Raw genomic sequence first — 57,671 nt, 5'->3', positions numbered from 1 at the left:
AAGTTCTAAAGCTATGTTTGAAACTAATACCTCTGCAAAATTTTCTTTATATGAACCTTTTTTTATCATATACCAATGTCCATCAATCAACTTCCAACACTTTTCAAAACTACCTATGTTAGTAAGTTCAGGGCTTATATCTAAATTTGTAAAATTGCTTTCTATTGTATTACCATATAAAGCTATAGTGTTTAAGCCATCAGACAATCTACTTCTTACTTCATTATAAGTTATGCTTTCATTAGCCCATTTAAGCCAATAATTATCTGTAATACTAACTGCCCTAGCTTTAATAACAATTTCTTTAGGTACTTCTGTTCTAACGCTCAATCTGCGCCTTATTTGTCTAGAATTTGTTCTGTGAGTATCTATAACTCTAGTTTGTAGCCATGATTCAAAAGAACCTATATTTTTATTTATCATTATTATTGGCAATAAATTATCCTCTAGAGATTTTATAAAATTAGTATCTTTTATCTCAGCTATTGCTTTATCTTTATACATTAAATATCCGCTAAAATCGTAATTCTCATCTTTAGAATATTTATTAACAATATTAAGTAAATCTACTTGTTTCATTTATTCACCCCTCCCTTTCCAGTTTCCTCTTTATTCCAATAGTTTACCATATTATTTATCCGATTGCACGCGCCTGGATATTATGCCCCTTGAGGGTACATTGTGACCCTTGTGGTTATAAATCTTCCAATGTATTTAAATCTTTTTTTGAAGGGTCCTTGCTATATCTCCAGTCTAGTGCCCATAATATAATCGACAATCCTACGTTAATTCCAAATACAAAACCCCATACCCCATAGATACGCAACTTATTGAAAAAGTCTCCTGCAAAAGAATTAAATAATATATCGATTTCTTTTGGATTAAGTAACTCAATTTGTTTATTGGTAATATTCTTTAAGTTGATTTCTTTAAGTATTGGAACAATATAATCACTAATTGAATATAATCCTGCTTCTATTGTTTTATCTGTTAGATAATCCTTTGTATCAGCTGTAATAAAATCTAACTTATTATCAATCGCATTTTGAATTATGTTTTTAATTAAACTAATATTATTCTCATTAAATACTTCATTACCAAAAACTGATTTAATAATTTTTTCTATATCTTTGTTTAATATATCTGCATCCACAATTTGTTCAATTGATAATTCTGACAATGTATTATCATAAGCTTTTTCTAAGAATATACCTAAATACTTTTCAGTTTCTTTACTTGAACTAATTAAATTTAAAATACTTTTCACACTGCCCTTAATATCACTTGACGTAATTCCTTCAAAGATTAGTGAATTGTATGAATTAAATAACGGCTTTGCTATTTTCTCATTTAAAAGTTCTCCCATTATTTGCGATAACTCACTACTATTATTATTTATATTATTATAAATATCTTCTTTTACAATAGTAACTTCATTGTAGAACTTTTTATACACTAAATCTAAACTATTCAAATTACATAATTCAAGATATTCAATAATTGGAGCTTTTATTAAAGAATCCATAATTAAATTACCAGAATTACGAATATGTTGTTTTGCAGAATTATTCTTATTAAATTGCTCAAATACATTATCAAGTAATATTGTAATATTAAATTCATCAGCTTTAATTTTTAATATACTAGTTTTCATAGGATAAACACTATCATTTAATGTAACTTTAGCAATGCTAATGATTTTGTCAGTTTCATCCTTAATCATTATTGGCAACTTTTCATTTAATATAATTGATACAACTTTATTTGCTATATCATCTCCACCAAAGGCTCCATAAGCCATCTTTTCAAAAAAGTTAAGTTCATTTTTAATAGTTTCTTGTACATTTAAAGCTATGTCATCTTGCTTATTTTGTACATAATTAATTGATTTTTTTGTAATATAGCTAGTTAATAGATATAAATTATTATCAACAATGCTTTTTACTTTTCCATTAAACATTGAGCCAATAGTATTATTTTCATCTAATCCACTACGTAAAAATTGTTTTGCAAAATCATTTACGTGTATTTTCAAATCATTAAAAACATATGTTTCAAACCTTGTTTCCATATTATTTTTTATGTTGAATAATAATTCTTCACTAAATATTTCTTTGCATGATTTTTGAATTTCCAAATCATAAGTACTACTATAATTATCAATAATTTTATTTACAAAGTCTATATTTTTAGTGCTTTGAACTTTTTCTGAAATTAATGTATTCATTTCAGTTTCAACATAATTCTGAATTCCAACAGATACTCCCTTTGGCAAAATATCCTTAACTCTATTATTTTCAGAAAGTTTTCTTTCTGCAAACTGAACTAAAGTATCTTCAATGTCTTTAATTTTATCTACTAGATTAGGCACTATATTTAAAACATGATCTTTTTTAATAAATTCATTAAATTTACTATTTGTTATTGCTTTTGAAATTCTTTTTGCTAAATACGAATTATGCTTGCAATACTTTAAAATTTTCTCATAAATATACTTTGATAAATCTTGTTTTTTATCTCTAAGAAGATTTATTAAAATTTGATAATTATTATTTGTAACTAACATCATTAATACTGATTTCATATTATTATGTTTTACTTTAAAAACTTTATTAATTTCTTCTTTATTTAATAATTCATCATCTATTAACTTAGCCATTCCAATTGCAAATTCATTTTTATGTGCAGGGATATACCCTAATGCAAATTTCTTAAGAAATGGTATTTTAGAAACAATTTTATTTTCCTTATATGGATGGAATATCATCCATAAGGCTATTACATTTGTAATATATCCAATGAAGGCCATAACTGCGCATGAAATGGCCATATCTGATAGACTGCTAGCGAATCCAAAGTTTCCCAAGATAGTTGGATGTATTAATTCATATAACACTCCTACTATAACCCCGAGAAAAGCACCAAAAACAGATAACGGCTTAAGTTGCCCACCCATGAAATCTTGAACTATATTACAAATCTCATCTTCATCATATTTTTTTAAATTATTACTTGCAAATTTTTTAATATTTCCATTCAATAAATCAGGTAATTTATCCATTAGCATTGGATATCCTTTATTTATAAGAAGATTAGATAATGTCTTACTATCAAAATATGTATTAATAAGTTGTGTAATCTCATACTTTTTATATTTATCCACAGTTTCTTTATAAACTACCATAGACTTATCCACAATCAATTCACAAATATCCGCCTTATAATTTTTAAGTATACCTTCTAAATTTAAATTCTTAATATTTAAAGATAAAAAATCTGCTATTTGGGTTTTATATATAGGTGCATTCTTAACAAATGATTTATTAGTTAATTTTGCAAAATTATTAGAAAAATTAGAAACTTGATCTTGCGTAAACAAATCAGATAATTTTTCATTAAAAACTTCATTATTTTTTGAATTTATAAAATCTCTAGTTATGTCATTAATCTTTTCACTTAGCTTAGCTTTGTTTTTAAAGATATTTTCATATAACATTGGTTTAATCTTTTCATGAAACAATTTTACTAAATCAAATTTAAAGACATTATGTATCTTTTTTAAGAACTGAGATTTTATTATAGTACCCAAAAGTTTTTCCCCATGTACTCCAAATTCTTTAATAATAAGTTCTGCTAATTTTTCAGAATTAAATAAATTTTGATTTTCAAGTAATGCTACTATATCTTTTATTTTCTTTGATTTTAAATAATCAATAATAGAATTAGCCAATTTATTATATGACTCACCATCAAAACTATCATTAAGATAATTAATTATCTTATTAACAATATTATTTTTAGATGAAATATCTCCCATAAGCGCACTTCTAACTTTTGAAATTATAAGTTTTTTAATATTACCATCCACATCTTTAATTGCTTCATCAATAGCTGCTTCAATCATTTCATCAAGGGATTCTTTATTTCCTGAAATCCATTCTGAAATATATGGCATAACCTTTGGAATTACTGTTTCTATGAAATTAGTAAGTGATTTTTCCATTTCAGGTGGAAGAATTTCATAAACTGTAAAATCAATATCTTTTCCAATCAAGAAAATCTCATCCATAAGATTTTTTATTAATTCCTTACCTTTTTCCGAATTAATAAACTCATTAACTTTACCAAATAATTTTAAAGTAAATTCTTCTTCCTCAGAATTGGTAACAAACTGATTAATTTCATAGTCTCCAATTAAGCCTTGTAATTTAATAAGCGTTACATCTATATTTATTGCAGAAAAAATCTTATCAAAAAATAATTTACAGCCTTCTTCATCTTCTAAAATATCTTCTTTAATTATTTCTATAACACGCTTTGTAATATTTTGAGTAAAATTTCTTTGCACTTCTTTTGAAAAAATATCTGAAAGAGTTATATTAGAATTTTCCTTGTAAAAACTAGAAATAAATTCATTTAATGTATCACTATTTTCAAGCTCTTGAACTAGCAAATCATAACTCGAATCTACTATTTTTGAAATTTGATTTTCAGTTAGTACATCATCTAATTTAACATTAACAAAAATATTATCTAATAATTTAGGTAAATTTGTATTCAAATTTTTTCTTGCAAATTCTTCACTCTTAAGAATACTATTAGAAAAGTCTGTAACTTCGCATAATTTAGTATTGCCTAAGCTTTCATTTAATCCTGTTTGAAAAAAGGTTCCAGCAATTTGTTCAATATAATTATTTAAATCCTTCTTAGAAATTTCAGCCTTCAAAGTTTCAGCATTTATTATATCTCTTTCAACTAGTTCACTAATTTCTTCTATAAATTTTTCTTTCTTCTTTTTAATTACTCCACCTAATTTTAAAGGAGTATATTCCTTAAAAAGCATATTTACTGCATATTTATTAGTAATGTATCCGGCTACTCCGCCAGAGATACCTTGAAAAACCAATAAAAAAAGTGATTTCCACATAAATCTTTATCTCCTCATATATAATTCTTTTTCTAGGTAGTATATATTTATTCTCGTTTAAATGCAAGCGATTTTGTATGATGTTTAAAATATTTATAAATTATTTTATCTTCTTTATCCTTATTTATTTAATAATTTAAAGTAAAAAATAATAGAAGAGCTAGCTATCTAATTAAAGAACTACTATCCCTTCTATTTTGCTTATTTCTAAAATATAGATACCCAGCTTCTAAGTTATACTTATACCTGGTATTATATTAAACATTTACTATAATTTAGGAGTATATACAAACAGAGAAATTGGATACATGTTTGTAACCACAAGGGTCATAATATGAAAGCGGCATTAGAAAATAAGCTGTTGAAGCCACTTAATGGTTGGTTGTTCCATTTTTGCTTGTCCTGAGCTTGCCTCAGGAGCAAACAGAAATGGATGCAACCTACCATTTAGTAGCTTCCAGCGAAATTTTCTTAGTCCGCTGGATCAAACATGTATTCAATTTCGGCCAGTTATACGCATAACTACGATTTTTAACGTTTATTATCCTTAACTAGATTATAAACAATTAAAGCAGCTTCGGCATTGTTTAGATTATGAGTCCCATTGAAGTTCCCATTTCTGTCGCCCCGAATTATATTGAGAGCATAACACATTGCTGCATATCCTTTATATTGTTCTTGTACATTGTCTTTAAAAGGATTACTAAATATTTCAGGATGCGTTGCTATTTTATCATGACCTAAATATCTTATAATAAATTTTGCTGCATCTTGATTTGAAACAAATGAGCTTGAAGACTTTTCTTCCTTTTTAATTATTCCTTCTTTAAAAAGCATGTCGTAAAACTCATCGTCAGTATAATTATTTTTCATAGGTGAATATATATATTTCAGAAAATTAATTTGAGTAATATTCATATTAGGATTAAATTTATCTCCATCAATATAATATCCATTTTCCAAAAGTTCTTTTACTGTTTTTTCACACCAATGACCACTTATATCTGTATATTCTGGTAATTTATTCTCCTTATATACTTGTCCCATAAAGTCTAATCTTATGCCACTTATTGGATCAATAATGTAGTTTCTATCTAAATTTTTAAAATTATAAACTAATCCAACGTGATCTTTATCTAACATAACATATTGCAAGCCAAAGCTTTTTAATTGTTTAATTTTATTAAAAGCTGCTTCCTTAGTCATCGCTTGACTAATATCAGGGAAAGTCGCATTATCATACCAATTATTATCATATCCAATAACTTTACCATTAGTTTTATCAACTTCTATACGTAAAGAATTGTTAACAAATTCTATACCATTCACTTGACGTACAAAATTAAAATAAGAACTGCTTTCCTCTTCTTGTCCACTAATTTTTAAAACAGGTTCATTTTGTTCCTCATATTTTGTTTGCACAAACTTATTAGGTGTAACTTTTTTCAAAAAGTTCTCTGCAACATCTTTAGCCTCAAGCTTTGATATATTTTTATTTCCTTTAACCTTATTATCATAAAAATGTACAGATATCAATTCACCAGATTGCGCATTTACTTTACCATAACCACCTTCAAATCCAATTTGCCATACATATTTTTCACTAGACTCATTTTTATTTAAAGATGCATCGATAACCTTCATTTCAGCAGTAAGTATATCTGTTGATTCCTTAATAATACTTTCAGCCTTTTCTTTAGATATAAGTCCTGCAACATTATTAACAGCTTCTTGTTCTTCTTTACTTAATTCTGTCTTACTGCTAGCTGTTATAGATTCATCACCCTTGCTATTTGCCAAGTTCTTATTATAAATCTTATCTTCATTTAAAATAGTAATTACTTGTCCTGTTTTTCCATCAATAGCTTTATATTTATTATCATCTACTGAATATCCTGCAAATATCTTCATTTTCTTTTCCTTATAATCATAATAAGAATAATATTTTAAATTAACACCTAATTTATCTATATATGCTTTTTCTGATGCAGGTGCTTCTATTACATTATCTAAAGTTGGATATTCAAGTCTTTTAATCCCTGGATTTTCTCCATTGAAAGAAGTTATTTCACCACTGTATTTGTTTACACCTATATTAACAATAATAAAATTAACAGGAATTTCATTTACAAACTTTTGATAAGTAAAATTATACTCTTCATTTGAAGAAATATTAGAATTTCCATCAACTCTTTTCATTACCCCTTCAGATGTGGGAATTACTTTTTTCAAAAATTCTTCTGCTGAGATTTGTGCTGTATCTTTTGTAACTTGTGCTAATCCACTGTGATTTTCATCACCAGTATGTTTATTATAATCATATAAAAAACCATTTTCACCAATAGATGCGGATATAAATCCATTTTTACCTTCTTTTTCTGACCAGTTAAAGCTCCAAACCATAATTTTACCTTCACTTGTTTCACGTTCACTTGAGTAATGCGTAAAATCAGTATAACTATCTGGAACTGTTATCACTTTCTTTGTTGCTACAATTGCTTGTTCAAGCCCCTTACTATCTTCTTCTACTCCAAATGTAGGAATACACATAGTAGATACTAATAAACAAATACTTAGTATCCCACTAAAAATCCTTTTCTTTTTCATCAATTTACACCTTCCTTTCACTTCCATTTTATCTTATTTGCGTAATTTTAAATAGTGCAAATATTTAACCTTCCCTTCAATATAAATACAACTTATGAAGTCAAAATGTTGCATTATCCTAAAATAAAATTAGAATTAATACTTGCTAACAAACAAATATTAACTCTGCTTTAAGTATATAGAAAAACTTTATTTCAAGCTTCCTTTTACTATGCATTTTCATACTAACTTTAAGATTTAAATCATACAATTTTATTTATTTTTATCTATCTCTCGTATTTTCATATATTCCTCTAATGTTATATTTCCATAATACTTCAATGCTTTTAAAAGTTCATCCTCATGAATTATAAAAATGAGTTCCATATCATCATTAAGAACATAAAAACTATTAAATTTATTTTTATCAACCAACGTTAATACATTAACTAAACCTTTTTTATAATACACAGAAATAGATTTATTTTCCATGTATTTATGTTTTTTTAACTTTCGTACCTTCTTAATCATATCTCCCATTATTATATACATGGTTTTTTCTCTTTCTAAAATCGTTGTATATGTGATTAATATAACCGCAAGAAATAAACTTATGTTTACCTTATGTAATAAAAGCATTATACTAAATACTAAAAATAGTGCTCCAGAAATAATAAAACTAAAGATTTCTGTGATTTTTTTTGATTTTTTATATAGAAACTTTTTTGATAATAATATTTCACATACTCTTGATCCATCTAATGGATAAGCTGGAATCAAATTAAACATGCCTAAACATAAATTAATACTTATACTACTTTTAATAAATTCAAAGCTAAAATAATCATATAAAAAGCATGTAACCACAGCCATAAAAATATTAAATAACGGTCCAGCTAAATATAAAATTACTTTCCTATTTTCAGTCAATTCATCAATATCACTTAATTCAGCCTTAGCACCTAATATGCTAATATTAAAATTATTAAATTTGCACCCAAATCTACTTGCAACTATTATATGTGCAAACTCATGTAGTATTACCCATAGAAAACTAATAATAACATCACTTTTAAAATCTCCAAGCCACATCAATATTGACAATTCTACAATCAATACCATATACCACTTTTTCATTTCTAACCCCTATAATATTGCTAAATAAATAAAATTTGCAATGCACAAATAAAAATGGAAATTAAGAAACTATTAAATTATCATAAATATATCTTGATTAATAATTCTGATTTACTAAAATTAACCCTAATCTTATGAATTTCTATTGTTTTTTATATAGTCCATAAAATTTGATGCTTTTATCTTTAAATTTTCTATTTTCAAATCTTCCGTAGTAAAATTGCCTATACTTAAATCTTTTCCTGTTATATTTCCTATTTGAATTGTATTAAATGCATCTATATACTCATTATAAGTTAATTTTTGTTCTAATGTTTGTTTACATTTAATATGCATTTCATTAAATTGAGTTGATGGACTATATTTTAATGAAGCAAAAAATATCAATAACATTGTAGCTCCTGTTAATTCCTGTATTATTCTTTTAATCAAAGTATTTCTCATTGTATCATTATCCTTTAAATTAATCCCGTGTTTTGAACTAATAGAATTATCAGTTTTTTTACCTAAAGTAAAATATTTATTGTTATCTTTCTTTCCTTTTGCTGCATTATTTATGTTCTTATAATAATTTTCATAAGCCGATCTATAGCTACTCATAATACACTCCTTAAATTTATCATCATTAAATTATATTAAATAGAAAGGAAAATTATGAGAATAAATAGAAACAAAAATAGAATTGATAATTATGCAAAAAACTCTAAAACTTATGTCTTGCAGTTTTGATAGTCTTGCGGATAAATTATCAATCCTTTTTTTGATTATGCCTAATACATATAAATTTCTTAATATATTAAAAAAATATCTTTTTCCTTCTCATTCCTACATTTATCACGAGACCTACTGAAATTACGGTTGTAAGTAGTGAACTACCTCCACAACTTATAAGTGGTAATGTTATTCCTGTAATTGGCATCAATCCTATTGTCATACCTATATTTTGAAATATAGCAAACAAGAAATATGAAACTATTCCGACACATATAACTGAACCAAATATATCTTTTGAAGTTCGCGCTATTGAAATCATTTTATAAATTAAGAATCCATATAAAGTTAACAATACAATAGCCCCTAAAAAACCGTACTGATCTGCTATTGCAGCAAAAATAAAATCTGTTTGTGGTTCTGGCACATTTTGTGCTGAATAACTTGAACTTCCATCTATACTAAATGATGGTCTACTTCCAAGTATTCCTCCTGAACCTATTCCAATTAAAGATTGTTTTAATTGATAAGTATTCGCACTATCAACTTCAGGATTTAAAAATCCTGTGAATCTTTCTTTTTGATATAATTGTATAAATCCTGAATTCCAAACAATTATTATAGCAAGAACTAATGACATTAATCCTCCACCAATAATTCTAATATCTAATCCCATTGTATAGAAAATTCCAAGAACTATAAAAAAGCAAACCATACTCATTCCCATATCAGGTTGTCTAACAATAATAAGAACTGGTACCGCTGCATAAAAAACTAATATAAAAAAGTTCTTTACTTCATTTATTTTTCCTTCCATTTCATCTAGCCTTTTTGCAATCATTAATATTATCCCAAGCTTAGCAATCTCTGCTGGCTGAAATCCAAATCCTCCAACTCTAATCCATCCTCTTGCACCATTAACCACTACACCAATTCCCGGAACCATTGCTAATAAAAGAAGAATAACTGAACCCCAATAAAAAATAGGAACATAATTAAATATTGTTGTATAATCAACTGCCATAAAAATATACAATGCCAACATAGATAATGCAAACCAAATCACTTGGGATTTAACAAAAAACAAACCATATTGTGCTTTTGTACATAAATATACATTTAATATACCATACAAAATTAAAAGAATTAAAGAAATTAACAAAGTTTTATCAATTTCTTTAATTAATCTTACATCTAATTTAAATCGCTTAAACACTACTTCACCTCCTATTTAATTGTGCTTTTATATAACTTTCAATTACTTTTAATTATACATTATTATTACTTCATTCTCCATAATAATTATATTGATATGATAAAACATAATAATTTTGTAATAATTTATAGCTACTATCTATAGCCTTTTTTTATATATTATCTGGATTTTAAGTTCTTGGTTGTGCTTCTCACTCTTTTTATAGGTGCGTGTTTTTTTATATGTGTATATATTTCTCTAAAAAAATAAAAATATAAGAGATGCTTGTTTTAAAAAATTAATCTTTCTAATTTTTTAAAACAAATATCTCTTATATTTCACTTTATTATTAGCTAATCTCTTTTATGTGCATTAACCTTATATATTAAACAATCTTTATTTTATCGTCCTCTTATTCCTTTAATAGGAATATTAGCTATCAATGCAGAAGTATTTTCGCCTTCATCGTCATCACTTTTGTTTACTGATATTTCTACATCTTCTACTTGTATATCAATGTATTTAGAAATTACTTCCAATATTTCTTCTCTTATCTTCTCTATAACTTCCGGAGCAATATCTCCTCTGTCATGTATAAGAATCAATCTTAATCTATCTTTCGCAACTTCTTTAGGCGTTGGTTTATTACTTAAATTCTTAAAAAAACCCATCTCTCCGTCCTCCCTTAATTACGCTTAAATAACTTTTTTAAGGATCCAAAAAAACCTTGATTATCATCTATATTTAAATTCATAAAAGGAACTTCTTCTCCTATAATTCGTCTTGCAATATTTTTAAATGCTTGTCCTGCATAAGCATTTTCAACTAATACGATAGGTTCTCCTCTATTAGTTGAAACTGTTACATTCTTGTCATCTGGTACAACTCCTAATAATTCTATTGAAAGAGTTTCTATAATATCACTTACATCCAGCATATCTCCATTTTTAGTCATTTCGTAATTTAATCTGTTTATAATTACTGCATGATCTTCTAATCCCTTTGAATCAAGTTTTCCGATGACTCTATCTGCATCTCTAACAGATGTGATTTCAGGATTTACAACTATAATTGCTCTTTCTGCACCTATAACTGCATTTTCAAATCCTTGTTCAATACCTGCTGGTGAATCTATTAATACATAATCAAATTCTTCCTTTAATTCATTTACTATTTTAAGCATATCTTGTGCACTTATATCATCTTTATCTTTTGTTTGTGCAGTAGGTAATAAACATAAATTAGGAAATCTTTTATCTTTTATAAGCCCTTGCTTTAACCTACATCTTCCTTCTATAACATCTATTATTGTATATACTATTCTATTTTCTAATCCTAATAATACATCTAAATTTCTAAGTCCTGTATCACCATCTATAACAACTACTCTCTTACCAAGTGATGCTAATGCAGTTCCTATATTTGCTGTTGTTGTTGTTTTACCAACTCCACCTTTACCTGAAGTAATTACAATAGATACTCCCATTTACAAATCCCTCCAACACTCTAATATATATATTTCTTTGGTAAATACGGTTCAACTATTATTGCTCCGTCCTTAATTCTTGCAAGTTCAGGATAAGTTGGTTTTTCAACATCATCCGGAGACATTGCAAACACATTCGCAATTTTTAAAATTTCTGGTTGCAATAAAAATGCAACAATTACTGCTTTCGTATTTCCATTGGTTCCTGCACTTACTTTACCTTTTATAACTCCTAAAACAATTACATTTCCATCTGCATATATTTCTGCCCCACTATTTATATCACCAATTATAACTATGTTACCTTGGTAACTTATAGATTGTCCACCTCTAATTGTTTTTCTTATAAACTTAGTTTTCCCTTCGTATACACCCGAAAATACTCTAGTCTCTTTTTCCTGTACCTTTTCAACTTCTTTCTCTATATCTTCTAATACGATATCCTTTATTTGTATTTCAGTTAACAAAGCATTCTTAATAATTTCAAGTTCTTTCTTATTAATCAAATTTAAATCTAATTTTAGAATTAGCGTTGTTCCTTTATAAAAATGCTTTCCTTTAGAAAGTTTTTTTAATAACATTTTAAGCATATCTTCAAAACAAGCAAACTTATTCATATAAATAGTTGTATTTATTCCATCTCTATTCCCTTTTATTAAAATACCATCATTATTATACATTCATTTCCTCCAATGAATCTTACCCGTTAAAATAATATTTGTTTTGAAAATGTCAACCTATTTAAGATTATATCATTATAACAACTATTTTTGTATATATCTTTCAATATTTTCAATTAATTTTTATAAAAATACATATAACCTAAATTTCTATAATTTCATCTCATGTCCATTTGTTCTAATACTATCTTCCTTGTTTTAACATTTAAGAATAAGAAACTATACTTACTTATTATTTTTTTAATGTGCATTATATGACAACCTTAACATAATCTCTTATATTAATACTATCTTCTTTAACTTCACAATCAACTGCAAGTATATTAACACCATTTTTCTCAGCTTTTTTCAATGCTTCTGCAAATTCTTTATGCATTTCTACATTAGGTTCAAAATGTAATACATCCTTCATTTGTATTACAAATATTATATAAGCCTCATATCCATCTTTTATACAATCACAAAGTTCTTTAACATGCTTAACTCCTCTTTCTGTAGGTGCATCTGGAAACTTTACAATTCCTTCACTTTCTAATGTAACACCTTTTACTTCTATGAAAATCTTTCTGTTTTTTGTTTCAATATAAAAATCAAATCTAGAATTATTATATTTACTCTCTGGTTTTATCAAAGTGACGTCTGTAATCAGATTACCCTTTAATATCCACTCATGAATAACTTTATTAGTCACTTGTGAATCCATGTTAATCATTCTTTCTCCCTTTATAACACCTATAAGTGAAAATCTAGTTTTTCTCTTTGGATTATTATTTTCCTCCACAAATACTATTGCACCTGGAGTTAATAATTCTTTGCATCTTCCTGTATTCTTAACATGGCAAATTTCCATTTTACCATTAATCTCAACATGCGCAATAAATCTATTCGGTCTTGATATAAATTTTCCTTTTAAAATATTCTCATATTTCATTTGTACCTCCAATAATGCATATTCAAATAATATCACGTAAGTCTGCTAATATATTTTCTTTCATATGCGTAAATTAAATTTTTATATACTATCAATTATAGCTTATATTTTTAAATATTTTATCATAACAAAAAATATCCCAATAGGTATACAACCTTCATTACGGTATACCTATAGAGACATTTAGAATACTTCTTTATTGTTACTAATTCAATCTGTAGCACCCATTGTGTTGTTACCTACTTTTGTATTCTGTGTATTACTAATACTTACTTGTGAAGCACTTTAATTTTTATGATTTGGATTATCAACAACATACTTCTTAAAAGACTCTGATGTTGAAGCGTAATTTGAAGTCTTTAATAATTCATCCTTAAAATATGCTTCATAAACTGCCCTAACTGCTGATGCAATATTACCTCCATGTCCTCCATCAAATACTACTGCAACTACAGCTATTTGCGGATCATCTGCTGGAGCATAACCTACATATGTTGCATAAGGTTTTCTTCCATTTTCCCTTTGATCCTTTGCATAATCGGCTGTACCAGTTTTACCAGCTGTTTGTATTGGAAATCCAATAAATGCTGTTGCTGCTGTACCCTCTACACTATTGTTAACTTTTTTCATACCTTCTTTAACTGCATCTTGAGTACTCTTTGACATTGATACTGTATTTAATACTTCTGGTTTGAATTCTTGTACTATATTGCCATCATTATCAGTAATCTTGTCAACCAAATGAAGTTTATACCTTGTTCCACCATTAGCAAGGGTGGAAATATATGATGCTAACTGCATTGGAGTAAAGCTATCCATACCTTGACCTATTGATGCATTAACAATTTCACCTGGCGTTCTTATTTCTCCAGGTTTATCATTAATTGTAAATTGAGCTATAGCTTCCGCTATAGTTTTAGCTTGATTATTTAAATCAACTTTTTTTCCTGATTGTTCAATTTCTGCTATTCTGCTCTTATATTTTTCAGAATGTTCCATTATATTTATAACATCCTTCATAACATCCTTTGCAAATTCATCATGCTGGGTCAACATTATTTTTTCATCAGCAGTACCAACCTTTTTTAACTTTTCTATAACTTTATCCTTTATAGCTTGTTTTGAATTTTTAACTTGGTCATTATCATCATCCGAAAAACCATAATCAAATTTTATGAAAGTTTTTCCAGCATACTCTCCATTTTCTAATGCATCACGTAAGGTAAATTTAGCATATGTTATTTGACTTTCTTTCCACGATGCAAAGTTATATGTTTGCCCAAATTTTTCTCCTATTTCTATTCCTGTTGTCTCTTTTTGCTTGCTACTAGGATCATTAGGATCAACACCTAAACCAAATTGCCAAGCATATTTTGCAATAGAATCTAAAGCCTCAATTTTACTTTTTCCTTGCTCTAACCCTTGCATATACATTCTATATGCTGTTTCATAGAAGTAATAGTTAATTGATTGTCCTATAGCTGTAGTTAAATTTATTGGTCCCATTGCATCTTCTAGTCCTGATGGATTAAAACTTTTACCAAAAGTTTCTGGATGTATATTAAATTTACCTGTATCATTTATAATTGTATTAGGGCTTATTACACCAGATTCTAAACCTGCAACAGCTGTAACAGGCTTAAATGTAGACCCTGGTTGAATTAATGACGTAGTAGCATAATTATAAATTGATCTTGGATACAAATCATATTTATCTGTTCTATATCCATCACTTCCTATTGGAAATAGCTCATCAACATTTTTTCTTAAACCCATTTTTTGTATTAATTGTTTTCCAAATGTCTCGTAGTCAGGATTAAAATATTGTTTGTTCTCCTCTGATGTTAATTGTCCTGGAACTGCAAATACATTAGGATTAACATTAGGATAACTTACTAATGATAAAATTCTTCCTGTTTTAACCTCAACTGCAACTATCGCTCCTCTTGTTGCATTTGGAAATTTACTTCCATCATTCACATCATTATCTGGTACATTCTTTTGTAAATTCTCCATTGCATCAGTCAATCCTTTTTCTGCTGCATATTGAATATCACTGTCTATTGTAAGATGTACATCCTTTCCAGGATAAGATTGAAGGCTAAATAAGTCTTGAGTCTTTGTACCTTGTGAATTAACTTTAATGGTTGTTCCACCCTTTACTCCCTTTAATTGTTCTTCAAAAGCAGATTCTATACCAGACGTACCAATTAAGTCAGATGAAACATCATATCCCTTAAGTTCATATCCTTCCTTTTGAGTTTCATTAATTGAAGATACATAACCTAACACTGAAGATGCCAAATTATCAAATGGATAATATCTTATTGGTGCTAAGCTAACATCTATTCCTGATAAATCATATTTTTTTTGATACACTATAAAAGCTGTATCTCTTTTAATATTTCCTGCAATGGTTGCTACTTTATCTCCTTTAAAACTTTGCATTTTTATAGAGTCTTTTATAACCATAAATTTTCTAATGTCATTTAAAGTATATCCTGCATTTAAAATTATATTAGTCAATTCTTCATCTGTCATTTCAGAATATATATTGCTTTTAGCTTTTGTCTTATAGTCTGAATCTACAAGTTCAATTAAATTATAAGATCTAACTAGAGCATAAAATGAATCTTCTGGTGTCATCTTTAAAAGATCTTGATCTAATTGTGCATTTTGTTCATCGGATAATGCTTCAACATCTTTTAATTTTTTATTTTTATTTTTTAAAGTATCACTTATACCTCTATCTTTTTTAAATCTCAAATCTTCATGATTTTGAGATTCTTTATCATTACTTTTATATTCAAAATATATCCCATTATCACTATCTATTTTTAATGGTAATGTATCTTGAATAGTCTCTTTATTTTCGTCTAATATTTTAAAAAGTTCTTTCATTGTTGTATAAAATTGCTTATCTGAATTATCTGTTTTAGTATATGTAATTGTATATGTTTGTTTATTAGTTGCTAAAATATTTCCTTTTTGATCATATATCTTTCCTCGTGGAGCTTTATCTGCTACAAACCTTGTTGATGTAACATTTGCTCTTTCCTTATATTCTTCGTAACTAAATACTTGAACATACAATAATCTTAAAATAATGCTTCCAAATATAAGCCCCATAATAATGCACAAAACCGTATATCTGGAAGTTTTCTTTTTCTTTTTATCTGTTGGTTTATTTACTATCATTTAAACCTCCACCTTTGTTTTGAATATTCATCATCATAAACATTCATTACTAACTTATATACAAAGAACATTGCTACTCCATTATATGCGGCCATAATAATACTTTTTGAAAACTGTATGTCAATATTCAGCAAATAAAATATAAAATATACTCCTATATATTTTATCATTGTAATACAAAAAATTGAAACTACAGGTATTAATCTCTTATTTTTTACTATTCCTTCTCCAATAAAGCTTGCTAAAAGACATACTAATAAATTCAATAAAGAATTTACTCCGAATCCATGAAAAAAGAAAACATCTTGGAGTATTCCACTTACAACACCTATAAATGTAGCCTTTTCTTTTCCATTTATTATTGAATAAGCAATAGCAAATGTAAATAACAGACTAGGATATGCCCCTTTTATAGAAAAAAATGGGATCAATGAATTGTCTAATATAACTAAACCTATAGATACTAAAATAATAATTAATCTTTCCATCTACGAACCCCTAATTATATTTAATTTCTCTCGTATCCTTTGGAGAGACAATAAATAATTCTTCTAATTTATTAAAATCTACATATGGTTTTACAACTGCACTTTTCATTACTTTTACCTTATCTTCTTCAACTGAAGTTACTTCTCCAATTCTAATTTCCTTTGGGTAAAGCAGCCCTACTCCAGATGTCATAATTACATCGCCTTCTTTAATTTCCGAATCCATTGGAAGATCATACACTTTAGCTAAATTTTTATTTTGGCTATCGTTAAATCCCTTTATATATCCAGTATCTCTAGTGCTTTGAACCATAACACTCACTGCTATATTTTCATTAATTAAAGATTGAATTATACTCCAATTGCTTCCTACACTTGTTACTTGACCTACTAATCCTTGAGCTGATATAACAATCATACCTTTTTGAATATTATCATTTTTACCTTTATTAACTACATATCCATCTAGAAAATTTCCTCCACTATACTCTATAATGTCGCATGGTATATAATTATAATTGTTTCTTTCTTCTGTAAAGTTTAATACGCCTCTTAATCTATCATTTTCTTCTTTTAAATCTGAATAAGTTGCTAATTCATTTTCAAGCTCTTGGTTTTTATTGATTAATTCTTTATTTTGTTCTTTTACTTCTGAAAAATTCAAGAAAAAATCTAAAGTTTCTTTGACTTTATTAGTCCCTTTATACACAAGACTTTGTACAGGATTTAGAGCACTACCGGCACCACTTTCAATAATACTTTTATTTTCTTTCTTAACAGTATAGACTATTAACCCTAAAAAGGTAACTGACAGTACTATAATAGTCACTGCCAGTTTATTCCTAAGAAGCTTCATATATTACCCTCTTTGATCTCTACTAATTTTATCGAAATCTTCTAGTGCCTTTCCTGCTCCAAGTACTACACAATCAAGCGGTGCCTCCGCAATATGTACAGGCATATTTGTTTCTTTATTTATAAGTACATCTAGTCCTTTTAGATAAGCTCCACCACCAGCAAGCATTATTCCTTTTTCTATAATATCTGCTGCAAGTTCAGGTGGTGTTTTTTCCAATGTGATTTTAATAGCCTCAACAATCGCATATACAGGCTCTCTTAATGCTTCCCTCACTTGAGTTTCTGAAATTTCGACAGTCTTTGGAAGACCTGAAATCAAATCTCTTCCTTTTATATCCATCACCATTTCTTCACCTTCGGTTCTATAAGCTGATCCAATTTCCATTTTAACTTGTTCTGCAGTTCTTTCTCCAACCATTAAGTTGAATTCTTTTTTTATATAAGATATTATTGATTGATCTAATTCATCGCCTGCTTTTCTAAGAGACATACTAGTTACTATTCCACCTAAAGAAATAACAGCTACTTCTGTAGTACCTCCACCAATATCCACTATCATACTTCCTGTAGGTTCACTTACTGGAAGCCCTGCTCCAATTGCTGCTGCCATTGGTTCTTCCATTAAAATTACATCTCTAGCTCCTGAAAGCTTTGTTGCTTCCTCAATAGCTCTCTTTTCAACTTCAGTAATACCTGATGGATAACATACTATTATTCTTGGGTTTTTAAATGCATTCTTAGTTGATACTTTTTCTATTAAGCTTCTCATCATTGTTGAAGCTATATCAAAATCTGCTATTACACCATCTCTAAGTGGTCTTATAGCTACTATATTTCCAGGTGTTCTACCTATCATAAGTTTTGCCTCTGATCCGACTGCTAATGTTCTTCTAGTTGTAGTATTAACCGCAACAACAGATGGCTCTCTTAAAACAATCCCTTTTCCTTTTACAAATACTAATGTGTTTGCAGTTCCTAAATCTATCCCCATATCTTTTCCCGATCCAAAAAATCCCATTTAATTTTTCCCCTTCCGATTCTATATTAGTCCTCTCTCTTTAAGGCTAACAAATTTATTATTTCCTATTATAATGTGGTCAACTAATTGAATTCCTATTATATTTCCACATTCTTTAATTCTGAGTGTAATATTTATATCTTCCTTACTAGGCGTTGGATCGCCCGATGGATGATTATGACATATAATTATAGATGAACTATTCTTATCTATTGCTTGCTTAAATATTTCTCGTGGATGAACTATAGATGTATTTAAGCTACCTTTGAAAACATCTTTTGTTGCAATAATAATATTTTTTGTACTTAACAATACGACCTTCAAAACTTCTTGAGTTAAATCATTCATTTCTCCCATAAGAAGGTCTGCTAAGTCTTTAGGTTTATTAATCTTAACATCTTTTTTCATTGCCTTTAATGTTCTAAATCTCCTAAAAAGCTCAGACAATGCTAAAATTTGAGATGCTTTTCCTTCTTTAATACCTTTTATAGATGTTATATCGTTAAAGCTTGCACTTAAAACTCCATCTAATCCTTCTAACTCTGATAGAAGTCTGCCACTCAGTTGAAGTACATTTTCTCCTTGAGTTCCAGTTCTGAGTATAATTGCTAACAACTCTGAATTGCTTAAACTATCAGCTCCATTAATCAATAATTTTTCTTTAGGTCTTTCATTTTGTGGTATATCCTTAATTTTAAGGCTATTTTCCATTAGCTTACTACCTCCACATATATGATAACCTCTCGTTCCCTCAAATTATTTTACTTCTTCTAGCATAAATTTTAATTTGTTTAACGAAAGTCCAACAACATTATAATAACATCCTTTTATTTCCTTAACAAATATTCCACCTATACCTTGAATCCCATAAGCTCCAGCTTTGTCTAATGGCTCACCAGTTTTTATGTATTCAATTATTTCATCATCACTTATTTCAGAAAAAGTAACTTCTGTAGCTAAGCTTTCTTGTTTAATTACATTTTTAGCTGTATTAATAACAACAATACCGGAATAAACTGAATGTTTTCTGCCTTGAAGTGATTTTAAAATTTTAAAAGCATCTTCTTTGTCCTTTGGTTTTCCAAGTATCTTATTATCTAATGTAACTATAGTATCTGCTGATATTATTATTGCATCATCATTTAGTTTATTTTTAATATCTAGCGCCTTACCTAAAGCTACATCTTTAACATATCTATCTACAGACCCTTCAAAGAGAACTTTACTTTCATCAAAATCGCTGACTATTATATCAAATTTTTCAATTAATCTACCTAAAAGTTCTTGCCTTCTCTCTGAAGCAGAAGCTAATATGATTTTCATATATTCACATCCTAAAATAAAGAATCTAACATATATTATTGACAAATAATCTATGTTATAGACATGTTAATTTTTTAACTAAGGCATATGACCGAATATGCCTACTCTTATCATTTTATTTTTAAAGGTATAGAAATGACAGGTATCCCTATAAACCATTTCTATACCTTATAGTTTATCATTTAAGATGTTCTTAAACAAGTCTGTTATATTAACTTATGGCTTTTTTTATACAAATGTAATTTTGTTGTAATAATTATTAGCTATTTTTTCACTATGCCTTAATTAATTTGTATAAATCTTGTATATTTGCATTACTATTGGCTTTATCTATTTCATCCGGCAAATTCTTTACGTAACTATTTAAATTATCTATTTTTTTAGATTTAGCACTACTGCCATCATTTATAATTTTATCAGCCCATTCCTTGAACTCTGAAGTTTTTATGCTTTTAACTGAAGCTTCGTGAAGCTTATTTGTAATTGTTAAAAATCCATCTATAATTTCTATAATTTTTTTATTTTCTTCATTATTGCTTGATATATTTAAATTAATTTTAGCAACATCAATATTATTTGCTTTAAATTCCTCCAACTTTTTCAAACCATCTTCTTCTTTATATATTCCAGCCAGCACTCTATATTTGCCATCTTCTTCTACTACAAATGGATTACAATATTTTGATATTGAATTTGATAATTCTTTTGCATTTTCTTCTTTAGCATAATATCCACATTGTAATGCCACAATTTTTTGAACTTCTCCCTGATGATTCCTCTCATTTGAATAGCTTGGATTATCCATATTATTATCCTTAATATATTTTCCATCAAAAATAAAATTACTAATATATAATCCGCCACCTATAGATATTCCAGTAATAATTGCAATACTACATAAAAATTTTACTTTTCCTGATTTCTTATATTCATATCTTGTGTACCTCATAGTATAACCCCCTTTTCATATATTATATTTATTCTATAAGTTACACATATATGAATTATGTTAGGCATATTCCCAAAAATAAAAAATACATCCTCCCATAATTAATAGAAGAATGTACATATATCTTTACATTTATTTGTAAAATTTCTTAATCAAAGATTCTTCTTGCAGTTGCATATTTTTCTGAATAGTATCCATCTGATAAAGAACTTACCATTACTGGTTTTCCTGTTCTTGGTGCATGAATAAACTCTCCATCTCCAATATAAATACCAACGTGACTTATTGAACCTTCTGTATTAAAAAATACTAAATCCCCCGCTTTTAAATCGCTTCTTTTTACTTTAGTTCCTTCTTCTACTTGAGTATATGTAGTACGAGATAAACCTATTCCAAATTTATTGTATACATATTGTGTTAATCCTGAACAATCAAAAGCATTTGGCCCTGTTGCTCCATAAACATACGGCTTTCCTAAAAATTTAGATGCATAATTAACAACTTCGTTCCCTTTACTAATAGCACCTCTTGAAGCTGTGCTACCACTATCTGATGCTATATCAGAAGGTGCTTTAATTACTTTAGTTGTTTTAAGTTCACTAGTTTTAAGTGTAATTCCTTTAGTAGATGTTAGTGTAGTATCGGCATTAGCATTTTGAGTATTAAGAAAGAATGCTCCCGAAAAAACAAAAGCAGCAATTATGCATTTTGTAAGCATATTATTTTTAATTTTCATCTTTATTTCCTCTCCACTATCTGATTATATATTAATTTAGAAAACATTTTCATTTCTATTTATATTGTCTTTTAATTTTCACACATTTATTAGTATATTGATAAATTAGCTATAGGTCAAACTCTTAACACGTATATATATTTATTTACAGCAAAATATCTCCATTTTCCTTAATATTTCTCTCCATAATGCTCATTTACTGTAAATTTATAATTTTCTGACTTTTCATTCTACATCTTACCATTGCTTATATTATTGTTTTTCTGCTATTTTTCTTAAAACATTACCTTGAAATCTACTTGTTTTCTATTGAAATACGGCAAAATTTAAACCTCAGTGTTACGTTAGTAGTAGCACTGAGGTTTTATTTATTAATTTGTTATTTCCTTAAGAACTTCTAATAAGTATGTAAAGCATCTACTGGTAGACGATATACTAATATGTTCATTTGGAGTATGTATATCGAACATGTCCGGTCCAAAACTAATCATATCTAAATCTCCTAGCTTTTCCGCAAGCAATCCACATTCTATACCAGCATGAATCGAAAAAATCTCGGGCTCTTTTCCATACATTTTAGAATATACTTTCTTACATAATTCTCTTATTTTTGAATCAGTTTTATATGGCCACGCTGGATATCCTTCACTAGTTTCAAATATTCCACACCATTTTCATTAGTTGTTACTACTCCAAGATTAATTGAACTTTCTGTTAATCCTTCTATTTCTGAGCTCACTGTATTTACTCCATTTGTGTACATATACAATAAATTAATTGCTTTAGCTGTAGTATCATCTGAAAATACCTTTTTTACACTATTTTCATATTCTAATAGGTATACTCTCAAATCTGGATCCTTTTTACTAAATTCTTTTTTTAGATTTTCACAGACTTTCATTTTTAAATCTAATAGTTTTTTCTCTCTTGCTGACTTAATTGATATAACTGCTGTAGCTTCTCTTGGAATTGCATTATTCTTTGCTCCACCATTTAATGAAACCAAATTTAATTGAATTTCCTTGGATATTTCTTTTAATAGTCTTCCCATTAATTTATTAGAATTTCCTCTTCCTAAATTAATATCCGTTCCTGAATGCCCTCCCTTTAATCCTTTGATTACAAGGGTATATTCTTTTGTCTTTTCCTTTTTGTCTATCCATTCAATAGGAATAGTAGATTTAGTTCTAATTCCTCCTGCGCAACTAACTAAAAGTTTTCCTTCTTCTTCAGAATCTATATTCAAAACAATTCTTCCATTAATATAATGAGGTTGAATTGCCATGGCTCCACTCATTCCTGCTTCTTCACCAGATGTTATTAACACTTCAAGAGCTGGATGCTCTATAGTATTATCTTCTAATATTGCCATTGCATAAGCAAGTGCAATCCCATCATCCGCTCCAAGAGTAGTTTTATCCGCATATATATAATCACCCTTAATAATTAATTCAATAGGGTCTTTTGTAAAATCATGTATTTTTTCACTATTTTTTTCGCATACCATATCCATATGACCTTGAATTATAATTACTGGAGCTTTTTCATAACCTTTTGATGCTATTTTTTTTATAATCACATTTAAAGCTCCATCTTGAATACATTCTAGTCCTAAATTTCTTCCAAAGTTAAGTAAATAGTCACTTATTTGCTTTTCGTTACCGGAGCCTCTTGGTATTTTACTTATTTCATTAAAATGATAAAAAATTCTTTCCTCTGTAATATTCTCTAAATTTTTCATACTTTACTCTTCCTTTCGCTAATTATGTGATAAAATATCAATATACATATCTTTTTCTTAGTTTATCATAAAATAGTGTTCTATTCTGTATATATTTTTATTATTTTATTATTTTATGGTTGATTATTTTACACACTATAAGTATAATGTATAAAATTTTAATGTGAGGTGTCTATATGCAAAAAACAAAAATGATTTTTACTATTGGTCCAGCAAGTGATAATGAAGAAACTCTAAGAAAGTTTATCCAAATCGGTATGAGTGCTGCAAGATTAAATTTTTCTCATGGTACACATGAATCACACAAAGAGAAAATTGAATTAATCCAACGTATAAGCAAAGATATGGATTCTGCAACAGCTATTGTCCTAGATATCAAAGGGCCTAAAATCAGAACTCATAATTTTATAAATGATGGAGTAACTCTTACTGAAGGCAATGATTTTGAATTTATTTGTGGAGAAGAAATTCTTGGAGATGAAAAAAGATGTTCAATTTCCTATGATATACTTTATCAAGATATAAAAGTTGGAGGAAAGATTCTTGTTGATGATGGTCTTTTAAAGTTCAAAGTTACTGGAGTTGAAGGTAAAACAATTCATACTAAAGTTGTAGTTGGTGGAGAAATTAAAAACCATAAAGGTGTTAATGTTCCTAATGTAGTTATTAAGTTACCATCAATCACAGAAAAAGATATTGAAGATATTAAATTCGGTTGTAAAATGGGCGTTGACTTTATAGCTGCTTCTTTTGTAAGAAAAGCTAGTGATGTTCTAGATGTTAAAAAGGTTTTAAAAGAAAATCATGGTGAACATATAAAGGTAATCGCTAAAATAGAAAATCAAGAAGGTGTAGATAATATAGATTCTATCATTGAAGCAACTGATGCTGTAATGGTTGCCAGAGGAGATATGGGTGTTGAAATTCCAATCCAAAGAGTACCTATAAATCAAAAAATGATAATTAAGAAATGTAATGAAGCAGGAAAAATTGTTATCACTGCAACTCAAATGCTTGATTCAATGATTAGAAATTCAATTCCAACTAGAGCTGAAGCAAGTGATATTTGTAATGCTATTTTTGATGGAACTGATGCAATCATGTTAAGTGGTGAAAGTGCATCTGGTTTATACCCTATAGAATCCGCAAAGATAATGGCTAAAATAGCTCAAGAAGCTGAAGAATATTTAGATTATGATAGTTTAACTGCAAGACTTAGAGAGCCATCTCTTAATGACTATGCCTCAGCAATAAGTTACTCTGCTTGTAGAACTGCAAATATTTTACATGCTAAGGCTATTGTTGCTGCAACAAAGAGTGGTGCTACAGCTAGAATACTTTCGAGATATAGATCAAAAGCTCCAATTATAGCAATAACTCCTTACGATCAAGTAAGAAGAACTTTAAGCTTAAATTTTGGAATTTGCCCTATGAAATGTGATACGTTTAATACAACAGATCAAATATTAATTGAAGCTAAAAACGTAGTATATAAATTAGGTATAGCTTTACCTGGAGATGACATAATAGTTGCTGCTGGAATGCCAACAACTCATACTGGTGGAACTAATATGTTAAAAATAGAAAAAATTTAATTCAGTTATCAATTAACAATTTAGGTACAATTTCCTTTGGAAATTGAATTAATAAAATAATAAAGACTCTGCTAATCAAATCTGTAATTTGATTAGCAGAGTCTTATTTATTCCAAAGTCCGTAGGACTTTGTTCCTTAATTGTTAACTGTTAATTGAACTTAAATCCTTTAAGTAAATCTCCTAAAGATGTTCCTTCTTCTTCCTCATTATCAACATAATTAACATACTCTTTGTTAGTTTCTGCAGCTTCTTTTATGCTTAAAGCTATTTTCTTTTCTTTTATGTTAATGTTCAATACTTTAACTTTAACTTTTTGATTAACTTCTAATACATCTGAAGGTTTTGTAATACGTTCATCTGCAATTTCTGAAATATGTACCAATCCTTCTACCCCTTGAAACAATTCAACAAATGCTCCAAATGCAGCAAGACGTACAATTTTACCTTCTACCAAATCGCCTTCTTTAATATCTTCACTATGAACTGTCCATGGTTCTTTAGTTACATCTTTTAGTATTAAAGATAATCTCTCTTTTTCTCTATCTACAGATCCTATAAATACTTCAACGCTGTCGCCTTCTTTAACTACATCCTCTGGACTATTTACTCTTTCCCATGATAAATCTGAAATATGAATTAAACCTTCCACTCCACCAATATCTACAAAGGCACCAAATTTAACTAACTTTTTAACAATACCACTTCTTTTTTCGCCTTCTATTAAACTATCCCATATAACTTTTTTGTTTTTGTTGTATTCTTCTTCTTCAATAACTCTTCTTGATCCTATAACCTTTTTATTTCTAAAATCTAATTCTGTAATTCTAATCTCTAGTTCTGTTCCTACTAAAGTACTAAGTTCAATTCTTTGTCTACTCACAAGTGAACCTGGAATAAATACTCTTACATTTCCATAATAAGCAATTACTCCACCTTTAGTTTCCTCCTTAACTTTTACAGTAATGTTTTTTTGCTCTTTAAAAGATTCCTTTATTTCTTCTTTTTCTTTTATTTCTAATACTCTTACTAATGAAAGTTCAACGTATCCTTCCCCATCGTTTGGAGATATAACATATACATCAATTTCATCACCTGTGCTAACTACGTCTCTCGGATCTTTTCCATCTACTGATAGTTCCTCTTTAGATATTAATCCATCAAAAGCATAGTTTATGTTAACTGAAGCTTCCTTATCATTTACATCAATAACTTTACCCTTTAAAATCTCTCCCCTATTTAATTTCTTTACATCATATTCGTTTAGTAATTCACCCATACTGCTCATTGTTTCTTCATTAGACATTAATAATCACTCCTTATAAAATTTACTCTATCTACAATATTAATCTAAGAAAACTGTTTATACAAGTATACTTAATGTACTATTAATATACTTATGATATAATTAATTGAAAACCTTTATCCAATAAATACACAAATATATTTTTATTGGAAATAATTATTCTTATATTGAAGTGAAAATATAATATATTTTCTAGAAACGGTATCTCATACCTCTTAATGCAATAGATATTACCACTATACATAAGATATATGAACCTATATCTATGATATTTACTTCTAATTATCTTTTTTAGTCTTTTTTCGTTGTTTTTCAATATTGTGTATAACAAATCTTTTTTATATAATAAATACATAGTCTTAAAGGGGTGATCACTATTAATAAGATTAATAAAAAATATGTTTTAACTCTACTTTTAACATTTATCTTTGCATTTTCAAGTTTGCCATTAGATGCATTGTATTATTCAGGTATAAGTCCATCTGATAGCACTATAGCTTTTGCTAAATCTAGTGGTAAGTCAAGCTTTAGCAGTAAATCTAGTACTAGCAGTTCAAAGCCAAAAAGTGGATTTAGTTCAGGCTCTGTTAGCAATTCATCGGGTAAATCTTCTACTAGCACTGATAATAGCTCAAAGAGTGCTGAGGGATTTAAATCAGGTGATTTTTCAAGTGGTAGTAGCGGTTCAAAAGCTAGTTCTGATTCAAGTACATCTACAAATAGTGATGGTGCTACTAGTACTAACAAAGATTCAACTAGTTCAAAAAGTGCTGAGGGATTTAAGAGTGGTTCATATTCTACAACTGATAAAAATAAAACTGACGATTCTTCAAGCTCTCCTAATACAAATGATAATAAAAAAAATAATACTCAGACCTATAGCAATGGATCAAATAGGAGTTCCACCTTTCTATTCTTTGGTGGTGGTGGTGGATTTTACAGACCATTTTATTTCGGCTCACCTTCTAGCTCAATAATTAATGCTTTAGTTTTAGCTGGAGTATTTCTATTAGCTTTTATATTAATAAAAAAATATTTAAATAATAAGAGAAAATAATAAAATTTGTGGAGGTATTAATATGGGAATTTTTACAAGAATGTCAAATATGATTAAAGGAAAGGTAAATAATACATTAGATGAAATGGAAAATCCAGTTGAATTATTAGATCAAAAAATAAGAGATATGGATGAACAATTTAATAAAGCTAAATTAAGTTCAGCTCAAATTTTAGGTAATGTTCATGAAATTGAAAAGAAGTTAACTCTTTCAAAAAGAGAATCTGAAGATTATGATCAAAAAGTAAAATTAGCTTTAAGTAAGGGAAATGAAGAACTAGCTAAAAGAGCTTTAGTTAAAAAAGTTGAAATTGATAAAAAGGTTGTTTCTTTGCAAGCAAGCTATGATAGTTCAAAAGTTCAAGCTGATACCTTAAAAGCAAATCTTCGTGCTTTAGAAGAAGAAATAACAAAAACTAGAAGTTATAGAGATGAAGCTGCTGCAAGATTTGCAAATGCTGAAGCTTCTCAAAAAGTTAATGAGGTTCTTGCTAATGTGCAAACTAAGAGTAACTCAATACAAATTGATAGTATAGAAAGAAAAATTCAAAGAAAAGAATCTCTTGCTCAAGGCTTGGGAGAATTAAGAGATTTAGATAATTTTGATAGTGAATTTGCAAAATTAGATGAAGTTGACTTAGACCTTGAACTCGCAAAATATAAGAATAGCTAGGTGATAATATGGATAATGATAAAGATATAGATTTTATAAATTCAGAAAGAAGATACTGGGGCAAGATTTATACTGATGTAGCTTATGCTATAAGTGAGATTTCTCCCTTTGTCTCTGAAAGAGATTTAAATATACGAAAATATTTTACTAAATCATCAGTACTTCAAGAATATACTAAACTTTTGGATTCTGCTGAAGCTGATTGTAAAAAGAAATCTTTATTTTCAATGTTTAAATCAAATCCGAGCATTACTCTTGTTCAAGGTTTCAAAGCTAAAAATATAGAAACCTTTAAACAGTTAGAAAAATGTTCTAATTGTGAATGCTTAAACTGTACTTTTGAATGTAATTTCAAAAAATGTTCAAGCTGTAGAAGTGGATCTAAAATTTGCTTTTGTGATAAAAAAAGGGTTAATGTAAGAAAATTTGATAATTTCACATTAGATCTTACTAACAATGATACTGGAAGAGCTTCAAAATATAAGGCTTTAGCAGTTGTTGAAGATTGTACCTTAGATAGGTTATACATTTTACTTGAAAACTTAACTAATTCAAGTGATAAATTAGTGTTATACTATTACCCAGGAATTAAGGAAGACTCCTATGGTGAAATAACCGATGGTGCTGAATTTGATTTCGTAATTGAAACTTATCAAAGTGCAGAATAATTAAATACTTAAATAAAATGATAATTATTAAATATAAAGAAAAGACCATGAAAATGAGAATTAAAAAACTCAATTTCATGGCTTTTATTTTATATAACATTCATAATTTTTTTGTTATATTATCCTTCATCATACATTGCAAACTGTTGTCTTTCTAAATCTTTTCTCTTTTCCATTTCTCTAAAACAATAATTTATTATATCACTTCTTTTTATTATCCCTATAAAGGTTCCATTATCATCAGTTACTGGAACAAAATTTTGACTTACAGCTAATGATATCAGACTTTCTATATTGGAAGTTATCGACACAGATTTGTGCGTTATTCTTTTTACTATGTCTTTAACTTTAATTGATTCAGTATTCTTAAAATTTAAATTCTGTGTATTTTTTAACTGCCATAATAAGTCTCCTTCAGTTAACGTTTCCACATATTTTCCTTCTCTATCTATAATTGGTATAGCGGTATAACCGTGATATTCCATTCTCTCCATAACTTGTCTCATTGTTGCATCTTCATCTTCACATACTACTTCGTTTTTAGGTGTAAGAAAAAAGGCTATATTCATAAATAAAATCCTTTCCTTATTATATTCATTTGATTTTTGTTTATAAGACTATTTTATCATATTTTACATTAAAATTCTTTATATAAATTAAATACTTATAGGTGAATTTATATTTAAATCCACCTTTAGGCACAATCAAAAAAATAACAAGTGCATGTGCCTTATTCATCCGAACTTTCCAATTTATAAACATAATTCATATATGCTTCATTTTTTATAATGCTATTAACTTCATTATATGCTTCTTCTCCTTTGAGTGTTTTTTTAACTAAAACTTCACATAAAACATTACTCTTACATTTAGAGCATACACCAACACCTGCAAATCTCCAATTCAAAAGTTTAATTGGTGTTTCTAATTCAACTTTCTTTCCGCACTTAGGGCACTTTAGCATCAATTTTTCCTCATCAATTTTAATATTTTCGAGATTTGAAACATGTAATGCTGGCATATTATATATATCATTAACTAAATAATTTTTAATAACTCTAGAATTGTATACTCTTCTAAATACCTCAACTGTATATATAGAATCATTTAATGCATCATGTAATTTTGTCTCATCTACCTTGATTTTAAGTTCATCTAATGCTGCTTTAAGTCCTAATGCTTTCTTATGGGCTAGCATTTTAGTTACATACTCTTGAATATCTAAATATTCATTAAGCCAACTTAAATCATTATAATTATAATGATTTGCATTTATAATTAATTCTACAACATCATCCTTTGCCCATGAGCAAAGAACATCTCCTTCTTCAAACATATCTTTAAGTTTGTTTATAGCTTCCTCAAAAGATACACCTTGTTCGTTTAATAGGTTTATATCTATTTTTGTAATTTCAGTTACTATAGGATTAATTACAGGAAATACTGTAGGTTTGACATATACTTTAAGTTCACTTATTGGTTTCATGTACTTATCTACCTTTACAGCTCCTATTTCTATAATCTCATTTTCTAAATTTATATTATCAAATTTCCCATGTTCTTCAAAAAAATCCTTGTAATAATTAGTTATATTTCTTAAATTGTTAAACTCCAAATCAATAATAATGTACCCCATTTTTATATCTATTCCTTTCTAATGTAGGCATATGTAAGAAAATATGCCCTAAATTTCTATTCCTGCAAGCTTCATTAAATGAATTGCATTTTGTGTTTCACTCTTTCCATTTCTTAATATATAATCAAATTTAATTTTATCATTTTCATAGAATTCTCTAAAATTATAATTTATTATGCTTTTGTTTTCTCGCTCTAAGTCACATAGTTCTAAATCATGTGTAGATACAAGCCCTACTCCTCCATATTGAATCAATTGCTTAATTAGCACTATAGCTCCTGTATGCCTATCCTTAGAATTAGTTCCTTTAAATATTTCATCTAAAAGGAAAAATATCTTTTCTCCTTTTTTAGATGCTTCAATCAATATTTTTATTCTTAAAATCTCTGCATAAAATGAAGAAATACTTTCCTCTAAATTATCTTTTGTTCTCATGCAAGTATATATATTCATAATTCCACATGAGAATTTATCAGCACATACTGGTGCTCCTATATAACTAAGAACTAGATTTACACCTAATGTTCTTAAGAATGTACTTTTCCCTGACATATTAGAACCTGTAATAAGTGATACCTTTTTTTCTCCTCTTAATGAAAATTTATTTCTAACTGATTTCTTTCCAAGTAGTGGATGACCTATATTAATACCTTCTATTTCATTCTCATTTAAAATAACTGGATAAGTCCAAGTTTCATTTTCAAAAGAAAGATTTGCTATGCTATTTAACGCATCTATCTCATGCATTACTTTAAGCCAATCTTCAAGTTTGTCACCATTTTTTTCTCTCCATTTTTCTAAACTTCTCATTAAAAATACATCCGAAAATAAAACTATATTAAGAATTAAATAAAATGCATTATATGAACTATTACCTGCCCAATCTAGTATATCAGAAAACTTTTTCATTTCATATTTGCAGCTTACCTTATTACTTTTTAATTTACTGATTAAAGTTTTTAAGTATAAAGATTCAAATTTTTCATCTTCAATCAAACATAAAATTTTGCTATATCCATAAACACTACTTTTTATAGAGTCAAACAATTCAATTTCCTTTGCCATACTCTTAGCTAATATCTTAACAACCAAAAAATTAACCATAAGATCTAAAATAATAAATGATAATGGTACTATTCCTTTAATTGCTAAGTATATTGAAAAAATGGTTGCTAACATAAAAGTACAAGCAATTGCTAATCTTAAAGGACTTGAAGATTCTTTTCCCTCACTCCACTTAATTAGAGAATCTAAATGTATATCTTGTGATTTCTTTAAGTTACCTTCAACAATTATTTTTTGTCTCCATACAGCTTTTTCGCCCAGTTCCCTTATAGCTTCTTGTCTTTCTTTTATTTCATTACTCACTAATACCTTTTCTCGTTTTAATAATTTTACTAATTCCTCTCTTCCACCTTTAGTAACGGTAGAATTAATGTATTGAAAAATTGAATTATTACCAAACACATCTAAATCATTTATAAAAGAATGCTCATCATCTAAATATTCTGATCCATTGTCTTTAAATTTTTTAAATTCTCCGCCCAGCCTTTTAAGTCCCTTTTCATTAATATTTATTAGCAAATCAATTCTTTTTTTATATTCAAATATATTGTTATGATAAAACATTAAAATCAAAAAGAATCCTGTAATCACTATAGTTACAACTACAATCATCATTATTTTATTTTGTTTATATAAAAAGTAATCAACTAAAGCACAAAGTAATACTACAACTAATCTACTCCATCCAATAACATTTACTTTGCTACTTAAAGCATTACTTTCTTTACTATTCTTTTCTATATTATTTTTATAAAATTCTTCTGCTAAACTCATACTTCCTCCTTATATAATTTCATTTTCACTCTTACTATTCTATTGTACGTTATTAGTAGAATGTGTCAATTATTTACCTTATAATTTTTTGATTATTAATTTTACCTTATAATAAAATAAAAACAAATTAAGACATCTTATATTTTCTGTAAGATATTTTAATCTGCTTTTATTTTTCATAACCACAATACAAGTTTTACTTATACGTACTATTAAATTCTATGCCCACCATAGTTAACCATATATACAAACAGAGAAATTGGATACATGTTTGTGCAAGCGGCATTAGAAAATAAGCTGTTGAAGCCACTTAATGGTTGGTTGTTCCATTTTTGCTTGTCCTGAGCTTGCCTCAGGAGCAAGCAGAAATGGATGCAACCTGACATTTAGTGGATTCCAGCGAAATTTTCTTAGTCCGCTGGAATAAACATGTATTCAATTTCGGCTAATTATACGCATAAGTACGATTTTCACGGTGGATATCTATAACCGAACTAATTCTATTATTTTTTATTTTTAACAAGTGTTTCTCCCCTATTTGTTTTTCCTGACAATATTTCAAATTTGTTTAAAGATGATATAAAAGAAGATAGTTTTGAATATCCATAGTTCCTTGTATCAAAATCTGGATAACGCATATTAAGTTTATTCCCAACCTCGCCCAAATTTGCCCATCCCTCTTCATCAGAACTCTCTGTGATTATGTTCTTTATAGATTTTATTAACTCTCCTAAATTTGCTAAACCTTCTTTTGGTGTATGCTGCTTTTCTAACACTCCATCAATATTACTAATATCGGTAATAGTTCCAGCTAAAACTTCAAGATATTTAAACTTTTCACAAGCTGATATGAAAGGTGTAGGTGTTTTCTTTTCTCCCATACCAACAACATACATCCCAGCTTCTCGGAGCCTAGCAGCCAGTCTTGTAAAATCACTATCACTTGAAATAATACAAAATCCATCTACATTTTTTGAATAAAGTATATCCATTGCATCAATTATTAATGCTGAATCTGTTGAATTTTTACCCGTTGTATAATTATATTGTTGAATTGGAGTAATAGAATAATTAAGAAGCACACTCTTCCATGAAGCAAGTTGTGGCTTTGTCCAATCTCCATAAATCCTTTTATACGTTGGTGTCCCATGATTGGAAAGTTCATCAAATATAAATTTTATATATTTATCTGATACATTATCTGCATCAATTAAAACTGCAATCTTTTTATCATTTTCCATTTAGCATCCCCCTTGTTTAAATAATTTAGTATTTTATTCATTATTTTTGTGATTTTTCTTCTATATAAATATCTAAAGCTTTAATTCCTCTTTTAGCAAGTTTTACAAAAAGAATAAATCCATATATACTAGCCCCTAATACTGGCACATATATCACTAAAAATGGAATTAACATTACTACTGCGTTCATCTTATATTATCCCCCTACCTAAATAATTTTAATCTTATGAATATTGTATCACTTTTCTGGTTAAACTTTGTAATTATTCTACTATTTTTTAAGTGCACCTAATATCACCATAATTTGTCTTCTTTATATTCTTTAGTTTCAATTATTTTTTCTTTATCAATAAAATCATTTATAAATGAAATTATGTCTCTTTTATCTTTTTCTTTAATCTTATATTCATGATCTTTAGTATCAAATGATTTTTCTAACTGTATATCTAAAAGAAACTTTCCCTTTTGATATTCTATAAAATTCAACTTTTCAATTTTACTATATGGGATAACCTTCTTATTAAATACAAATGAATCAATAAAAATTCCATTTTCAAGAAAATAAATTTTATAATTTTTTATATACTCTATTGCTAAATTAATTATAAAAAAAATAATAAAAAGTATAAAAATATTTCTATCTTTCTCTACATCTGTTGTATTTAAATTTAATATTAGCAATAATATAAAAATTATATTTTCTATATATCTATAATACGAAACTTTTATTGATAACTTTTTTTCTTTACAATAGTACCCTTTCTTCAATGAAATAATATCACTCACTAAAACAAATAATATAGTAATAATAAACAAAGGATACAGTATATATATAACCCAACTAAATTTATATGATAGTGCCCCTATTCCCCAAATAAGAACTATTACTACCCAGCCTAAAATCTTTTCATTAAATTTCATTAATTTTTCTCCCCCCACAATAGAATACGTTTTTTTAATATAATTAATCTTTATATTCTTTAGTCGTTTTTATATTGTATTCAGGTCTAATTCCTTTTACAAAAGATATTACTTTTTCTTTTTCTTCTTTATTCATTCTATAATTTATTCTTTTTGATTTAAGAGGCTTTATTTCTAACCAAAATTTATTTTTAGAATACTCTTCAAAATGAAATTCCTCAATGTTATCATAAGATATTAGTTTTAAGTCACTAATTAATTTACCAACTGGGAGCGAAATACCTTCCTCGTAGTTTTGAAAATATTATATCATTTTCAAGTTAATATTTGTTATTATATTTATATTATTACATTTAAGTTTAATTATATAGACAAAATTTTTCTTCTATATATTCTTTAGTAACAGATGTTTTATATCTGTTACTAAAAATTATTTATTAAATTTATTTTTATTTACAAAATGTATTGACTTAGAGTTGACTCGAAGATGTAAGATATATATAACAAAAATATATTCTTGGAGGTTTAAAAATGAACAATTTTATTTTTCAAAATAGTACAAAATTAATATTCGGTAAGAACACAGAAGATTCAGTTGGAAGCGAAATTAAAAATTATAGCAACAAAATATTACTTCACTATGGTGGTGGTTCAATAATTAAAACTGGTTTATATAATAAAATTACAAAATCACTTAAAGATTCGGGTGTTGAATTTATTGAGCTCTCCGGAGTTAAACCTAATCCTAGAGTTTCTTTGGTGAGAGAAGGAATTGATATTTGCAGAAAAGAAAATATTGATTTCATTTTAGCTGTTGGTGGTGGTAGTGTTATAGATTCTTCTAAAGCAATAGCTGCTGGAGTAAATTATGCTGGTGATGTTTGGGACTTATATACAGGAACCCCTATAAATCATGAATGTCTAAAATTAGCTACTGTACTAACAATTCCTGCTGCTGGTAGTGAAACAAGTAGTGGTTCTGTTATTACTAATGAAGACGGCTTATATAAGAGAGCATTAGGTTATCCTACTTTAAGACCTCAATTTTCAATATTAAATCCAGAATTAACATTTACATTACCTAAATACCAAACTTCTTGTGGCGTTGCTGATATGTTAGCTCATGTTATGGAGAGATATTTCACAAATCAAACTAATGTTGATTTAACAGATAGATTATGTGAAGCTACAATGAAAACAATAATTGATAATGGTCTACGTCTTATGAAAAATCCAAATGACTATGATGCAAGAGCTGAAATAATGCTTGCTGGTACAGTTGCTCATAATGATTCATTAAATATGGGTAGAGATGGAGATTGGGCTAGTCATGATATTGAACATGAACTTAGTGGTATATATGATATAGCTCATGGTGCTGGACTTTCAATAATATTCCCGGCTTGGATGAAGTATGTCTATAAAAACAACATAAATAGATTTGCTCAATTTGGTAATAGAGTATTTAATCTAGATATAAACTTAAATAATCCAGAAGAAACTGCTTTACATGCAATAGAAAAATTAGAAGAATTCTTTAAAGCCATGGAATTACCAATACGTTTTAAAGACGCTAAATTACCAGAAGATAGAATAGATGAAATGTCAAAAAAATTAGTTCATCATAAAGATCATGTTGGAGGCTTCCTTCCAATAAGAGAAAAAGATGCTCTAAAAATACTAAAATTAGCTTTATAGAAATCTATTCTGTTTGATTACCCTCATATACTGTTTTTAATTCCATACAGGGTGTTTTAAAGAAATGTTGTTATGAGTTCGTACACTCTCATAACAACATTTTCTTTTTAATATATACTAATTCATTTAGAACTTGCTATATAATACAAGTTCTAAATATATTAACAACATTTATTTAAAACACTCACTATGAAAATAGACATTGATAGTCAATAAGGCACATGAAAATAAATAACAAGTCCAAAGTTGCCACGAATATTTTTCATCAGGCAAGGAGACGAATTGCCCTCATAGTGGGCCTATTAGGTCAATTTGCCGACGCAGCATGATGGAAAATAGACTGGCAAATGGACTTGTTATTTTTTTGATTGTGCCTAATGTAATATCAATATTTTATTGCTTAATTATCTTTACAATCTCATACCACATAACCGCAATTATTGAAATTCCAATAGCTATGAGTAATTGATTAAAGGATAGTGCTGTTAATTTTAAGAAGCTTGATATAGGAGTATACACTATTAAAAGTATTCCAAGTATAGTTCCTATATTCACCATCCACATTACACGATCTTTTATATTTATCATAAATGATTTATAAGCCAAATCAGTATCTGAGCTGTTAACTTGTACAAGTATTATGTTGGAGATAAAAATTATTACGAGTCCCATGCTGCGAGCTACTGTGGCATTATTTATATTATTATCTAAATATAAATAATAAGTTCCAAAAGAAGCTATAAAAATAATAATCCCTTGAATTATACTTTTCATAAGACTCTTTGATGTTATTATATTTTCCTTTGAATTGCGTGGTTTGCGTTTCATAATATCTCTTTCAGCTGCTTGGCGTTCTAGCACAATAGAGCATGTTGGATCTATTATTAATTCTAAAAGAACAACATGAACTGGTAATAGCAATAAAGCTCCTGCATTTATTCCTAGAAGTGGTGCAAGTAATGAAGCAAATGCTATAGGAATATGAATTGTAAAAACATATCCAACAGCTTTTCTAATGTTATCATATATTCGCCTTCCATCCTTAACTGTATCTATTATAGTTGAAAAATTATCATCTAATAAAATTAAATCTGCTGCTTCTCTAGAAACTTCTGACCCTCTTTTGCCCATGGCTATACCAATGTCTGCAAATTTAAGTGCTGGAGCATCATTAACTCCATCTCCAGTCATAGCAACTATTTCACCATTCTCTTTAAATGCTTTAACAATACGCATTTTATGCTCTGGTACAACTCTTGAAAACACGCTAACATCTTTAACTTTTTCTCTTAATTCTTCATCATTCATTAAATTAAGTTCATCGCCAGTTATAATTTTATTACTATGAATCATCCCTATTTGCTTTGCAATTGAACTTGCTGTTATTCCATTGTCGCCTGTGATCATAACTACTCTTATACCAGCTTTTATACAATTCTTAATGTCATCTTTTATGGATTCTCTTGGTGGATCTGCAAGACCTATTAATCCACATAGTGTTAAATTACACTGTAAAAGTGACTCTGGTACTTCATCGTTATTCTTTACTTTCATAATTCCTACAGCTATTACACGTAACCCTTTTGATGACATTTTTAATATCTTTGCTTCTACTTCTATACGCTGCTGAGTATTCAATTTACAAATAGTCAATATTTTTTCTGCTGAGCCTTTTGAGGCAATAGTAATTTCTCCATCTTTTTCCCAGACATGTCCCATCATTTTTGTTTCATTGGTAAAAGGATATTCTGTTAATAGATTGCCACTAAACAAATAATCTCTTGTAATACTTAAACATTCACAATAACTGAGCATTGCTTTTTCCATAGGATCATATGCTTCTGTTTCACAAGCCATGCCCATAATTTTGCAGAGTTCATTTTTATTATCATTTAAGGCCCAATTATCTTGTACTGTCATCTTATTCATAGTTATTGTTCCAGTCTTGTCCACGCAAAGTACTGAAACTGCCCCCAAGGTTTCAACTGATGGAAGCTTACGAACAAGGGATTGTTTTTTAGCTAACCTCCAAGCTCCCATTGATAAAAACACAGTAAGAATAACAGGAAACTCCTCAGGTATCATTGCCATGGCAAGAGTTATTCCTGAAAGTATACTTTCAATAATTCTGTCTTTTAAAATATGCCCCGATAAATTTAGGTAAGTTACAATAGAAACTAATGCAAAAAGTACTGCTGCAATTCCTGCACATAGTTTAACTAACTTTCCTGTTTGCTTTTGAAGTAGTGTCTTACTCTCTTTAGTAGATACAATATTCACTCCAATTTTTCCGTATTCAGTCATAGATCCTATTTTATCAATTACTACTGTAGCATTACCTTGTACTACCAATGTTCCTGCATAGCAATAATCCCTTTTCCAATAATCCTTATTATTTTCAATATCTTTATCCTTTTTATCTATTGAAGTTTTCCATGTTCCTTCTGATTCTCCAGTAAGAGAAGATTCATCAACACATAAATCATTGCAGCTAATAATCTTACCATCCGCTGGAATCTTTACACCTTCTGAAATTAGCATTAAATCCCCTGGAACTAAATTTTCACTATTAATTAAAATTTCTTTTCCATCTCGCACTACAGTTATATGAGGTGCTGATAAATCCTTCAGTGCTTTTAACGTCTTATCTGTTTTCCATTCTTGCACCACATCAATACTAATTATACCGAGAACAAATACAAGCATAATGGCACCATCTTGTGGTTCTCCTAATATAAAGTATATAATGGATGCTACTAGTAATAATAAAAACATAGGCTCTGCAAGAACTTCTAATATTTTTCTAAATAAACTCTCCTTTTTTTCAATTATTAATTGATTTTTTCCAAACCTTTCTTGTGCATCTCTTACTTGATAACTAGTCAAACCTTTCATTATTTCGTTTTTTTCTTGTTCTGTCATAATAAGATACCTCCATTAATTTTATCCTTGAATTTTCTTCAAGAAGCTATATTTTGATATCTCTATGGCATTGCATTTTCATCTTTCTAAGGCACGTGAAAGAAAATAACACGTCAATATCTCAAAATAGACTATTATGCTGACTTATTATTTAATTTAATATGCCTAATATCATTTAAAGATGATTCAACTATATTTAATGTTCTAGGATACATAAAAATACCCGTAGAACATTTTACTGTCCCACAGGTATTATAATAATCCTGTTGCCATATTTGGCCCGGCACCACGAATTAAAGCATATAAAAGAAACTAACATTTAAATATGCTTAAATAAATTCATCGCCTGATCAGTTTGTACTGTAGATTTGTATGCAGCGCAAAGAGATTTTCATATACTTTATTATATTCAAACTTTTTATATAGTTTCCTATCTTTTATTTTCTGTATTTAATTATTCATTTAGTGAGTTTAAAACACCCCATCATTGAATTTAATGTATATGCTTATGCTGTTAATTCTTCACTTGCTACTGCACTTTCCTCAGCAGTTGCTGAATTTGATTGAACTGACTAATCATAAATCCACCTATCAAATTCAATTGACAATTTTAGAACAAGCTCAAAAATTGTCAATTGTTAAATTAGTACTTTCCAAACTCTCTATCACTTAAAGATATTTTAGGATTGATTGATGTTGCTACTTCTCTATTAGTCATATTACTCTCTGAATTATAAACATGTCTGTTGTTATAGGTATGATTTGATAAACCATTTTTCATATTACTGTTTTTAAGTTTAAAACTAGTAACCATATCTTTAAGTAGTTCTGCTTGACTTGAAAGTTCTTCACTAGCTGCTGCACTTTGTTCAGCAGTTGATGAATTTGACTGAATAACCTGTGATACCTGTTCAATTCCTAAATTTATTTGAGAAATACTAGAAGCCTGCTCATTTGATAATGCTGCTATTTCTGCTACAATGGTAGTTACTTTTGATACTCCTCCTACTATTTCATCTAAAGCTTTTGCCGTTTGATTTGTTATTTCAGTTCCTTTTTCTATTTTCTTTATGGAACCTTCTATAAGATCTGTTGTTTCTTTAGCTGCATTTGCACTTCTTGCTGCTAGGTTTCTTACCTCCTCAGCAACTACTGCAAAGCCCTTACCATGTTGACCTGCTCTTGCAGCTTCTACTGCTGCATTAAGTGCAAGTATATTTGTTTGAAATGCAATTTCATCTATAACTTTAATTATTTTTGAAATATTAGCAGAAGATTCATTTATATTACTCATAGATTTGAGCATTTCACCCATATGTCTATTACCTTCTTCAGCATTTTCCTTTACCTTAATAGTAAGCTCTTTAGCTTGATTTGCATTATTAGCATTTTCTTTAGTTTGTCCTGCAACATCAGTCATAGAAGCATTCAATTCTTCTATAGCACTTGCTTGTTGTGTAGCCCCTTGAGATAATGCTTGGCTAGCATCTGAAACTTGGTTTGATCCTGTAAAAACTTGCTCAGAAGCAGTGTTTAACTCACTAAGAATAGAATTCAAAGAATCTACTGTGATGTTAACAGATTTTGCTAGCTTGCCAAATTCTCCTTTATAATTTTCATTAACTGAAATTTGTAAATTTCCTTCTGCCATTTCACGCATTCCATTAATTACTTCTTTTATTGGTTTTACCATAGCTTCCATTAATTCATTTATTCCATGTACTATCTTTTTAAAATCCCCACTATGTCTTGCTTCATCTGTTCTCGCATCTAAATTTCCTTCTGTAGCTTCATTTGATACCATATTTGCATCTGTTACAAGATTATCTACTGCACTCTTAACATCTTTTAAGCTATTCGATATTCCTTCAAACTGTTCATTAACTTCATCAGTAAATTTATCTGCTTTTTTAATCTCAAGATCAAAGTTAGTATTACCATTTGATAGTAACTTCAAGTTTCCTTCAAGTCTCTTAACTTCGATTCTTGTATACTCACTTACTCTAATAATAGGTGTTAAGTCTGTTATAACTTCAACATATCCAATATTTTCTCCTTTTTTATTTTTTAAATATGATGTATCTTGTTTATTATTCATATCACACCAGTCAAATAAACTTTCTGATTTACCCTTATGAAGCTGCTTTATACCACATTTCTCAGTATTGCATATATTAGCACCTGCATGACTACATGCTAGTCCATAACCTGATTTACGATCTCTAATAGCACCTTGGTTAATCATTAGATTTTCAAATGACTTATTCATGTATGTCCAATTCATATCATTATCAGTAACATGAATTGGAGAAGGGATAGCATCTATAATAGCCTCATACCAAACAACTTTGTCTACCATAGTATTTAAAGTACCATTTACTCCATTTATAACTTTTTTGAAATCCCCCTCATGCTTTGCTATATCAGCCCTTATATCAAATTTCCCATCTATAGCTGCCGTTGATAGCATGTTTACATCCATTACTAAGGATCTTATATTTTCTACCATTTTCTTTAAGGCCGGAGCTAATTCATCTTTTTCGTCTTTTAAAAGTACGTCCATACTCACATCGCCTTTAGATATATTATTCATAACTTGAATCACGTTAGATTTTAATTCATCTGCAAAAAAGTCCATTGCTTTAGCTATTTGTCCCACTTCATCATCTGTATCTATATTTAATCTTTCGCTAAAATGACCTTTACTCATTTCCTCAATCATATGTACTACCTTCTTTAAAGGCTTGGTAATTAAACTAGCAATGCTTATTCCAATTATTATTGCTATACCCATAGTAATAATAATTATTATAGTTGTTATTGTAATTGTGGTATTGGCATTTTTAGTATTTAAATCTGCTTTTGTTTTTGCATCATTAGTCTTCATTACTACTATTTTTTCTATAGCATCTTGCTCTAATTTTAATGCTTTACCTGCTTCACCATTTTCATCAAGCATTGCAAAAGCTTCTTCATCTTTATTTTCTTTTGCAAGAGCTATTACTTTATCAAGTTTTGGCATATAGTCAATTCTTGCAGCTTTAAAAATATCAAACTGCTTTCTCATATTTTCTGAAATAATAGTTTTATTAAACTCATCTGATAATTTAGTAATATTTTCGTTTCTCTCCTTAATGTTTTGTATATTAGCTTCAATATCATTAGATGATTGTGTAATTATCATATCCCTTGTATTCACTCTTATTCTTTGAAATTCTGTTGATATTTCTGCCATTTGTGATATAGGTATTGTCATATGTTCATATAATTCTGTATCTGATTCATCTGCAGATTTTATATTTGCAATTGCATACACGCCCATTATTCCTGTAATTAATGATATTAATACAAAGCTCAATATTAATTTTTTATTAATTTTTAAGTTAAGAAACCAATTCATTTTTTACCTCCTTAGTTTTTGAAACATAATTTTTTAATTATTGTTTATTTTGTAATTCTTCTATTTCATCTTCTTCTAAAAGTTTTTGACAATCTATAAGAAGCCTTACACCATTTAAAACTTCCCCAATTCCCTTTATATATTTATTAGCAGTGTCTCTATTACAACTGGTCTTTGGTTGTGGTGAAATACTACTTTCCTGAATACTTGCCACCTCTACAACTGTATCTATTATTAAGCCAATACATATACTTCCTATTTCAACTACTATAATGCATGTTCTATCATCATATTCTTTTTCTACTTTTTTAAATTTTAGTCTAACATCCATTACTGGTATTATCTTTCCTCTAAGATTTATAACCCCCTTAATGTAAGTAGGTAATTCTGGTACTTCAGTTATTGGCTCAATCCCTATAATTTCTATTACATATTCAATATCAATACCATAATATTCCTTGCCAATTGAAAATATGAGGTATTTATCTTTTTGGGTGTCCTCTTCATTTTCAATTAATTCTTGTAAAAACTCTGCCATTTTTTTAATCACCTCTTTAATTTTATACCCACAAGGGGCACAAGATGCACCACTTACTCTTAATGGTCACCATTTAAGTTAACAATCTCTGATATATCAAGTATTAAGCTTATAGTCGCATCTCCAAGTAATGAACAACCAATTACACCCTCTACCTTTTTAATATATTCTGGAAGCGCTTTAATCACTACTTGTTGCTCTCCAACAAGCTTATCTGCAAAAATGCATTTAGTTTTGCCTTGATCCTCAACCATAATTACAATTCCATCTTCAATACTTACTATCTCTGTTTTTATATTATAGAGTTCGTGAAGCTTTAGAATAGAATAACATTCACCTCTTATAAGTATCATATCTTTGTTATCAAGATCTTTAATAATATCTTCTTTTTTAATTATGAAAGATTGCCTAATAGATGTAACTGGAATTGTAAATGTTGATTTTCCAACTTTTATTGTCATCCCATCAATAATTGCAAGGGTTAATGGAATTTTCATTGAAGTCGTTGTTTCCTTTCCTTCTATACTGTCAACTGTTACAGTACCTCTGATTTTTTCAATTTCCTTTATAACTACATCCATTCCAACTCCACGTCCTGAAAATTCTGTAACATTCTCATTTGTTGAAAATCCAGGCAAAAATATCATAGAATAGATTTCTTTATCTGTTAACTCATTTACATTAGATTTTACTAAACCATGATTTATTGCTTTATTCAGTATTTTATCTTTATTAAGACCCTTTCCATCATCTTTTACAATAATCCAAACTTCTCCACCAGTATTTTTAGCTTCAATTGTTATTTTCCCATTTGAAGGCTTACCCGCCTCTGTTCTTTCTTCCTCTGTTTCTATACCATGATCCATAGAGTTTCTTATTATGTGCATTAACGGGTCACCTATATGTTCTATAATATTTTTATCAACTTCCGTGTCTTGTCCAATTATTTCAAGTTCTACTTCTTTATTTAGTTTTTTGCACATGTCTCTAATTATTCTGTTCATCTTGTTTAGTGTTGGTCCAAGGGATACCATTCTTATAGACATGACAACATCTTGAAGGTCCGAAAGTCTCTTTCTATGTTGTCTAGCTGCCTTATTAAAACTATCTAATTGTAATCCTGAAAGTTCTGAATTTTTAGTTACCATAGCTTCTGAAATAACTAATTCTCCAACTAAATTCATAAGCATATCCAACTTATTAACATCAACACTGATTAAATTTTGTTTATTACTAGTTTTAGTTTTTTCATTATTTTTTATCTCATTAATTTCTTCTGATTTTTCATCTTGCTTTCTAATTTTTTTATTAAACTTATTTTCATTATCAAATTGCTTAATATCAACTTTACTTAAAAATACTGTTTCCATAAAAATTTTTTTGATTTCTTCTATGGTATAATCAGTTTTTAAAAATATTTTAAAACCTTTATTTTTTATAATTTCACAAGCATCATTGTTTTCATTAATATCTTCAGGATAAAAATATGAAACTTCTGCTACTTCTTTAAGTCTGTGAATAACAGTAAGACATCTTATATTCTCCATTTCGCAGTCTTCTTCAAAAGACAATACAGCACGAAATAAATTAAGGTTTATATTACTATCATCATTATTAAAAGATTTAAGTTCTTCTATTTTTTCTTGATCTGCGTCTTCATTCTCTTCATCTGTACTTTTCACTTTATTATTTTCTAAAATTTCTCCTGTTTCATAATTTTCTAACGCCTCTGATGTTATGTTAGTTACTTTTAAAATCTCTAAAAATTCATGTACTCTATTTACAAATAAAGTAAAGTCCCCATCTGCCACTTTATCATTATTTATTTTTTCCGTCTCTCCCCTTATAAGATCGCTTCCTTCAAGGACTAAATCTGTAAGAATTAAATAATCAATCTTTTCTGGTTTTGACTCTCTAATAAAATAAAATAAATCTTCAATTGTATGTGAAATATTAGCAATATTCGCAAACATCATCATTCCAGAAGAACCTTTGATAGTATGCATTATTCTAAATATTTCATTTATGCTATCTGCTTCAAATTTTTTAATTTTTTCGCTATCAATTATAAGTTTTTGAAGTTGTTCTATCATTTCAAATGTTTCAAAGATAAACATCTCGAGCATCGGTTCTTTATTTTTCATACTTTACCTCTCTCTAATGATAAATGCTAAAATTGACTCAATGTTTTTAAAAGATAATCCTCTTTAAATGGTTTTACTATAAAACCTTTAGCTCCCATAACAACTGCTTCTTTAATTTTCACTTCTTGCCCCATAGCACTTAGCATAATTATTTTTGCTTTAGAATCAAATTTAATTATTTCACCTAAAGCTTCTAATCCATCCATATCAGGCATTGTTATATCCATTGTTACAATATCAGGATTTAACATTTTATACATTTCAGTAGCTCTACGCCCATTTTCTGCTTCACCTACAACTTGAAACCCGTTTTTTTCAAGCATTGTTTTTAACGTTAGCCTCATAAACGCAGCATCATCAACTACAAGTACCTTTTTCATACAAGAGCCTCCCCTATTAATGTTAATTAATAATATCCCTTAATCTCCATTTTTTATCTAGATTATATCAGCGCCTAATACTCATTGATATAATCTTTAGATAAAGTTAACAATATCAGCATTAACTTAACATAATATGCCATAATTTAACATTGTTTAGTTTAATTCCTTGTAAAAAATCAGCTGAATTTCACTAAATTTAACATAAATATTTATTAATATTATTTTTGTTTGTCCTAAAATATATCTGATAATCGAATCTTTTACTTGCAATTTATCTTTTATATATGAGCATTATTTTTAATATTAATAATCTACTTTTCATATTATTGGAGTTGTATTGTTTTTATATAATTATCCATACACTTTACATTATTATGAATTTAAGAAAAGAGCTGGAATGTATACAAAAATTATTTTGTATACATTCCAGCTCTATTTATATCCTATCATTATTATTTGTTATTCTTTTGATAAGCAGCTATATATTTCATCTAAGTTATATCTCATAACTTGTATATAATCCTTACCTTCTTCTTTAGATTCTAATGTTAATATTGGCACAACTTTTGCCCCAACTTCTTTTGCTAAAGTTTCTGAAACTTTAGGACTTGATAATGCTTCAGAAAAAATAGTCTTTATGTTGTTTTCCTTACAGAAATTAATTAAATCTTCTAATTGCTTTGGTGTTGGCTCTCCTTCTGCAAATAAATTCTCTACTGATTTTTGTGTTAATCCAAAATCTCTACATAAATATCCAAAAGCAGCATGACCTGTTATAAAATTCTTTTTATTTAATCTATCAAATTTAGGTTTATATTCATTATATAAATTTTCTAATTCTTCTTTAAACTTCTTATAATTTTCTTCATAATAATCTTTATTCTTCTCATCTAGTTTAACAAGTGTATTTTTTATATTTTCAGATTGTATCTGTGCACTTTTTAAACTTAACCAAATATGAGGATCAATAGCATTTTCTTCTTTTCTAACATCAACGCCAGTACTTGAATCCACAATAGTTACACCCTTGTCTTTAATAGTTTCATTAACTTGATCTACCCAACTTTCCATACCTAATCCATTATAAATGAAAACCTTACTCTTAGTTAATGTTTCAAAATCTTTAGTTTTAGGTTCATAATCATGTGGCTCCATATTTTCTGGTACTAAACAAGTAACCACTACTTTATCCCCACCAATTTTATCAGCAAATTCTTTTAATGGATATATTGAAACAATAATGTTTAATTTATCATCATTTGCACTTTTTGTTGTAGTTTCAGTCTTAGCATTGCACCCTATTAACATAACCCCCATTAACACTGCTAAAGCTCCTGAAATAATTTTCTTTTTCATATTATACCTCCGTTTTTGCATCTGATTTGCATTTGCAACTCTGTTAATAATATTACTGTTAAAGTGCAAATATGTCAAGGCAGGCATAAGTATGTAATTTAGAATCCTGGTAATTTTTGATTGTGCCTAATGTAAAGTAATTAAGTTATATTCATAAGACGCATTATCTAATATTACCTTCTCTATCTCTTGGCAAGTAAAGAATATTATTTGTGAAAAATCTTCCTTAATTAAAAGTTCCAACGCTTTTTTTCTTCTTTCATCATCATATTGAACAAAAGCATCATCTAAAAATAGAGGAACCTCTTTATTTTTAAATAGCATATTTATAAAAGAAAGTCTTAACGCTAAATATAATTGATCTTTAGCTCCATTGCTTAATATTTCTCCATCAAATAATACCCCATTATTCCTTACCTTAAGCTTATAATCTTCTGATATCTTAGCTTCGGCGTAACCACCATCTGTTAATAAATTAAATTTTTTTACAACTTTTTCATTCAAATCTGGACCTACATTTTTTCTAATTTCATCAAAGGATTCTTTAAGTATTTCACTTGCGAGTTCTAGTGATTTATATTCCTTATCTAGCTTTATGATTTTTTCATTATTGATTAATATTTCTTCTTCTATTTCTGGAATTTCTCTTTTTCCCAAATATCTCTTTTCTATAAGATGCTCTAAGTCTTTTATTTCTTTTTCAATCTTTAATAATTCATTTGATTGTTTTCTAATTTCAACATCTATTTCTTCCTCTGACTCATAAGAATAATTTATATCCTGGCTTATTATTTGTCTCATTTCTTCTTTTATTTCATCTATATTCCTATCTTTTAGTAAAACCTTATAAGTTTCTTCTACATTTTCAAGTGCATTTTTAATTTCTTTCATCTTATTCATTTTATCTTTATATTCTTTTAACTTAATATGCAAATCCACTATTTCTACTTCTTGTAATCCAAGCATAGAAACTTTTTTTCTTATCTCATCTTCTTTATCAACTAATTGCTCATTAATATTTTCTATTTCTTGCTTAATTCCATTAACTTCGTATTCACGTCTATTTGTATTTGTCTTCAATTCTTCATAAAACTCTACTTGCTCTAATACCTCATCTAATGACGTGCATGATAACACACTATATAAAGAAGCTATTACTCCTTTGTTTCTATTATAATTTGATTTTAGTTCAGTAATATCATATTTGTTAATCTCATCTTCCTTGTTTTTAATAACTAAACTTATACTATCTTTATAATTTTTATACTTATCATATTTAGTGAGTTTATTTATAAACTCTTCATAGGTTGAAGCTTTGGTTTCATTAATATACAAATTTAACTTGTTCTCATATTCTGTAATTCTCTCTTTTAGATTTTTAATTGATTGATTGTTCTTTTTTATAAAATCAATATTCCTTATTGCTACAGAATATCTCAAATACAATCTAATTAATATAATAAATAAAGGAATACATGCTATAACAACAGGAATTATTTGATTTATTATTGCATAAACAAATATACAAACACTAATGATTCCTATTAAATAAACAAATTTTGTTTTTTTATGAGAATTCTTTAGGTCGCATTCTGGTTTGCTATAACCTTGGCTTTCTATTTTATATTTTAATTCCTTTAGTCCTTCTTTATAAAAATTAAGTAATTCTTCTATTTCATCTCTGTGTTTTTCTATAAATTCTAAATTACAAGTGCCCTTAGCTTCTTTACTTATATCCATTTTTAATCTAGAAATTGAATTTTGAATATTAACAATATCACTAAGCTTTTCTTCCATATTCTTTACATCAACTTTTAAGGTGTATATCTTTTCTTTAAAATTATTTCCCATTGATGAAAACACACTATAATTTTTCATGTTTTCATTCTTTTCTTTTAATTCATCTTGCAGCTCATAAAGCTTATTTAGTTTTTCTTGTTTTACATCTAATAAACTTAAATACCTAGAACATTTTTCATTAATTTCATCTAAGAACTCAAAGGTTATATAATCATCGCCTTTTTTTAGTTCTTCACTTATAGCTTCTTGTTTTCTTTTAAGATCTTCTCCTTTTATTAAGTAATTACTTATTTCTTTATAATCTTTTTGAATTTTTACCTTCTTAATATATTTTTTATATAAATCTAATTTTTGAATTTGTTCTTTTATGTTTACTTTATATTGTTTCTTTCTCAATAAATTTTCTTCATTATCAACATTTTCTTCTGCTAATTTATAAGCTTCCCATAATTCTGTTTTAAGGGAATTGTGGCCTTCTTTTAATAAATCAAGTTCTCCACCTTTTCTAATGGCTACTAATTGCTTCTTCCTTTTTTCTAACTTTTCAATAACCTTACTTACAGAAGTATTCTCATCTCCAGTATTATATATGTTAGTTATTTTCTCCATTATTTCTTCTTCTTTATCCTTTGAAACCATAACCCCTAACTGACTTATAAACAAAGTTTTCACAAAAGTAGCTAAATTTATATCAAAAAAATATTTACCCGGTTCATTATTATGCTCGATTTCTATAACTTCACCAGTTATTTCATCTAAAATTACACAAGTATCATCCTTTTTAGTTGTTCCAAAACTTCGTTTTATAATATAATCTTTTCCTTTATATTCTATTATCAATTCACCAGAAATCTTTTCACCAGTTAAAGGCAAATATTTTTTTCTCTCATTAACCTTTCCTCTTGAACTGTCAATTCCATATAGCCATATTTTAATGAAATTTTCTATGGAGCTTTTCCCTTGTTCATTTTTCCCATAAATTAGATTAAACCCCTTTGTGAAATCTAAACTCTTGCCCTTAAGTCCAGCAAAGAATTCAATATTAACCTTTTTAATTAATGTGTCATTCATAAATCTTTACCTCTTCACCTGTAATACTTTGAAGTCCTATTTTTAGTGCTAGATTTATAATTTCTCTTTCCTCTTCTGTTTCTGCATTTTGCAATCTTTCATATATCTTTTTAGCAAATATACTTTTTAAAGAATATCCCTTAATTAATTCATTTATATCTAATTTAATTTCACTCTTATCTATGACTTTTACAAAATAAAATTCATCCTTGAGTAGTTCTTTTAAAAATTCTTCATTTAATGTAAATTCTTCACATACTTCTCCTATTAAAATTATCTTATATAAATTACTTTTCCTATCTATCACTTGAATTTCATTAATAATCTTGCTTTTCACTTCATTATATCCAAAACACCCTTGAATATTAATTTCTTTTTCATAATAATTTCTAATTGATGTTCTAATAAACTTACTTTCTACAAATTTGTCTTTAAGTTCAATTAAAACTATTCCCTTATCTTCAAGTTCATCGAACCCTCTACCTTGAGGACAACCACTATAGCTATAATAAGTATTATCTATCTTTTTAACCGCTGAGAACTTATGTCTATGTCCTAGTGCTATATAATCCATATCACTTTTAGCTATATCTTCTTCAGTAATAGGATTATAATCATTTCCTTCTTTGGCAGTCGTGATTTCACCATGAAGAACCATTATGTTATTATATCCATCTACTCTTTTAACATCTTTTAATAATGATTTATTAACATGAGAACTATTAAATCCAACACCCCAAACTACAGTATTTATATTTTCCAAAATAACATTTTCCATGTTACCTTTAAATACATGAACATTACTAGACCACTTTACAATACTATAAAAAGATTTTTCGTTAAATGGATCATGATTCCCTGGACTTATAAACACATTTACTTTACTTATCGTTTCAAAACAATTTTTAATAAAATGAAGAGTAGTTTTATTTACAGATAGATTATCAAATATATCACCTGCAATTAAAAGAATATCTATTTCTTTTTCCAAAGTCATTTCTATTATTTTTTCAAAAACTTGTTTCAATTCTTCTTTGCTCTTTAAAGCTTCTTTTGGTGTCATTCCACTAAATGGAGTATCAAAATGTATATCTGCTGTATGTAAAATTTTAATCTTTTTCATATAATCACCTATCATCAATTTTTATTGCGAACCTTTGTTCTAATTTTATCACGAAATCAATAAAGAGTCCAAAATAAAACAAAAAAACAAGAGATACATTACATCTTTGTAATGTATCTCTCATTTTAGAATATGATTATGCTATTTCTAACATATCTTCATTCGAATGTAATTTAGAACCATATGATTCTTGTTATATTCTATGCTCATATTCCTCTACCATTCTTTTTACCATTTCCCCGCCTACTGAACCACATTGTCTTGAACTTAAGTCTCCATTATATTCTTTAAATGGAACACCTAGTTCTTGAGCCACTTCGTTCTTGAATGTAGCTAAGCCTTGCCTTGCTTCTGGAACTAATGAACTACCATTTGACATATAAATCCCTCCTCGGTTAATTTGGTATTTATCAGTAGAAAAAACTTTTCAATTTCCCCTGCCGATAATAGTATTTTAACCCTTGGATCATTTTTTATCCTTGTAAATGTGATGAATAAATTCAAAATTTATCCTTATATTTTTCGATTGACAATTACAATGAACAATTAATAATGAAAACCACAGTTTTCTTTAAATATATATTTTGAAAAATCTCCCTTAAGCGGATTTCTATCCTTCATTGTCAATTCTACATTATCCATTGTAGATTACTATACAACAATATATTTTAAAGTAGCTTCTAAATCTCTCTTTATATCTACACAAATGTTATTTTTCTCCTTACTAAAATGAGTTAATAAATCAATAGCTATTAAGTTTAATTCATTAATATCTTTATCTGTAATTATATCTTCGTCTTTAACTCTACTTAGATACCTGTTCATATCTTTAAAAAATCTAACTATTTCATCATTAATTAAATCTTTAGACCCAGCATCTTGCCCTATACTTAATAATCTTGTCCTGAGATCTAATGCTTTCATTGGAAATAATAGATATATATTTTTTTCAACTAGTTGTTTAAAATCATATTTCCAACTTTTCATTATATTAATCTTATTATCTATATTTTCGCCTTCAATATCTGTTTTAAATTCATATACATCTGGAACTTCAATATTTGAATTAAGCATTATTAAAAATCTATTTGAGTTATCTTTTGAGCCTTTTTCTAAATTAAGTTCATTATTATTTTCATATTCTCTTTTCTTATTATTAAGGTTTATAATATTGCTATAATCATTTGTAAAATTTATTTTTGTTATTATTATAGCTGTATTTTGATCATCCTTAGTTTCAAATTGTATTTCATATTCGAACTTTCTATAATCATCTTCTGCTAAAATTCTAACATCATAATTGGATCCTTTTAAAATTTTCATTTCATTTTTATTGATAATATCTTTATTTTTTATATATTCAATTTTAGTATTTACACTTAATTCATCATTATATATTGAATTTAAAAACTCTATTAATAGACTCTTATTATCTAATAAGAAAATTCTTTTCATAATTCCCTTTAATCTTTTTTCATATTTAGTATAATTATTCTTTTTATCATTTAAATCTAAAATACTATCTTGATTTTGAAAAAAGTTAAATTTTTCTTTAAAAGTAGCATATGATTTCGTAGACTCTTCTTCTTCACTTTTAATTTTATTAAATTCTAATAATTTATTTTTTCCTTTTCTTACTTCACTTAGTAAAACTAATTTATTCATATCGTATTCCACCTCGTAATGTATTATTACCATAATATGATTATACTATACGAATATTGAATTAATTTCAATGGAATACACTACCATTAGACATCAAATGACATATTTTTTCACATTATAATCTTAAATTCATTGTGATATTTTATTAAATCAATAAATCATAACGTTTAAATAAAATAATTATAAAATTTTTACATATTATTTCTTATATACTGTAATTTTTTTTATTTTAAAAGATATTACATATAAACCTAAAGATATTATTTATAAATTAAATATATATTAATGTTTTTTATTTTCTCTAATATATCCTGCTAATAGTAAACAACTACTATAGTAATGCATATAATTATTGATTGTGCCTAACATTATTATAATCAAAATAAGAGACGGAGAATCTCCATCATTTGAAGCTTCTCCGTCTTTATGAGATTTTCATTGATATATTGTGTAACTGCAATATTATCCAATCATTAAAAACTTTTTATAATTTTCAATACCATCTTCTCTATTAGTTTTTTCTAACCATTTTTCATATGTAGCAAAGTTTTTTTCTAATATGCTAATATTTATTGGTTTATTCTTGCATTTCTTTTTATCTGCATACATATTTATTTTTATTAATTTTCCCATTTATTCCATGCCTCCAGTTATTTTTATTAACTTTAAAGCCAAAAATATAAATCTAGAAATTAGTAGATAAGTCACGCGAGGCTTGTATTTTATATACATTGTATTTCTCATATCTGCTGTGTATTTTGTTCTATTGGTGATAATAATCATAATGAGCATTATGATATATGTTATCTAGAAATGATAATAAAAAGTTTATTTTTCCCTAAAATTAATCTTAAAACAATCTATCTCTTCTCAAAAATCTAATTTTACTAAATTAATATAAAATTCAAAATAAAAAAGCACTATGTCGAGCAGTGCTTAAGTGTTAAAATTCATCTTTTATAAATTTATTCCAATAGCCCTAAAACATATATTCTAGGATTTTTGTTTTGGTCATACTAAAGTTCTCTATTATTATATTATACTATTTTTTGCATAAAATCAAAAGTTTGTTTTTTCCTAATTCATATATTAAATGATAATAAACTAACATATTAATATTTAAATCATGCTTTACTATCTATTATTATATAAACTGCATTCATTATTGCTGATTCAATAAAATCCTATCTACTTTTAAAAAGATTCTTGATTTTGATAATTTCTAATAAAATTGAATGTGTAATGATTTTATTTATACATGTTGCTCTTAAAAACTTACACTGTACAATTGATGCCCTTTATGGGTAGTCTGTGATCAATTATAGCTGAAGTTCAAAGATAAAGTTCTGCTAACCAAATATGAACGCTCCAAGGAGAAAATTCATGTTTCAAAATATAAAATTGGGACATTCACTCTTTGGAGCATCACTTTCGTGAATCTCACTTTTTCTTACAGAATTTCTTCAATTTTATATGAAGAATTATTTTCACAACATATATACAACAAAAAAAGATAGCTATTATAACTATCTTTTTTATTTACCTCGCAACGTCCTACTCTGCCACACAGTCACCCGTGCAGTACCATCGGCGCTATAGACCTTAACTGTCCTGTTCGGAATGGGAAGGAGTGTTACCTCTATGCCATCGTCACGAGATTAAGTGAGTCTCTAAATCTATGATTTAGTTAGACGAACTTATCCAAATTCGTTAGAATTTGTTTTCCTCTGAAAGAATTGTTCTTTCAAAATTGCATATAGAATTAATGTATATTTTACAACTTGATTAAATAATTGGTCAAGCCCTCGACCTATTAGTATCAGTCAGCTAAATATGTTACCATACTTACACCTCTGACCTATCAACCTTGTAGTCTTCAAGGGGTCTTACTAGCTTACGCTATGGGAAATCTCATCTTGAGGTTGGCTTCACACTTAGATGCTTTCAGCGTTTATCCATTCCCGACTTAGCTACCCAGCTATGCTTCTGGCGAAACAACTGGTACACCATAGGTCAGTCCATCCCGGTCCTCTCGTACTAAGGACAGCTCCTCTCAAATTTCCTACGCCCGCGACGGATAGGGACCGAACTGTCTCACGACGTTCTGAACCCAGCTCGCGTGCCGCTTTAATGGGCGAACAGCCCAACCCTTGGGACCTACTTCAGCCCCAGGATGCGACGAGCCGACATCGAGGTGCCAAACCTCCCCGTCGATGTGAACTCTTGGGGGAGATCAGCCTGTTATCCCCGAGGTAGCTTTTATCCGTTGAGCGATGGCCCTCCCACGAGGTACCACCGGATCACTAAGCCCGACTTTCGTCCCTGCTCGACTTGTAGGTCTCGCAGTCAGGCTCCCTTATGCCTTTGCACTCTACGAACGATTTCCGACCGTTCTGAGGGAACCTTTGGGCGCCTCCGTTACATTTTAGGAGGCGACCGCCCCAGTCAAACTGCCCACCTAACAATGTCCTGTCACCAGTTTCATGGCATCCAGTTAGAACTTCAATACTATCAGGGTGGTATCCCAACAACGACTCCACCAAAGCTAACGCTCTGATTTCCCAGTCTCCCACCTATCCTGTACAGACAATACCGAAATTCAATGCTAAGCTACAGTAAAGCTCTACGGGGTCTTTCCGTCCAATCGCGGGTAGCGAGCATCTTCACTCGCACTACAACTTCGCCGGATTTGCAGTTGAGACAGTGCACAAGTCATTACGCCATTCGTGCGGGTCAGAACTTACCTGACAAGGAATTTCGCTACCTTAGGACCGTTATAGTTACGGCCGCCGTTTACTGGGGCTTAAGTTCACACCTTCGCACTTACGTGCTAAGCATTCCCCTTAACCTTCCAGCACCGGGCAGGCGTCAGCCCCTATACATCAGCTTACGCTTTAGCAGAGACCTGTGTTTTTGTTAAACAGTTGCTTGTGCCTATTCTCTGCGGCCTGATTTCTCAGGCACCCCTTCTCCCGAAGTTACGGGGTCAATTTGCCTAGTTCCTTAACTGCAATTCTTCCGTCGGCCTTAGGATTCTCTCCTCATCTACCTGTGTCGGTTTGCGGTACGGGCACTACTTCTCTTTCTAGATGCTTTTCTTGGAAGCATGGAATCAGATACTTCGGTTCCGTAGAACCTTCCCCATCACGCCTCAGAATTGTTGGAACGGATTTGCCAATCCCAACTCCCTAAACGCTTAGACTAGCATCCAATAGCTAGCACATCCTATCCTTCTCCGTCACACCATCGATAATAACGATAATAGTGGTATTGGAATATCAACCAATTGTCCATCGACTACGCCTTTCGGCCTCGCCTTAGGTCCCGACTAACCCTGAGAAGACAAACTTTACTCAGGAAACCTTAGATATTCGGCCTGTAAGATTCTCACTTACATCTCGCTACTAATGCCAACATTCTCACTCGTAATCAGTCCACCGCTCCTTACGGTACGACTTCAGCCCGATTACGACGCTCCTCTACCGCTTACAATAAATTGTAAACCCGTAGCTTCGGTGGTAAGTTTGAGCCCCGGACATTTTCGGCGCAGGATCTCTTGACTAGTGAGCTATTACGCACTCTTTTAATGAGTGGCTGCTTCTAAGCCAACATCCTAGTTGTCTTAGAAATCCCACATCCTTTTCCACTTAACTTACACTTTGGGACCTTAGCTGACGATCTGGGCTGTTTCCCTTTTGACCATGGAACTTATCTTTCACAGTCTGACTGCCGGACTGATAGTATATGGCATTCGGAGTTTGATAAGGTTCGGTAAGCGCTATGCCCCCTAGCCTATTCAGTGCTCTACCTCCACTACTCACATTTTCCGACGCTAGCCCTAAAGCTATTTCGAGGAGAACCAGCTATATCCGAGTTCGATTGGAATTTCTCCGCTATCCACAGCTCATCCCATGCTTTTTCAACAGCAACGTGGTTCGGTCCTCCACGAGGTTTTACCCTCGCTTCAACCTGGCCATGGATAGGTCACCCGGTTTCGGGTCTACAGCATGCAACTAGTCGCCCTATTAAGACTTGGTTTCCCTTCGGCTCCGTACCTTAAGTACTTAACCTCGCTACATACCGTAACTCGTTGGCTCGTTCTACAAAAAGCACATCATCACACACATAAGGTGCTATGATCGGTTGTAGGCATATGGTTTCAGGTTCTATTTCACTCCCCTCCCGGGGTTCTTTTCACCTTTCCCTCACGGTACTTCTTCACTATCGGTCATCAGGTAGTATTTAGCCTTGGGAGGTGGTCCTCCCTGCTTCCCACAAGGTTTCACGTGTCTCGTGGTACTCTGGTGCAGAACTGATTATCATAATTTTCATCTACGGGACTATTACCCCCTACGGTCCAACTTTCCAGTTGTGTTCGATTAACCATGATTTCTCGTTATGTTCTGTCCGCAACCCCAGAAATAAATTTCTGGTTTGGGCTCTTTCCTTTTCGCTCGCCGCTACTAAGAAAATCGATTTTTCTTTCTCTTCCTCCAGGTACTTAGATGTTTCAGTTCCCTGGGTTTACCTTCATAAAGCTATTTATTCACTTTACGATACATGGGGTTTCCCATGTGAGTTTCCTCATTCGGAAATCTTCGGATCTCTGACTATGTGCGTCTACCCGAAGCTTATCGCAGCTTATCGCGTCCTTCATCGGCTCCTGATGCCA

General features: G+C 28.7%; 41 protein-coding genes, 2 rRNA genes, 1 pseudogene and 1 riboswitch (2 of these 45 cut by a window edge). Of the genes and pseudogenes, 5 read left to right on the top strand and 39 right to left on the bottom strand.

Annotation, left to right across the window (positions count from 1 at the left end; genetic code table 11):
- The 19 genes and pseudogenes from psyc5s11_RS04105 to psyc5s11_RS04015 form a co-directional block, all read right to left on the bottom strand.
- Positions 1–579 carry the 5' portion of a HipA domain-containing protein gene (locus psyc5s11_RS04105; RefSeq protein ID WP_224036365.1) on the bottom strand. It extends 540 nt beyond the left edge of the window, so the window shows 579 of its 1,119 coding nt (coding positions 1–579); the start codon lies at positions 577–579; its stop codon lies off the left edge, out of view.
- A gap of 115 nt (positions 580–694) precedes the next feature.
- On the bottom strand, positions 695–4,927 hold the full coding sequence (locus psyc5s11_RS04100) for a DUF445 family protein (RefSeq protein ID WP_224036364.1): 4,233 nt from the start codon (positions 4,925–4,927) through the stop codon (positions 695–697).
- 531 nt (positions 4,928–5,458) lie between these two features.
- Positions 5,459–7,534 (bottom strand): YcdB/YcdC domain-containing protein, encoded by a 2,076-nt coding sequence (locus psyc5s11_RS04095; RefSeq protein ID WP_224036363.1) that lies wholly within the window; start codon positions 7,532–7,534, stop codon positions 5,459–5,461.
- A gap of 252 nt (positions 7,535–7,786) precedes the next feature.
- Positions 7,787–8,650 carry a site-2 protease family protein gene (locus psyc5s11_RS04090; RefSeq protein WP_224036362.1) on the bottom strand — a complete coding sequence of 288 codons (864 nt, stop codon included), beginning with the start codon at positions 8,648–8,650 and terminating at the stop codon, positions 7,787–7,789.
- A 132-nt stretch (positions 8,651–8,782) separates the two neighbouring features.
- Positions 8,783–9,250 carry a hypothetical protein gene (locus psyc5s11_RS04085; RefSeq protein WP_224036361.1) on the bottom strand — a complete coding sequence of 156 codons (468 nt, stop codon included), beginning with the start codon at positions 9,248–9,250 and terminating at the stop codon, positions 8,783–8,785.
- A 196-nt stretch (positions 9,251–9,446) separates the two neighbouring features.
- Positions 9,447–10,577 (bottom strand): FtsW/RodA/SpoVE family cell cycle protein, encoded by a 1,131-nt coding sequence (locus psyc5s11_RS04080; RefSeq protein ID WP_224036360.1) that lies wholly within the window; start codon positions 10,575–10,577, stop codon positions 9,447–9,449.
- A 380-nt stretch (positions 10,578–10,957) separates the two neighbouring features.
- Positions 10,958–11,227 (bottom strand): cell division topological specificity factor MinE, encoded by a 270-nt coding sequence (gene minE, locus psyc5s11_RS04075; protein ID WP_224036359.1) that lies wholly within the window; start codon positions 11,225–11,227, stop codon positions 10,958–10,960.
- A gap of 14 nt (positions 11,228–11,241) precedes the next feature.
- The gene (gene minD / locus psyc5s11_RS04070; RefSeq protein ID WP_224036358.1) at positions 11,242–12,042 is read right to left on the bottom strand and encodes a septum site-determining protein MinD; all 801 of its coding nucleotides are present in this window, start codon (positions 12,040–12,042) and stop codon (positions 11,242–11,244) included.
- Between the two features lie 20 nt (positions 12,043–12,062).
- Positions 12,063–12,722 carry a septum site-determining protein MinC gene (minC, locus tag psyc5s11_RS04065; RefSeq protein WP_224036357.1) on the bottom strand — a complete coding sequence of 220 codons (660 nt, stop codon included), beginning with the start codon at positions 12,720–12,722 and terminating at the stop codon, positions 12,063–12,065.
- A gap of 250 nt (positions 12,723–12,972) precedes the next feature.
- Positions 12,973–13,653: a DNA/RNA nuclease SfsA gene (sfsA, locus tag psyc5s11_RS04060; protein ID WP_224036356.1), complete on the bottom strand. Its 681-nt coding sequence runs from the start codon at positions 13,651–13,653 to the stop codon at positions 12,973–12,975.
- 285 nt (positions 13,654–13,938) lie between these two features.
- Complete coding sequence (locus tag psyc5s11_RS04055) at positions 13,939–16,851, bottom strand: peptidoglycan D,D-transpeptidase FtsI family protein (RefSeq protein ID WP_224036355.1); 2,913 nt, start codon at positions 16,849–16,851, stop codon at positions 13,939–13,941.
- Positions 16,848–17,339 carry a rod shape-determining protein MreD gene (mreD, locus tag psyc5s11_RS04050; RefSeq protein WP_224036354.1) on the bottom strand — a complete coding sequence of 164 codons (492 nt, stop codon included), beginning with the start codon at positions 17,337–17,339 and terminating at the stop codon, positions 16,848–16,850. Before mreD ends, psyc5s11_RS04055 begins: the two co-directional genes overlap by 4 nt.
- 10 nt (positions 17,340–17,349) lie before the next feature.
- Positions 17,350–18,195 (bottom strand): rod shape-determining protein MreC, encoded by an 846-nt coding sequence (gene mreC / locus psyc5s11_RS04045; RefSeq protein WP_224036353.1) that lies wholly within the window; start codon positions 18,193–18,195, stop codon positions 17,350–17,352.
- A 3-nt stretch (positions 18,196–18,198) separates the two neighbouring features.
- Entirely contained in the window at positions 18,199–19,215 is a 1,017-nt protein-coding gene (locus tag psyc5s11_RS04040) for a rod shape-determining protein (protein WP_224036352.1), read from the bottom strand.
- A 21-nt stretch (positions 19,216–19,236) separates the two neighbouring features.
- Positions 19,237–19,926 carry a RadC family protein gene (gene radC, locus psyc5s11_RS04035; RefSeq protein WP_224036351.1) on the bottom strand — a complete coding sequence of 230 codons (690 nt, stop codon included), beginning with the start codon at positions 19,924–19,926 and terminating at the stop codon, positions 19,237–19,239.
- A 45-nt stretch (positions 19,927–19,971) separates the two neighbouring features.
- On the bottom strand, positions 19,972–20,538 hold the full coding sequence (locus psyc5s11_RS04030; protein ID WP_224036350.1) for a Maf-like protein: 567 nt from the start codon (positions 20,536–20,538) through the stop codon (positions 19,972–19,974).
- Positions 20,539–20,812: 274 nt separating this feature from the next.
- A complete protein-coding gene (locus tag psyc5s11_RS04025) occupies positions 20,813–21,487 on the bottom strand; it encodes an SPOR domain-containing protein (RefSeq protein ID WP_224036349.1) in 675 nt (224 codons plus the stop codon).
- A 148-nt stretch (positions 21,488–21,635) separates the two neighbouring features.
- Positions 21,636–22,223: a C40 family peptidase gene (locus psyc5s11_RS04020; RefSeq protein ID WP_224036348.1), complete on the bottom strand. Its 588-nt coding sequence runs from the start codon at positions 22,221–22,223 to the stop codon at positions 21,636–21,638.
- A gap of 371 nt (positions 22,224–22,594) precedes the next feature.
- Positions 22,595–23,964 (bottom strand): annotated as a pseudogene (locus tag psyc5s11_RS04015) (aminoacyl-histidine dipeptidase).
- 176 nt (positions 23,965–24,140) lie between these two features.
- Between psyc5s11_RS04015 and pyk the strand changes: the two are divergent.
- Complete coding sequence (gene pyk / locus psyc5s11_RS04010; protein ID WP_224036347.1) at positions 24,141–25,559, top strand: pyruvate kinase; 1,419 nt, start codon at positions 24,141–24,143, stop codon at positions 25,557–25,559.
- A 150-nt stretch (positions 25,560–25,709) separates the two neighbouring features.
- Here the strand turns inward: pyk and rpsA are convergent, their stop codons facing one another.
- Positions 25,710–26,864 carry a 30S ribosomal protein S1 gene (gene rpsA / locus psyc5s11_RS04005; protein ID WP_224036346.1) on the bottom strand — a complete coding sequence of 385 codons (1,155 nt, stop codon included), beginning with the start codon at positions 26,862–26,864 and terminating at the stop codon, positions 25,710–25,712.
- A 367-nt stretch (positions 26,865–27,231) separates the two neighbouring features.
- Here rpsA and psyc5s11_RS04000 point away from each other — a divergent pair, with 367 nt between their 5' ends.
- The 3 genes from psyc5s11_RS04000 to psyc5s11_RS03990 are packed head-to-tail and all read left to right on the top strand — an operon-like array spanning position 27,232 to position 29,262.
- The gene (locus psyc5s11_RS04000; RefSeq protein ID WP_224036345.1) at positions 27,232–27,921 is read left to right on the top strand and encodes a hypothetical protein; all 690 of its coding nucleotides are present in this window, start codon (positions 27,232–27,234) and stop codon (positions 27,919–27,921) included.
- 22 nt (positions 27,922–27,943) lie between these two features.
- The gene (locus psyc5s11_RS03995; RefSeq protein ID WP_224036344.1) at positions 27,944–28,594 is read left to right on the top strand and encodes a PspA/IM30 family protein; all 651 of its coding nucleotides are present in this window, start codon (positions 27,944–27,946) and stop codon (positions 28,592–28,594) included.
- Positions 28,595–28,602: 8 nt separating this feature from the next.
- The gene (locus tag psyc5s11_RS03990) at positions 28,603–29,262 is read left to right on the top strand and encodes a DUF1292 domain-containing protein (protein WP_224036343.1); all 660 of its coding nucleotides are present in this window, start codon (positions 28,603–28,605) and stop codon (positions 29,260–29,262) included.
- A gap of 119 nt (positions 29,263–29,381) precedes the next feature.
- Here psyc5s11_RS03990 and psyc5s11_RS03985 read toward each other — a convergent pair whose 3' ends face one another.
- From psyc5s11_RS03985 to psyc5s11_RS03960, 6 genes are all read right to left on the bottom strand, one after another.
- Positions 29,382–29,831 (bottom strand): CBS domain-containing protein, encoded by a 450-nt coding sequence (locus tag psyc5s11_RS03985; RefSeq protein ID WP_224036342.1) that lies wholly within the window; start codon positions 29,829–29,831, stop codon positions 29,382–29,384.
- A gap of 161 nt (positions 29,832–29,992) precedes the next feature.
- The gene (locus psyc5s11_RS03980; RefSeq protein ID WP_224036341.1) at positions 29,993–30,898 is read right to left on the bottom strand and encodes a 3'-5' exonuclease; all 906 of its coding nucleotides are present in this window, start codon (positions 30,896–30,898) and stop codon (positions 29,993–29,995) included.
- 48 nt (positions 30,899–30,946) lie between these two features.
- Positions 30,947–32,737 carry a MutS-related protein gene (locus psyc5s11_RS03975; protein WP_224036340.1) on the bottom strand — a complete coding sequence of 597 codons (1,791 nt, stop codon included), beginning with the start codon at positions 32,735–32,737 and terminating at the stop codon, positions 30,947–30,949.
- Positions 32,738–33,240: 503 nt separating this feature from the next.
- The gene (locus psyc5s11_RS03970) at positions 33,241–33,978 is read right to left on the bottom strand and encodes an NYN domain-containing protein (protein ID WP_224036339.1); all 738 of its coding nucleotides are present in this window, start codon (positions 33,976–33,978) and stop codon (positions 33,241–33,243) included.
- A 40-nt stretch (positions 33,979–34,018) separates the two neighbouring features.
- A complete protein-coding gene (locus tag psyc5s11_RS03965; RefSeq protein WP_224036338.1) occupies positions 34,019–34,168 on the bottom strand; it encodes a hypothetical protein in 150 nt (49 codons plus the stop codon).
- A 104-nt stretch (positions 34,169–34,272) separates the two neighbouring features.
- The gene (locus psyc5s11_RS03960) at positions 34,273–34,899 is read right to left on the bottom strand and encodes a hypothetical protein (RefSeq protein ID WP_224036337.1); all 627 of its coding nucleotides are present in this window, start codon (positions 34,897–34,899) and stop codon (positions 34,273–34,275) included.
- 531 nt (positions 34,900–35,430) lie between these two features.
- On the opposite strand from psyc5s11_RS03960, the gene psyc5s11_RS03955 reads away from it, so the two are divergent.
- Positions 35,431–36,597 carry an iron-containing alcohol dehydrogenase gene (locus psyc5s11_RS03955; RefSeq protein WP_224036336.1) on the top strand — a complete coding sequence of 389 codons (1,167 nt, stop codon included), beginning with the start codon at positions 35,431–35,433 and terminating at the stop codon, positions 36,595–36,597.
- Positions 36,598–36,990: 393 nt separating this feature from the next.
- Here the strand turns inward: psyc5s11_RS03955 and psyc5s11_RS03950 are convergent, their stop codons facing one another.
- The 13 genes from psyc5s11_RS03950 to psyc5s11_RS03890 form a co-directional block, all read right to left on the bottom strand.
- Complete coding sequence (locus psyc5s11_RS03950; RefSeq protein ID WP_224036335.1) at positions 36,991–39,519, bottom strand: cation-translocating P-type ATPase; 2,529 nt, start codon at positions 39,517–39,519, stop codon at positions 36,991–36,993.
- Positions 39,520–39,755: 236 nt separating this feature from the next.
- A riboswitch (NiCo riboswitch) is annotated at positions 39,756–39,883 on the bottom strand.
- 279 nt (positions 39,884–40,162) lie between these two features.
- Positions 40,163–42,919 (bottom strand): methyl-accepting chemotaxis protein, encoded by a 2,757-nt coding sequence (locus psyc5s11_RS03945; protein ID WP_224036334.1) that lies wholly within the window; start codon positions 42,917–42,919, stop codon positions 40,163–40,165.
- Between the two features lie 37 nt (positions 42,920–42,956).
- A complete protein-coding gene (locus psyc5s11_RS03940; protein ID WP_224036333.1) occupies positions 42,957–43,457 on the bottom strand; it encodes a chemotaxis protein CheW in 501 nt (166 codons plus the stop codon).
- Positions 43,458–43,516: 59 nt separating this feature from the next.
- Positions 43,517–45,601 carry a chemotaxis protein CheA gene (locus tag psyc5s11_RS03935; RefSeq protein ID WP_224036332.1) on the bottom strand — a complete coding sequence of 695 codons (2,085 nt, stop codon included), beginning with the start codon at positions 45,599–45,601 and terminating at the stop codon, positions 43,517–43,519.
- 26 nt (positions 45,602–45,627) lie between these two features.
- Complete coding sequence (locus psyc5s11_RS03930; RefSeq protein ID WP_224036331.1) at positions 45,628–45,981, bottom strand: response regulator; 354 nt, start codon at positions 45,979–45,981, stop codon at positions 45,628–45,630.
- A gap of 462 nt (positions 45,982–46,443) precedes the next feature.
- Positions 46,444–47,340, bottom strand: a complete 897-nt coding sequence (locus psyc5s11_RS03925; RefSeq protein WP_224036330.1) for a metal ABC transporter substrate-binding protein — start codon at positions 47,338–47,340, stop codon at positions 46,444–46,446.
- 126 nt (positions 47,341–47,466) lie between these two features.
- The gene (locus tag psyc5s11_RS03920) at positions 47,467–50,211 is read right to left on the bottom strand and encodes an AAA family ATPase (RefSeq protein WP_224036329.1); all 2,745 of its coding nucleotides are present in this window, start codon (positions 50,209–50,211) and stop codon (positions 47,467–47,469) included.
- On the bottom strand, positions 50,204–51,334 hold the full coding sequence (locus psyc5s11_RS03915; protein WP_224036328.1) for a metallophosphoesterase family protein: 1,131 nt from the start codon (positions 51,332–51,334) through the stop codon (positions 50,204–50,206). The genes psyc5s11_RS03920 and psyc5s11_RS03915 overlap by 8 nt, the downstream gene beginning before the upstream one ends.
- A 193-nt stretch (positions 51,335–51,527) precedes the next feature.
- Positions 51,528–51,713, bottom strand: a complete 186-nt coding sequence (locus psyc5s11_RS03910; protein WP_224036327.1) for an alpha/beta-type small acid-soluble spore protein — start codon at positions 51,711–51,713, stop codon at positions 51,528–51,530.
- A 272-nt stretch (positions 51,714–51,985) separates the two neighbouring features.
- Positions 51,986–52,999 (bottom strand): hypothetical protein, encoded by a 1,014-nt coding sequence (locus tag psyc5s11_RS03905; RefSeq protein WP_224036326.1) that lies wholly within the window; start codon positions 52,997–52,999, stop codon positions 51,986–51,988.
- Between the two features lie 462 nt (positions 53,000–53,461).
- A complete protein-coding gene (locus psyc5s11_RS03900) occupies positions 53,462–53,632 on the bottom strand; it encodes a hypothetical protein (RefSeq protein WP_224036325.1) in 171 nt (56 codons plus the stop codon).
- A gap of 908 nt (positions 53,633–54,540) precedes the next feature.
- Positions 54,541–54,657, bottom strand: a 5S ribosomal RNA gene (gene rrf / locus psyc5s11_RS03895).
- 135 nt (positions 54,658–54,792) lie between these two features.
- Positions 54,793–57,671 (bottom strand): 23S ribosomal RNA (locus tag psyc5s11_RS03890) (it continues 33 nt past the right edge of the window).

It is taken from the genome of Clostridium gelidum, from assembly GCF_019977655.1.
Taxonomy (GTDB): Bacteria; Bacillota; Clostridia; order Clostridiales; family Clostridiaceae; genus Clostridium; species Clostridium gelidum.
Note: the sequence above shows the minus strand (reverse complement) of the source record. Positions and strands in the feature narration are given on the sequence as shown.

What these genes read in the sequence shown, in the direction of transcription:
- psyc5s11_RS03985 (WP_224036342.1), bottom strand. Translation starts at nt 29,831, where the DNA reads ATGAATATAGCCTTTTTTCTTACACCTAAAAACGAAGTAGTATGTGAA.
- sfsA (WP_224036356.1), bottom strand. Translation starts at nt 13,653, where the DNA reads ATGAAATATGAGAATATTTTAAAAGGAAAATTTATATCAAGACCGAAT.
- minD (WP_224036358.1), bottom strand. Translation starts at nt 12,042, where the DNA reads ATGGGAGTATCTATTGTAATTACTTCAGGTAAAGGTGGAGTTGGTAAA.
- psyc5s11_RS03995 (WP_224036344.1), top strand. Translation starts at nt 27,944, where the DNA reads ATGGGAATTTTTACAAGAATGTCAAATATGATTAAAGGAAAGGTAAAT.
- psyc5s11_RS03920 (WP_224036329.1), bottom strand. Translation starts at nt 50,211, where the DNA reads ATGAATGACACATTAATTAAAAAGGTTAATATTGAATTCTTTGCTGGA.
- psyc5s11_RS03970 (WP_224036339.1), bottom strand. Translation starts at nt 33,978, where the DNA reads ATGGAAAATGATAAAAAGATTGCAGTTTTAATTGATGCAGATAATGTA.
- mreD (WP_224036354.1), bottom strand. Translation starts at nt 17,339, where the DNA reads ATGGAAAGATTAATTATTATTTTAGTATCTATAGGTTTAGTTATATTA.
- psyc5s11_RS04095 (WP_224036363.1), bottom strand. Translation starts at nt 7,534, where the DNA reads ATGAAAAAGAAAAGGATTTTTAGTGGGATACTAAGTATTTGTTTATTA.
- psyc5s11_RS04085 (WP_224036361.1), bottom strand. Translation starts at nt 9,250, where the DNA reads ATGAGTAGCTATAGATCGGCTTATGAAAATTATTATAAGAACATAAAT.
- psyc5s11_RS03925 (WP_224036330.1), bottom strand. Translation starts at nt 47,340, where the DNA reads ATGAAAAAGAAAATTATTTCAGGAGCTTTAGCAGTGTTAATGGGGGTT.
- pyk (WP_224036347.1), top strand. Translation starts at nt 24,141, where the DNA reads ATGCAAAAAACAAAAATGATTTTTACTATTGGTCCAGCAAGTGATAAT.
- psyc5s11_RS03940 (WP_224036333.1), bottom strand. Translation starts at nt 43,457, where the DNA reads ATGGCAGAGTTTTTACAAGAATTAATTGAAAATGAAGAGGACACCCAA.
- psyc5s11_RS03965 (WP_224036338.1), bottom strand. Translation starts at nt 34,168, where the DNA reads ATGAACGCAGTAGTAATGTTAATTCCATTTTTAGTGATATATGTGCCA.
- psyc5s11_RS03930 (WP_224036331.1), bottom strand. Translation starts at nt 45,981, where the DNA reads ATGAAAAAGGTACTTGTAGTTGATGATGCTGCGTTTATGAGGCTAACG.
- psyc5s11_RS04025 (WP_224036349.1), bottom strand. Translation starts at nt 21,487, where the DNA reads ATGAGGTACACAAGATATGAATATAAGAAATCAGGAAAAGTAAAATTT.
- psyc5s11_RS03975 (WP_224036340.1), bottom strand. Translation starts at nt 32,737, where the DNA reads ATGAGTTTAGCAGAAGAATTTTATAAAAATAATATAGAAAAGAATAGT.
- psyc5s11_RS03905 (WP_224036326.1), bottom strand. Translation starts at nt 52,999, where the DNA reads ATGAATAAATTAGTTTTACTAAGTGAAGTAAGAAAAGGAAAAAATAAA.
- radC (WP_224036351.1), bottom strand. Translation starts at nt 19,926, where the DNA reads ATGGAAAATAGCCTTAAAATTAAGGATATACCACAAAATGAAAGACCT.
- psyc5s11_RS03915 (WP_224036328.1), bottom strand. Translation starts at nt 51,334, where the DNA reads ATGAAAAAGATTAAAATTTTACATACAGCAGATATACATTTTGATACT.
- psyc5s11_RS03980 (WP_224036341.1), bottom strand. Translation starts at nt 30,898, where the DNA reads ATGGGGTACATTATTATTGATTTGGAGTTTAACAATTTAAGAAATATA.
- psyc5s11_RS03935 (WP_224036332.1), bottom strand. Translation starts at nt 45,601, where the DNA reads ATGAAAAATAAAGAACCGATGCTCGAGATGTTTATCTTTGAAACATTT.
- minE (WP_224036359.1), bottom strand. Translation starts at nt 11,227, where the DNA reads ATGGGTTTTTTTAAGAATTTAAGTAATAAACCAACGCCTAAAGAAGTT.
- psyc5s11_RS03900 (WP_224036325.1), bottom strand. Translation starts at nt 53,632, where the DNA reads ATGGGAAAATTAATAAAAATAAATATGTATGCAGATAAAAAGAAATGC.
- psyc5s11_RS03950 (WP_224036335.1), bottom strand. Translation starts at nt 39,519, where the DNA reads ATGACAGAACAAGAAAAAAACGAAATAATGAAAGGTTTGACTAGTTAT.
- psyc5s11_RS03960 (WP_224036337.1), bottom strand. Translation starts at nt 34,899, where the DNA reads ATGAAATTTAATGAAAAGATTTTAGGCTGGGTAGTAATAGTTCTTATT.
- psyc5s11_RS04055 (WP_224036355.1), bottom strand. Translation starts at nt 16,851, where the DNA reads ATGATAGTAAATAAACCAACAGATAAAAAGAAAAAGAAAACTTCCAGA.
- psyc5s11_RS04030 (WP_224036350.1), bottom strand. Translation starts at nt 20,538, where the DNA reads ATGAAAATCATATTAGCTTCTGCTTCAGAGAGAAGGCAAGAACTTTTA.
- psyc5s11_RS04090 (WP_224036362.1), bottom strand. Translation starts at nt 8,650, where the DNA reads ATGAAAAAGTGGTATATGGTATTGATTGTAGAATTGTCAATATTGATG.
- psyc5s11_RS04020 (WP_224036348.1), bottom strand. Translation starts at nt 22,223, where the DNA reads ATGAAAATTAAAAATAATATGCTTACAAAATGCATAATTGCTGCTTTT.
- psyc5s11_RS03910 (WP_224036327.1), bottom strand. Translation starts at nt 51,713, where the DNA reads ATGTCAAATGGTAGTTCATTAGTTCCAGAAGCAAGGCAAGGCTTAGCT.
- minC (WP_224036357.1), bottom strand. Translation starts at nt 12,722, where the DNA reads ATGTATAATAATGATGGTATTTTAATAAAAGGGAATAGAGATGGAATA.
- mreC (WP_224036353.1), bottom strand. Translation starts at nt 18,195, where the DNA reads ATGAAGCTTCTTAGGAATAAACTGGCAGTGACTATTATAGTACTGTCA.
- psyc5s11_RS04040 (WP_224036352.1), bottom strand. Translation starts at nt 19,215, where the DNA reads ATGGGATTTTTTGGATCGGGAAAAGATATGGGGATAGATTTAGGAACT.
- psyc5s11_RS03955 (WP_224036336.1), top strand. Translation starts at nt 35,431, where the DNA reads ATGAACAATTTTATTTTTCAAAATAGTACAAAATTAATATTCGGTAAG.
- rpsA (WP_224036346.1), bottom strand. Translation starts at nt 26,864, where the DNA reads ATGTCTAATGAAGAAACAATGAGCAGTATGGGTGAATTACTAAACGAA.
- psyc5s11_RS03990 (WP_224036343.1), top strand. Translation starts at nt 28,603, where the DNA reads ATGGATAATGATAAAGATATAGATTTTATAAATTCAGAAAGAAGATAC.
- psyc5s11_RS04100 (WP_224036364.1), bottom strand. Translation starts at nt 4,927, where the DNA reads ATGTGGAAATCACTTTTTTTATTGGTTTTTCAAGGTATCTCTGGCGGA.
- psyc5s11_RS03945 (WP_224036334.1), bottom strand. Translation starts at nt 42,919, where the DNA reads ATGAATTGGTTTCTTAACTTAAAAATTAATAAAAAATTAATATTGAGC.